We start from the raw sequence: 57,671 nt of genomic DNA, 5'->3' as shown, positions 1-57,671 counted from the left end.
GTGAATAATGGAATGTTACAGATTTCACTTATTCAGTGTATCGGTTATAGTTTTTCATTTATTTTAGTTGTTATAGGTCCTAATTTTCTACTTCGCAAAATGACCTTCGTAACAAGCTTTACAAAAACATGGTTTTCTATGTGGTCTTTAGTTATGATTGCTCCAATGTTTTTATTAGGAGCTGTTACGATATTAGATGTGATATATCCGACAAAAATGCTCACATTCACCGAAGTGCAAAGTTATATAGTGTCTGGTGGGATTTTTATCATCACAGTAACTATAAATATATATTTTGAAGGATGGTTTAAAAATTTATATTTAATCATTCCACTTTCAATTATGTTAGTGTTTAAAACATTTACAACGGAAGATCTTATGCCAATGCTATTTCAAATTATATGTTTATACGGAAGTTTATTTATTTTAATTTTTGTTGAAATTATGATGAAGACGAATAGAAGAGAAATGGTTAAATAAGGGAGGAGTTATAATGAAGATTTCTAAAGAAGGTGAAAAGTTTTTAATTGATACGAAAGTATATTTAATAACAAAAGGGATTAAAGAAGAAGATGTGGACGCTTTTCTAGAAGATGCAGAGCTTCATTTAATAGAAGGTGAAAAAAAGGGAAAGACAGTAAGTGACATATTTGGTGACTCACCAAAAGAGTATGCGGAAGAATTAGCGAAAGAGATGGAGAAGGATAAAAGCGGGAGCATAAAAAGTATTTTAGGGATGATTATTGGTATTGGTGGATATTGGTTACTGACAAATATTTTATTTGGAAGCCCCGATCAACAATTTACGTTAACAAATGTACAGTTAATTGGTTATCCTATCGTTTTAATCATTACGATTATTGGAACGATTGTTGCATTTAGAATGTCTTCTTTTAAAAGTAAATTAGTAGAATTTGGAATGATTTATGTAATAGTAATGGTTCCTATTTTATTATTGGTGTTATTGATGTTTATGAATAAATGGTATGGGACACCTGTATTGCAATTGGCGACAATGCAAACATATATATTAGCAGCAATTATCTTTTTATTACTTCTTATTGGTGAAGTATATGTTCTTGGCTGGATGGGTGTTTTTGTACTAATTGTTCCTCTTATGATTATGTTCTTATTTAAGGACTTAGAAGAAAGTAATGTATTTTGGGGAATTGCAAAGGTCTTACTTATGTATGGAAGTATATATGGATTAATGAAATGGTCTTTAAAAATTGAAGAAAGAAAAAGTATGAACTAGAAATTCAATAAAAAGCGGCTGCTCTGGATATACCAAAAATTATTTCCAAAGAAATATTATATAGGGATTTTTAGAGGGATTACATTTACATTTAGTTGTCTATTTTTATTTCTAGCAGCCGGGATTTGTTTTGTTGATTGGAATAAGTTGTTTTAAACAGTAACATGAGGGTTACTGTTTTTTTCTTTGTAATAAAGAGCTTTGTAAAGAGAGCGCTTTTTGTTCTGCTGTTAATAAGGAATGAATATGAACGTTTTCTGGACGAGGGACTATCGGATACATAAGATTTGTTGGAGAAGGGTGGTGCTCCGAGCCGGTTGGAGAATGAGGATCTGCATGAGTAAGTTTTCCGTGAACACGTCTTGTAAATAAAATATGACCGATTTCGTGAGCGAGCGTATATATATTTTTCATAGGAGCAGCCGAATTTGTTAAAACGATATAGCCAGTAAGTTGCTGTTGTTTTGCTAAAGAATAAGCGCAGGCAATTACTGCTGTTTCTTTGAAATAATCACTGCCAATATAACAAATATAAAGGTCGCATTCAGGAGCTTCATTTACACATGTTTGGAAAAAGGATGCCAGCTTTTCTTGACTTTGAATGGAATTTTTATAACTGATTTCACGGTCAAAAAAACGGAAAAGTTCATTTAATACAATTACTTCTTGAATTTGAAATGTAATGGGGTGCCAAATTGATTCTGCAACAGCTAAATCTTTTGCGATGCGGTCATCAGAAATATCGGCGCCGGGAGTAATACAAATACATATATTGACGTATGGATCCATAAGGAACACCTCAAATGAAAAAAAGTTCTTCCTATAATATATGTGGGAAAAAGATGTCATGTATGGATAAACGCCTTCTTTATTGAATATATAGATGACAAGTCGAAAAAATTTCATAGTTCTATAACATGGTGTGATCATCTTTTTGATATAGTAAAGAAAAGGGGGAGAATATATGTATACATTAAAAATCGTTTCAGACAGAGAAGCTCTTTATCAATTTGCAAGTTATGTAAGAGTTGTGCAAGGGGTTGAAGATGTATATGTAGAGGTGGGAGAACCTTTATATGAACATCCGTTGATGAAGTTTTATGTACATATTAAGCTGGAAGAAACATATGAGCAGCATAAAGCGTTACAAGAAATAGCAAGATTAGTAGAATTAGGGCGATTTACATACGTCCATTATCGTAATGATGAAATTGAAGAAGCTTTTGAAGCTGTAAAATATGAAAGTTTTAAGAAATAGAAATGGGAAAAAAGGAAGCGGAAACTTCCTTTTTTTTCTTGGAAATTACATCAACAAAAGGAGAAAAATTTTGTTATGATAAGGGAGGGTGAGGAAAGGAGAGTTTACATATTGGGGTATATTGAAGAGTTACGCAAAGTCGTTGGGACAAGGCCACTTATTCTCGTTGGGTCAGCAATCATTATATTAAATGATAATCAAGAAGTATTGCTTCAATATCGTTCAGATACATATGATTGGGGTGTACCTGGCGGCGCGATGGAATTAGGAGAAACGACAGAAGAAACTGCTCGCCGAGAATTATTCGAAGAGACGGGGTTACAAGCAAAAATTATGCAATTTCTTGGTGTCCTTTCAGGAAAGGAAGTATATTTCCGTTATCCTAATGGAGATGAAATTTTTAATGTCATTCATCTGTATCAAGGGCATCATGTGGGCGGAGAATTAAGGCTTGATCATGAAGGATTGAAGCTTCAATATTTTCCGGTAGATAAGTTACCCAAATTGAATGAAACGACAGAGAAAATTTTACAAAAATTTTTATATGCATTGACAGAATAGAAGGTTAATTCCTTCTATTTTTATTATATTAAATATTTTGATTTTTTAGTATGTTTATAGTATGATAGTTATAGATATACATCTTATGGAATTTCACCTAAAAACTGACTAGGGTACATAAGAGAGGGGCAAGTGCAAAATGCATAATGTTGTTATTACAGCTGCAGTTCGTTCGCCAATTGGAACTTTTGGGGGAGCGCTAAAAAATGTAACGCCAGTAGAATTAGCTGTTCCTGTACTTCAGGAAGCTGTAAAACGAGGCGGGGTAGAACCACACGAAGTTGATGAAGTGATTTTAGGTCATTGTATTCAAAGAACTGATGAAGCAAATACGGCAAGAACAGCTGCATTAGCGGCAGGATTTCCTGACACAGTTACAGGGTATACAATCCAACGCCAATGTTCTTCAGGTATGCAAGCAATTATGTCAGCTGCAATGCAAATTCAATTAGGTGTAAGTGATGTTGTTATTGCAGGTGGAGTAGAAGCAATGAGTTCAAGCCCTTATGCATTGAAACAACACCGCTGGGGACAACGTCTACAGCACGGAGAAATTCGTGATACGGTGTGGGAAGTGTTAGAAGATCCGATTCATCATATTATGATGGGGGAAACAGCGGAAAATTTAGTTGAACAATATGAAATTACAAGAGAGGAACAAGATGAAGTTGCTCTTCGAAGTCATACATTGGCACTGAAGGCAATCGAGTCTGGATACTTTGACGATCAAATTGTTCCTATTAAAATAAAAGAACGTAGAAAAGAAGTAGTATTTTCAAAGGATGAACATCCACGTGCTGATATTACAGCAGAAAAATTAGCTGGATTAAAACCAGCTTTCCGTAAAGATGGTTCAGTAACTGCAGGTAATGCATCTGGCCTGAATGACGGAAGCGCGGTTCTAGTATTAATGAGCGAAGAAAAAGCGAAAGAAAAAGGCTTACAACCGTTAGCTAGAATTGTTGGATATTCAGTAGCTGGAGTAGATCCAAAAGTTATGGGTATTGGACCAGCACCAGCAATTCGTAAAGGTTTAGAAAAAGTAGATTGGTCATTGGAAGATGCAGATTTACTTGAAATTAATGAAGCTTTCGCGGCTCAATATTTGGCTGTAGAGAAAGAGTTAGGCTTAGACCGTGAAAAAGTGAACGTAAACGGTAGTGGCGTAGGACTTGGGCATCCAATTGGTTGTACAGGGGCTCGTATTACAGTAAGTTTAATTCACGAATTAAAAAGACGTGGGTTAGAAAAAGGAATTGCCTCTTTATGCGTCGGTGGCGGTATCGGGGTTGCCTTATTTATAGAAGCACTATAAAAAAGAAGCAGCTATTGCTGCTTCTTTTTTTACGACTCAAATAGATGATGAAATAATCGATCACGATTTTCAAAGAAAAGTTTCGTCGTTTGGTAATGCTCAGTTTCTTCTAATGTGGATTCGTGAATCCCTTCTTGTGTTAAAGAATATATAGTGGATTCAGGGTAGGCCATTAAAATAGGAGAATGCGTCGCAATAACAAATTGTGAACCTTGTTCCGCTAGTTCATGCATTCGAATGAGCATGGAAAGTTGTCTCATTGGTGATAAAGCTGCCTCAGGCTCATCTAAAATGTATAAACCTTGTCCTGAAAAACGGTTCATAAATAAGGAAAAGAATGATTCGCCGTGAGATTGTTCGTGTAGTGAAACGCCGCCGTAAGATTTTATAGCATCTATTTCATCAATATAAGAAGCAACGTTATAAAATGATTCAGCGCGAAGAAAGAAACCGTCGTTTGGTGTATTGAAACTTTTGGAAATTCGAAGGTATTCATGTAAAGATGAATGTGAATCGTTAGTGCTAAAGCGGAAATTCTTCGTTCCACCTTCTGCATTAAAGCCTAACGCAATTGCAATTCCTTCAAGTAATGTTGATTTACCTGTTCCGTTTTCTCCAATAATGAATGTTACATTTGGATGGAAAGCTAGTGATTGTAATGTTCGAATAGCGGGTAAGCAGTAAGGATATGCGGAAAAACTAGGGATATTTTCTTTTTTTAATGTGACATTTTGTAAAAAAGGTACGTCAATCAATATATAAACCTCAATTCATAAAGGATTTTGATTCTAAAAAGGCGGCAAATACAAGTGTTAATGACACCTGAATCCCTTCCTTATTTTCTGAATATTTTATGTGGATTATATCATTTAAACTATCATATTCCAATGTGAAAATAAATATTGCATGAAGATCCATTCTCTCGTTATGATATATGGTATTCTATTGAAAATGTGAGAAGGAGTTAAAGTATGCCGTTTACATTTGCACATCCAGCAGCAGTTCTTCCTTTTGCGAAAAAACATTCTAAACATATTTCAGTAACGGCTCTTATATTAGGTAGTATGGCGCCTGACTTTGAATATTTTTTACACTTTAGACCGTATGGTGTAATTGGGCATACGTGGCTTGGATTCTTATATTTGAATTTACCACTTGTCTTCTTGTTAGCATACATATATCATTACATTTTAAAAAAGCCTTTTATAACGCATTTACCTAAACCGTTTGCTGGGTATTATACATATGTAGTAGACAAGCGGTGGGGGCTTCATACATGGAAGAATCTTTTTGTATTTTGTTATTTAGCATTATTCGGTATGTTAACGCATGTTGTTTGGGATGCATTCACTCATAAGACAGGCTATTTTGTTATGAAAATACCATTATTACAAAGAGAATGGTACGGTATCTCTGTTTATAAATATATGCAACATGGAAGTACATGTATTGGTGTTCTATTATTAGTATACGTTTTATGGAAGTATAGAAATGAAATGGGTAAAGATCGTATTTTAGCTTCGGAAAAAAGAAAGTATTGGGTTTCAGTAATTGTTGTAGCAACTATTATATTTATCGTGCACGCGTTCCTAGATCCCTATTTTCATATTTTCCAAATTGGAGGTATAATAGTATCTGGACTGACAAGTTCATTTTGTGGACTTGTCATTGTTTCTATAGTTTACAAAGCCAGGGACTAATTTTATATTCATGAATGATAGCGTTAGGAGAAATGAAATGATGAAAGCATGGAAAAGTATTTTTGTTTTATGTAGTTTTCTTCTTATGTTAAGTGGTTGCTTCCATCAAGAAGAAAAGAAAGCTGAACCAAAGAAGAAAGAATCTATTCCTGAAACAAAAGAATATGGTGGGCGTGAGCTGAAAAAAGTAGGACAAAAAGTGAAAGAAACAGGATGGGGTACTTTCAAGTTAGAGCAGATGCATTCTGTGAATCAAACATTTGAAGTAGCGCCAATGAAAATTCACGTACAAGATGTGAAAGTAATTTCTTTATCACAGATGAGTGAAAAGGCAAAAAAAACATTGAAAGTATACACGGCACTAACTCCTGAAGAAGTAAAACGGAGATTAGGGGATAAAGTAAGCCAAGAAGATGCAGAATTGTATGCATCGCTAAGTGGAACAGAGATTAGTAATACAATTCGTTACGTTGAGATTACATATAAAGTGGAGAATAGCGGAAATAAAAATATGCAATTTTTCTCTATGAATGATGTTATGATTAATGGTAAGCAACATTTTAAAGTAGCCACTCAAAACTTTTTATATGACGAAGATACGTTAGTTGGTACAAAAAATGTATCAAGAGAAGACTATAAGCCTGGTGAAACAAGAGATGGTATTATTGGTTTAATACTTGACGATGGAAAAGACAAGGTAAAGGATATTCAGTTTACAACTGATGATTTACTTGCAGGGGATTCAGAAACACAAGATGTTGTAAAAGAGCCACAAACGTTTAACATCTCACTAAAATAATGTAAGACAAAACAGTCAGCATTCAAATATTATGCTGACTGTTTTTTTATTTCTTTTATGTATGAATCTACATTTTGAAAAGGCACCTTAATTTTAAACGCATCTTTTTGTTCATTAAATTGCTTTTCATTGTAGGGACCGAAACGTTTATTGTGCTTTACGTCAATAATCCAATAATGTTCACTTTTTTTATTTGCAATTGCTGCGTCAGGGTTATTCGGATCTGATTTTTCCTCGGTTTGTTTTGCAATAATGTATTTATCATCCCAAGCAATGTCTGTAATTTTTGCAGGGATGTATTGTGTGGCATATACAGCATCTTGCGAGGGGAAAAGTTCAAATGCATTTCCAGAAGTACGTATGAGTTCGTATTCATCGTTAACCGTATAAGTTAAGTGACCTGTGTTTCCTGCACAACCAGTTAATAGGAAGGCGACGAATAGGATTATCCATTTTTTCAATATGGGAACCTCCTTTATAATGCTATTGTAACAAATTGTACAAGAAAAGTAAGAGAAACGCTAGTTTACAATGTTTTTTAGAAGTGGTACGATGAGACGGGTAAAGAAGGATATGAAGGAGTCGACATAAAATGAAGTTAAAGATGCATCGTCCAGCGCTTGTAATGAATCGCATAGGTGCTTCCCTAATTGACATGTTTTTAATCTCGGTTATGTATGGTGCAGTAGTAGCTGTTATGACCGGAAACTATAGTGCTATGTTTAAGCGCTTTAATATAAGCTTAGGTGATTTTAGATATGATTTCGCAGTAGTTTTTATATTAATGGCGATATATTTTATTGTGTTACCCTTTATTTGGAACGGTGTTACACTTGGAAAAAAGGTAACGAGAATAAAATTAATTTCATTGAAGAGTGAAAAGCTAACGTTGCAAACATTAATTATAAGATTTTTTGTAGTGTTATTACCGAACGTATTGCTATTAGGAATTCCATTAATATGTAATATATATATGATGTTGTTCCGCAAAGATAATTGTGGTTTTCAGGATTTAATTACAAAAACGAAAGTAATAAGTCTTGTATAATGAAAAAAAGACCTTTTTATACATAAAATAAGAAGGTCTTTTTTTTGTTATACAAATACCATTTATGTAATAATATCATTTTTATTTTTAATAGATTGAAAATTTAGAAAATGTTATAATGATTAAAATAATATCTTTATATAATAAGGGGGAGATTAAAATGACTGGAGGTAGTGTAATCTTTTGGGGGATTTTAATTTTCATCGGTTTAGTTTTCGATCAGCGTAATAGTAAGAAAAAAGAAGGATAAAAAGTAAACGTTTACAAATGAAATAGCAATTTTTCTTGCTTGCAGATTAATCTTATAAAGGAGTATACTGAATGACGGTAAGACTTATAGAAGGGGTAATGAAAATGAAGCTTGCAGGAAAAGTTGCTATCGTAACTGGCGGTGGCATCGGTATTGGACGTAATACAGCTCTTTTGTTGGCTAAACAAGGCGCAAAAGTTATTGTGACGGACATTGATCAAGAGAGTGGACAAGCAACAGTGGAGGAAATTATGAATCTAGGCGGAGAGGCACTTTTTGTATCCTATGATATGGGAAAGCAAGGAGATTGGCAACGCGTTATTAGCATTACTTTGAATGCATTCAGTCGCATTGATATGCTTTTTCAAAATGCAGGTTTATATAAAATAGATTCTATTTTTTCTCGCCAACAAGAGAACGATTCCAATGTACTTTGTATTAATGACGTTTGGATAGAGATAAAACAATTAACGTCATCTTTTATGAAACAGCAAGAAGAAGTGGTGCTTAGTGATTTACCGATTTTCGGTATTATTAGCACGAAAGGACAATCATTTCATACAGTAGAAGCCCTAGTATAATAATGAAAACCGCCCTCAATATATGTGGACGGTTTTTTGTATGTGTATAGTAAAGATAAATTTTTTAGCGAATACGTTGTTCAGTTTGGTTATCAAAGAAATGCGCTTTATTCATATCAAATGCTAATTTAATTTGGTCACCAGGTGAAAACGTATGTCTTGCATCTACACGTGCCGCAAAATCTTGATTCCCAAGTTTCATATATAAAATGGATTCAGCACCTAATAACTCAGCGACTTCAATTTTTGTTGTGAAGGCAGTAGATTGTGAAGCTTCTAAAAATAGTAGTTCATCATGAATGTCCTCTGGACGAATACCTAAAACAATTTCCTTATTTACATAGCCTTGTTCACGTAGCATCTTCATTTTTCCTTCAGATACTTTAATTTTTATAGTATTGTCTATAACGAAATCGGTTTCAGTCAATTTACCACGGAAGAAGTTCATAGCTGGTGAGCCGATAAATCCACCCACGAAAATGTTTTCTGGTGTTTCATATACTTCTTTTGGAGTTCCAATTTGTTGGATTTTTCCATCCTTCATAACGACAAGACGCGAAGCCATAGTCATTGCTTCTGTTTGATCATGTGTTACATAAATTGTTGTTGTTCCAAGACGATGATGTAGCTTAGAAATTTCTGAGCGCATTGCAACACGGAGTTTAGCATCTAAGTTTGATAATGGTTCATCCATTAAGAAAACTTTTGCATCTCGAACGATTGCTCTACCTAAAGCAACACGTTGGCGCTGTCCACCTGATAATGCTTTCGGTTTTCTATCTAAATATTGTTCAAGTCCTAAAATTTTTGCTGCATCTTTCACACGACGATCGATTTCATCTTTTGGTATTTTTCGAAGTTTTAATCCAAATGCCATATTATCATATACACTCATATGTGGATAAAGAGCGTAGTTTTGGAATACCATAGCGATATCTCGATCTTTTGGAGGAACATCATTCATTAGTTTACCATCAATTGAAAACTCGCCTTTTGAAATATCTTCAAGTCCAGCTACCATTCGTAATGTTGTAGATTTTCCGCATCCAGAAGGACCGACAAATACAATAAATTCTTTATCTTGAATGTGTAAATTAAAATCAGTTACAGCTGTTACGTTATTATCATATATTTTATAAATGTTTTCTAATTTAAGTTCTGCCATGGTATTTCCCCCTAGAAATAATTATGCAAACGTTTTCTTTGAGTTCATTATAAACGAATAGATTCAAAAAATAAATAAAAAAATAAAACGTTTTCATTTATTGGAGATTTATTAGTGGTTTTCATATGTTTTCTTAGAAAAAGAACAATAAAAATTGTAAGCGCTATTTTAAATTGAGATAGAATCTGTTATCATTCATTAATGAAAACGTTTGCGCCTTAAAAAAGAGAAAAATGAATGATGAATGAAATGGGGTAGCATAATGGAAAAACAATGGTGGAAAGAAAGTGTAGTATATCAAATTTATCCTCGTAGCTTTATGGATAGTAATGGTGATGGTATAGGAGATCTTCAAGGGATTATTTCAAAGCTAGATTACTTAAAAGAGTTAGGGATTGATGTGATTTGGTTATCACCAGTCTATGAATCTCCAAATGATGATAATGGTTATGATATAAGCGATTATTGTAAAATTATGAACGAGTTCGGAACAATGGAAGATTGGGATGAGCTATTACATGAAATGCATGAACGTAATATGAAACTTATGATGGACTTAGTTGTTAATCATACTTCGGATGAACATAATTGGTTTATTGAATCACGTAAATCAAAAGATAATAAATATAGAGATTACTATATATGGCGCCCTGGAAAAGAAGGAAAAGAGCCGAATAACTGGGGAGCAGCGTTTAGTGGATCAGCATGGCAGTATGATGAAATGACAGATGAATATTATTTACATCTGTTTTCTAAAAAACAGCCAGATTTAAATTGGGATAATGAAAAGGTAAGACAAGATGTTTATGAAATGATGAAGTTTTGGTTAGAAAAAGGAATTGATGGCTTCCGTATGGATGTTATTAATTTTATTTCTAAAGAAGAGGGATTACCAGCTGTTGAAACAGAAGAAGAGGGGTATGTTTCAGGTCATAAGCATTTTATGAACGGTCCAAACATTCATAAATATTTACATGAAATGAATGAGGAAGTATTATCGCATTATGATATTATGACGGTTGGTGAAATGCCTGGTGTAACGACAGAAGAAGCGAAATTGTATACTGGAGAAGAACGAAAAGAGTTGCAAATGGTATTCCAATTTGAACATATGGATTTAGATTCAGGAGAAGGTGGAAAGTGGGATGTAAAACCATGCTCACTTCTTACTTTAAAAGAGAATTTAACAAAGTGGCAAAAAGCATTAGAGCATACCGGATGGAATAGCCTTTATTGGAATAATCATGATCAGCCTCGCGTTGTATCTCGTTTTGGTAATGATGGAATGTATCGCATTGAATCAGCAAAAATGTTAGCGACAGTTCTTCATATGATGAAAGGAACGCCATATATTTATCAAGGAGAGGAAATTGGAATGACGAACGTTCGATTCCAATCAATTGATGAATATCGAGATATTGAAACGTTAAATATGTATAAAGAAAAAGTGATAGACCATGGTGAAGATATAGAAAAAGTAATGGAATCTATTTATATAAAGGGTCGTGATAATGCTAGAACTCCGATGCAGTGGAATGATCAGAATCACGCTGGATTTACAAAAGGTGAACCTTGGATTACTGTAAATCCTAACTATAAAGAGATTAATGTGAAACAAGCAATCCAAGATGAAGGTTCAATTTTTTATTACTATAAGAAATTAATTGAACTACGCAAAAATAATGAAATAGTTGTGTATGGATCATATGATTTAATATTAGATAATGACCCTTCTATTTTTGCTTATGTAAGAACATATGGAGATGAAAAACTACTTGTCATTGCAAACTTTACTGCGGATGAAAGTGTATTTGAAATGCCTAAGGATATTAGTTATAGTGAATCAGAGTTATTTATACACAATTACGATGTAGAAATCGGATCAATAGATAACATTCCATTACGTCCGTATGAAGCGATAGTGTTCAAATTGAAATAAGAAAAAGCCTTATGCCATTTCAAACTTGGCATAAGGCTTTTTTGGATTACCATTTTAATATGGAGAATCCATATGGAGGAAGTGTAACTTGTAATACACTTGCTTCCGCTGAAAATTCTTCGTTTGTATAAATGTTAATTATTTTCTTACCAGTAACATGAAGAGGGAGTGAAACTGTAACTTCACTATTAGTAGGGTTTAAAACGAAAAAGATAGTTTCATCCTCATATGTTTTCGTATAAGAAATATAATTATGTTCATCATTTGCTTCGATGAATTGAAAAGTACCATGTCCTCCAAATGCTTTATGTTGTTTACGTAATAAAATCAATGTTTGTATATGGGTAAATAATGCATGATCTTGTTCCTTAGTATCCCAAATCATACATTTACGGCAATCAGGGTCCATGCCGCCATCCATACCAATTTCATCCCCGTAATAAATACAAGGAGAGCCGATGAAAGAAAGATGGAATACATAGAGCAATTTCAACTTATTTTTATCTCCGTTGCATGTTGTTAAAATTCTTGGAGTATCATGGCTGTCTAATAAATGAAATGCTGCTTCATTTACATTCATAGAGTAGGAATGTAGAGATTCTGTAATTTGCTTCATGAATTCACTTGCTTTAATGGAATCGTTAGCAAAGTAAGAAAGTAGAGCATTTGTAACAGGATAGCTCATGACAGCATCAAATTGATCGCCTTGTAGCCACGGAAGGGCATCGTGCCAAATTTCTCCCAAAATATATACTTCAGGATTTAGTGTCTTTATTTCAGTTCGGAATTCTCTCCAAAAGTTGTGATCGACTTCATTGGCGACATCAAGGCGCCAGCCATCTATATTGAATTCTCGTACCCAATAACGTCCTACTTCAAGTAAGTATTCTTTTACATCTGGATGAGCTGTATTTAATTTAGGCATATACGGTGTAAAGGCGAAAGTATCATAATTTGGAAGTGGTTCGGTTATAATCGGAAATTCATGAATGTGGAACCACTCTTTATATGCGGACTTCTCACCATTCTCTAGTACGTCTTGAAATTTCTCGAAAAAGTATCCACTATGATTAAACACAGCATCGAGCATTACTTTTATACCGTGCTTATGACATTCTTCAACGAGCTCTTTAAAAGTTTCTTTCGTCCCAAATTGTGGGTCAATTTCCATATAGTCAATTGTGTCATATTTATGGTTTGAATGAGCTTTGAAAATAGGTGTGAAATATATTCCGGAAATGCCAAGCTTAACAAGGTAATCAAGGTTTTGAATAACACCAGAAAAATCTCCGCCGAAAAAATTAGTTGGAGTTGGATTCGCACTTCCCCAAGGAAGGGTGTTTTCTGGATTCAGCGTACTATCGCCATTAGCGAATCGCTCAGGGAAAATCTGATACCAAATGGTGTCTTTAATCCAAGGTGGTGCTTTGAATACATCATCTGCATGAATAAATGGAAAACAGAAAAAGTTACCAACATCATCATTTGGAATGCTAGAAAAGAATCCTCGCTCTGCATAAATAAGAGTGTCTGTTTCAGATTTTAATTCAAACCCATAACGTAAGCGCTTAAATTTTGGTTCGATTGCAATGGACCAATAATCAAATAATGCAGTAGAACCCGTTTTTTTCATGGGTGTACTTGCTGATATCCATTTCCCGTCTTTCCATTCGTAAGGATCACCGTAAATAAGATCGGTGCTTTGAATATCATCTCTCTTAGTACGTACTCGGATGTGAATTGTTTGTTCATCATAAGCGTATGCATAATTATCTTTCGGCCTATGATAAATGGCTTCTTTAAACATATAGAAAATCCCCCTTCAATATCTCTATACATAGTATTCCCTTAAGTGTAATAATAAAGCCTGTATTGCAAACGATTGCCTTTCTTGTAGCTTTAATATTGCTTATAAGAGTAGTATTCATTTTATATAAAGTCAATGTATAAAGAGTATAATGACATAATTTTTAAATTAATATTTGCAAAATGAATAAAAGAATGTATAATGATAGACAAATAGCGCAAACGTTTTCATTGATTGAGATATTGTTTGCGCTTCAATTAAACTATTAAATGCAAACGTTTTCAGTTACTGAGGTACATAGACAATTTAGGGAGGTTTTTGGGATGAAGAAAGCATTATCATTATTAACGGTTTCAGCATTATCTATTGGTATGTTATCTGCATGTGGACCGAAAGATTCAGGGAAAAAAGAGGAAAGTAAAGCGAAAAAAGACTATGATCTTCTTGTTTGGGAAGATGATAAAAAAGGTGTTGGGTTAGAACCAGCAGTGAAAAGCTTTGAGGAAAAATATAAAGTAAAAGTAAAAGTTGTTGAAATGCAAATGACAGATCAAGTGAAGAAGTTACGCCTTGATGGGCCAGCGGGGACTGGACCAGATGTTGTAACATTGCCACACGATCAAATCGGAAATGCAGTAACAGAAGGTTTACTTTCTGAAGTGAAAGCAGATGATGCTGTAAAGAGTAAATTTACTAATTCATCAATAGAAGCACAGACATATAACGGAAAATTATATGGTTTACCAAAAGCAATTGAGACACCAGTCTTTATTTACAATAAAAAACTAATGCCAAAAGCGCCAGAAACGATGGACGAGCTGTTTAACTTCTCAAAAGAATTTACGAAAGATGGCAAGTACGGATTTTTAGCATTAGGAGATAACTTCTACTTTGCTAATGCATTCATGGCAGGTATGGGCGGTTATGTATTTGGTGAAAAAGATGGAAAGCCAAATGCAAGTGATGTTGGATTAAATAATAGCGGAGCAGTACAAGGTGCTGAATATCTTCAAAAATGGTACAAGGAAAAATTATTCCCAAAAGGTATTATCGGTGAATCAGGTGGGCCTGCTGCTGATGGACTATTCAATGAAGGAAAAGCAGCTTCTATCATGAATGGCCCATGGGCGTTCCAAGCAATGGAAAAGAACGGGATTGATTATGGCGTTGCTCCAATGCCGAAATTACCAAATGGTCAACCAATGAAAACGTTTGTTGGGGTTAAAGGATGGCATGTAACAAGTTTCTCTAAACAAAATGATTTAGCTACAAAATTCACTGAGTGGGTAACAAATGAAGAAAACGCAAAAATTCGATTTGAGAAAACAAAAGAAATTCCTCCAGTAAAATCAGTAATGGAAGATCCAATTATTAAAGATAACGAAGCTGCAAAAGCAGTTGCAACGCAATCTGAAAATGGAATTCCAATGCCAAACATTCCAGAAATGCAAGAAGTTTGGAAACCAGCTGGAGATGCGCTTCAATTAGTTGTTACAGATAAAGAGGCACCAAAAGCGGCGCTTGATAGTGCAGTGAAACAAATTAAAGGTAATATTGAGGCAAATCATAACAAGAAAAAATAAGGTGAAATTCGTGCCTCTAATATGAGAGGCACGAATTCTCTCCCTTCCATGTAGGAAGAAAAGAGGGGGAAGGAACATGCAAACATCTATGGAACCAGCAAATGGGTTAAACCATTCAAAGCATAGGAAAATGGCAACCATGTTATCAATCATTCCAGGCGTGGGCCAAATGTATAATAAACAATTTGTAAAAGGTCTTATTTTTCTAGTATTAACAGGTTCATTTATTGTAGCCTTTGCTGATTTATTAAATATGGGATTATGGGGTATTGTAACGCTTGGTACAGAAGTTCCACGTGACCATTCTGTCTTTCTATTAGTAGAAGGAATCTTGGCTCTTATCGTTATCGCTTTTGGGCTCGGCATATATGCATTTAACTTATATGATGCATACCAAAATGGAAAGAAACGTGATATTGGAACACCGTTAAATTCTGTAAAAGAGCAATACCGTAATTTGTTAGATCAAGGTTTTCCTTATTTAATGGTTTCACCAGGTTTTCTACTACTTATCTTTGTGGTCGTATTTCCAATCATCTTCGTAATTTTAATTGGATTTACAAACTATGATTTATATCATTCTCCTCCAGCTAAATTAGTAGATTGGGTGGGCTTTAAAAACTTTATTGATATTTTCACTTTACCGATGTGGAGAGAGACATTTGTAAGTGTATTCTCTTGGACTGTTATTTGGACATTCGTTGCAACAACATTACAAGTTGCACTTGGTATTTTCTTAGCGATTATCGTAAATCAGCCCGGTATTAAAGGAAAGGCGATTATTCGAACAATCTTCATTTTACCGTGGGCGGTTCCAGCATTCGTATCTATTCTTGTTTTCTCTGGTATGTTTAATGAAACATTCGGAGCGATTAACAATCAAGTATTAGCTTTATTCGGAATTGAAAAGATTGCTTGGATGACAGATCCATTTTGGGCGAAGATTGCTTTAATTATGATTCAAACGTGGCTTGGGTTCCCGTTTATCTTTGCGATGACAACAGGTATACTGCAATCGATTCCGGGAGAATTATATGAAGCGGCTACAGTAGATGGAGCGACAGCTTGGCAACAGTTTCGTAAAATTACATTGCCACTAGTGTTATACGCAACAGCGCCAATATTAATTACGCAATATACGTTTAACTTTAATAACTTTAGTATCATCTATCTATTCAACGGTGGAGGTCCTGCTGTAGCTGGACAAGACGCAGGTGGAACGGATATTTTAATTTCATGGATTTATAAGTTAACGATGACTTCAGCGCAGTACGGAAAAGCAGCAGCTCTTACAATGATATTATCGTTAATCGTTATTACAGTTGCGTTATGGCAATTTAAGAGAACAAAATCATTCCAAGAAGAGGATATGATGTAAATGAATATTAAAAGACAGAAGATGTTACGTCTCTCATTAAGTTATTTAGTTATTTTCGTAATGTGTGCCATCATTTTCTATCCGTTATTATGGATTATTGGCTCATCGTTTAATCCGGGTGATAGTTTATCTGGATCAAGTATTATTCCACAAAATGCAACGTTAGATCATTATCGTAAGTTATTAGATCTAGAGAATAGTAATTACTTACTATGGTATAAAAACACATTAAAAGTAAGTGTTTTAACGATGATTTTCTCAGTGTTAGCAATTAGTTTTACCGCTTATGCATTTTCGAGATATCGTTTTGTTGGAAGAAAAAATGGTTTATTAACATTTTTAATTCTGCAAATGATTCCAAACTTTGCAGCGTTAATTGCTCTATACGTATTAGCTCAATTAACAGGATTAATTGATACACACCTTGCATTAATTTTAATTTATGTAGGCGGGGCCATTCCGATGAATACATGGCTTATGAAAGGGTATTTTGATACGATTCCGAAAGAACTGGATGAATCAGCTCGTATGGATGGAGCAGGACATTTTCGTATTTTTTGGCAAATCATTATGCCACTTGCAAAGCCAATCGTAGCGGTTGTAGCGCTATTTACTTTCATTGGTCCATTTACAGATTTCATTTTAGCGAGTATTATTTTGCGAACACCAGAAAATTATACTTTAGCAGTTGGATTATATGAAATGGTTGCGAAGAAATTCGGTAATGAATTTACAACGTTTGCAGCGGGTTCTGTGCTAATTGCGATCCCAATTTCAATTTTATTCCTATCACTACAAAAATACTTTATTTCTGGTTTAACAGCTGGAGGTACAAAAGGATGAAAAATGGGACATTACGTCCCATTTTTCTTTTCATCTCCCTATAAATAAGTTTATAGGGAGATGAAAAGAGATTTGACATCACATGTGAAAAGAAGTGAAATAAATAGTATATTATAGTATAGGAAAAAATAGCTATATCCCTTACAATACATGAAGAGGGAGAATAGGATTAGTTTTGCAAGATATAAGAAATGAAAGTTTATGACTTGCAATGAGTGCGAGATAAAATATATGAAAAATGGCAGAGAAATGAGAGGAGGGGGATTTTTATGACAGTTACAATTAAAGATGTGGCGAAGCAAGCGAATGTTGCACCATCAACAGTTTCTCGTGTAATTGCTGATAATCCAAGTATAAGTGAAAAGACAAAGCGCCGTGTTAGGAAAGTGATGAGTGAATTAGGGTATCATCCCAATTTAAATGCGAGAAATCTTGCGAACCAAACGACGAAAACACTTGGTCTTGTTATGCCAAGTTCTGCAAGTAAAGCTTTTCAAAATCCATTTTTCCCAGAAGTTATAAGAGGGATTAGTTCATTTGCACACGTAGAAGGTTATGCGCTTTACATGTCGACAGGTGAAACGGAAGAAGAAATTTTTAATGGTGTCGTAAAGATGGTACAGGGACGCCAAATTGGTGGCATTATTCTTTTATATTCAAGGGAGAATGATCGGATTATTCAATATTTACATGAACAAAATTTCCCGTTTGTTTTAATAGGAAAACCATATGATCGAAAAGATGAAATTACATATGTAGATAATGACAATTATACAGCTGCAAGAGAAGTGGCAGAATATTTAATTTCATTAGGGCATAAGCAAATCGCGTTCATTGGTGGTGGATCAGATTTACTTGTAACGAGAGATCGTTTAGCTGGTATGAGTGATGCCTTGAAATTAGCAGACATTGTATTACCAAAAGAATATATTTTACATTTTGATTTTTCGAGGGAAAGTGGTCAACAAGCTGTTGAGGAATTAATGGGACTGCAGCAACCGCCGACGGCAATTATGGCAACGGATGACTTAATTGGACTTGGTGTGTTAAGTGCTCTTTCTAAAAAAGGATTCATTGTACCGAAAGATGTTTCTATTGTAAGCTTTAATAATGCTTTATTATCAGAAATTGCGAGCCCGCCACTTTCGACAGTTGATGTGAATATTTATCAGCTAGGATATGAGGCAGCAAAAGCTTTAGTTGATAAAGTAGAGAATGCAGAATCCACTGCAAAGTGTATCATTATTCCTCATAAATTACTAAAACGTCAAACTTGTGATCATTATGCATAAAAAAAGCTAAGAGTTTAACTCTTAGCTTTTTTTATTAGAAAGGCTTCTAATCGGTCGCAGCCTTCTTTTAAAGTTTCAATACTATATGCATAGGACAAGCGGAGGTAGCCTTCACCGTATTCAGAGAATGCTGTTCCAGGAACTACAGCTAGTCCAGCTTCTTTGACAAGATCAAGTGCAAAATCAAATGATGAAGATGTCAAATGACCAACATATGGGAATAAGTAAAATGCACCTGTTGGCTTTTCAACTGTTAATCCCATTTGAGTGAGTCTATTATATACGTAATCACGGCGTTTTTTATATTGGTGGCGCATCATTTTGGGTGCGTCTTTAGCCGCTGTTAATGCTTCAATTGCAGCGTATTGAGCGATTGAAGTAGCACACGTTACATTGTATTGATGAACTTTTAATATGTGTCCTGCTAAATAGCTTGGTGCAAATAAAAGTCCAACACGCCAGCCAGTCATAGAATGTGATTTAGATAAACCGTTAATGACAATTGTCTTTTCACGCATTTCTGGGAAATGAGCGATAGATGTATGCTTTTGTTCATACACAAGCTCGCTATAAATTTCATCTGAAAGGACGAAAATATTTTTATCTTTTAAAACATCTACAATATCTTTTAATTCTTCTGTGGATAAAGTTACACCAGTTGGGTTAGAAGGATATGGTAGTACGATACATCTTGTTTTTTCTGTAATAGCATTTTTTAGCGCGTCAGCTGTTAAACGGAATCCAGTTTCACGAACATCTACAAAAATGGGCGTTGCACCGCATAATCGAATAATAGGTTCGTAACCTGGATAAATAGGAGCAGGTAAAATTACTTCTGTTCCTGGCTCTAAAATCGTTCGGAATGCAACATCAATTGCTTCGCTAGCACCAATTGTAACGATGGTTTCGTTTTCAGGTGAGTAATGTAAATCGTAGTTATCTTTTACGAAGTTACAAGCTGCCTTACGTAATTCTAGTAAACCAGCGTTATGTGTATAGCTTGTATAGTTTTCTGTAATAGCCCGTTTTGCCGCTTCTTTTACGAGAGAAGGTGTAGGGAAATCGGGTTGTCCGATTGTTAAAGAAATCAAATTATCATAGTTTTGAATCATGTTAGAGAATTGACGGATTCCAGAAATTTGGATATCCTTCACTCTAGGGTTAATGAATTGTTCCATTGTATCTCCCTTTCTTCCGTTTGAAAATTAAGTTCATTTTATCATATTTTCTATGATTGCGCTTTGTATATGTAATTTAGAAAGAGAGAGAAAAGAGAAAAAAAGTCGCTATAAGCGACTTTTTAATATCCGTATTCCCAATCTATTTCATCTTCATTCCAGAGTACAGAGGATACCTTGCCAAGGTGAACAACTGATTCGTTCACAGCACATGTACAATCTTCATCTCCTGCTTTATGCTGTAACTCTTCATATACTGATTTTTCAACATTTTCTAGAACAACCAAATTTTCTTCTTTTAAAACAAGCGTAGTACCCGCCATATTTATCTTCCTCCTACTAAAGTAATGATCACTTATTTGTAAACATAGATAGTATGGATTATATGCTGTATTTTGCTATAGTTGTCCGTCTAAAAAAGTATTTTTATATTTTCTTTGTAATCCGTATTCATTGTATACTGCACGAGGGAAATTTGGTACAGGGTTTACAATCATTTCGAAAATCTGTAACAATTATTATGAGTTGTTAACAAAGAATTAACAAATATGTTAAGAAAAATCAAAATTTTAAAACAAATACACCTATAAAATGATATAATCATATCAAAATACATATAGGGGATGAGAGGTTATGGAGCTTATCCGTGATTTGTTGATTCAAATTGCCATCATAATTTTGCCACTATTTTTATATGAAGCGATTCGTTTAAATCGCTATCAAGAAATGCCTCCGAAGCCAAATCGTTACTTTATTATGTTTTTATCTAGCGTTACGCTCGTTCTCTCCATGACATATTCTATTTGTTTTGGCAATGTGTGCGGGTATAACTTTCACCCAATTCCAATAGTCAGTGGGTTTTTATATGGTGGGAGTGTTGGTTTAATCCCAGCGGTTATTTTTGTTGCATATGAATGGTTACTAAAGGGAATGAGCTTTCTTCCGGTTGTAGAAGTAATATTTCTATTAATAGTTCCGCTATTTTTATCAAAGAAATGGTCTCTTTTTTCAAGGGATAAGAAATTAATTTTAGCATTTATGATTTCATCATTTTATGTGCTTGTTTCTTTAGTATTAGGCATGATTAATGTTCTTTTGGAAACAGGATTTACACCGTATATTTCGCAAATATATAGCGGATTTATATTTGCCTCGCTTATCATGGTCATGACAATGGTATTTCAGGTGTATTTAACTGAATATTTAAATGAAAATGCATTGCTACGTACAGAGATGCAAAAATCAGAAAAGCTTAATATTGTAAGTGAGTTAGCAGCAAGTGTGGCACATGAAGTTCGAAATCCACTAACTGTTGTTCGTGGGTTTATCCAATTACTAGAAAGTACGGAAGATGTGAAGAATAAGGATTATATGAGTCTCGTATTAGCTGAATTGGATCGGGCGGAACAAATTATTTCAGATTACTTAAATTTAGCAAGGCCGCAAATTGAGAAAAAAGAACACATTTGTTTATCAGCCCAATTAATAGAAATGACCACTCTCATGTCGTCATTTGCAGCGATGCAAGGTGTGTATTTACAAGTTGAAATTTCAGAAAGTCTTTATACGATTGGTGATAAGACAAAATTGAAGCAAGCTATTATGAATGTTGTTAAAAATGGTATTGAAGCAATTCAAGGAAATAAAGGATATTTAAAAGTAACAGCTATTCAAAAAGACGAAACAATCATAATAAGAGTTAAAGATAGTGGTGTTGGTATGACGAAAGAACAGTTAGCAAGGCTTGGGCAACCATATTATTCTTTAAAAGAAAAAGGGACAGGATTAGGGCTTATGGTAACATTTAGTATTTTACAAGCGCATAATGGTACATTGGAATATAAGAGTGAAAGTGGAAAAGGCACTGAAGCAATTATTATATTACCAGCTGTACAAAATAAGGAATAAAAGTTACCGATGGAAGGTAACTTTTTATTTTATATTGTTTATTCATTTGTTTTTTCTTGTTTTGCTCGGCTAAATAAACTTTTAAATGATTGAAAGAAGCTTTGCTCTTTTGAGGCAGCAACCATTCTTTTTGTTTCTTGAATTTCTCGAATAACTTGCATAAGCTGTGCATCACGGTTACTGTCCTTGTTATAAATTTGACTAACAAGTTTATTCATTTTTTCTTCCTGTTTGGATTCTCGTTTATACATATGATTCATTAATAAGTCCATCTTTTCTTTTTGCAGTGCATCTGTTTGAGCGGCGTGATCGACTAACTCTTGAAGCATTTTTTCTTGAGAGCCTTCTTTTACATAAACTTGTTGCATCAATTCGTCTAGTTTCTCATCCTTTAAACGATTTTGTGTAATTAGAGTAGAATTTTGATGAATAATTGCTTCATTTAATTGAGCTAGCATTTCAAGTTTTAACATGAACTCCTCAAAGTTACGCCCATCTTCTTTTTCTTTCGTTTGTATCTCTTGCTTATCTTGTATAACTGGTACAGGCGGGGCCTCTTTTTCTTTTAAAATAATCGGTATCGTTTCTGAAATATCTTCTTGTAATGTAGCAGCTCTTTCGTGTATAGATTTCAATAGTTTTAAATCATCAAGTTTATAAATACGAGCATCAGCTGTTTTGGAAATCATATAACCATGTTCCTCTAACAGCTGACTATATTTGCGAACTATATGTTTTGGGATGCCTGTTTTATTCGTGACATCTTTCGTTTTATAGGTAGCTTCCATCATATTTCCTCCCCAAAAAGTATCGTATATATCATTTCAATCTTTTATGAGGACTTCCTTTGAAAAAGAATGTCGGAAGGCTATTAGTTTTCTACAGCATTAGTGAAAAAATGAAAATTTTTGGCGGAATGGCAAGGAATAACTAAAATAATGTCTGAAAACATATACAGGAGAAGTTTGTTATAATAACGGAGGAAAAGAAACTGGTAGAAACATGGAGGTATACATGAAGCAATTAAAAGGTATTATCATTTCAATTATCGCAATTCTGTCTATTTTAGTGGCAGTTTATGAAGTACTTGTGCCAGAGGAAACAAGTGTAAAGAAAACAAATACGTATGATCAAGTGTTAGAATTTCCGAAAGAACGTTATCCAGAGACCGGAAAACATATTACGGATGCTATAAAAGAAGGGCATTCAGAAGTTTGTACAATCGATCGTGGTGGTGCTGCAGATAGAAGGAAATTGTCGTTAGCACCATATCCATCAAAAAAAGGGTATGATCGTGATGAATGGCCAATGGCGATGTGCAAGGAAGGCGGAAAAGGAGCACATATTGAATATATAAGTCCGGCGGATAACCGCGGAGCAGGCTCTTGGGTAGGGAATAAGTTAGATAAATATCCAGATGGTACGCGAGTAAAATTTGAAGTGAAGTAGTAGTTGTACATTTCATAATGAAGGAGAAGGGGAACTATGGAGTTAACGATTTCTTATTCGCAATTAATGTTGATGAACTATGACGGTGAGCAGCCTTATGTAGACTGGACTGATGAAGATTTTGAAAGAGGTTATGCTAAGGCAGATGGAACTGTTATTTTTGAAGCACTTTCAGATTATACTTGTGAAGTGAAAGTGACCCCAGGGAAACATATTGAAAAAGAAGAAGTAGTTAGAACGATTACGGTTCCTTTTACAGTTGAAAATGAAAGTATCGTTATAACGAGTATTCTTTCTAATAAATTTCAAATACCTATTCCAAATGGTGAGTATACAGTTGTATTACAAGCAATTCCTCTTGAAGAGCCAACGGATGATGAATTATATAAAATACAATACGAATTCTTTTTTGAAAGTAAAGAATAAAAAATGGGTTATCCTGAGAAAAGGATAACCCATTTTTGTTATGCGTTTGTTTTTAAAAGGGAACGAGCATCTTTCGCTGCTTGCACCATATGTTCTAAAGCTGGAATAACTTCTTCTGTTCTTCTCGTTTTTAAACCACAATCAGGATTAATCCAGAAATATTTAGGATCACATACTTCTAAAGATTGTTCTACGATTTTATACATTTCATCTTTACTCGGTACACGTGGGCTATGAATATCATATACACCTAGGCCGATGCCTTTTTCATATGTTGTATGTTTTAAAGTATCAATAAATTCTCCGTGACTTCTTGATGTTTCGATAGAAATTACATCTGCATCTAATGCGCGAATCGCGTCAACAATATCTTCGAAGTTACTGTAACACATATGAGTATGAATTTGTGTTTCATTTGCTACAGAAGAAGTTGCTAAAAGGAAGGATTGTACTGCCCATGTAATATAAGCATCCCAATCTTTTTCTTTTAGTGGCATTCCTTCACGAAGTGCGGGCTCATCGACTTGGATTACTCTAATTCCGGAAGATTCAAGTAGTTCAATTTCGTGACGAAGAGCTAGTGCAATTTGATACGAAACTTCTTTTCTTGGAATATCATTTCGAACGAAGGACCAATTTAAAATTGTAACAGGTCCGGTTAACATTCCTTTTACAACTTTCTCTGTTAAGCTTTGTGCATAAACTGTTTCCTTAATAGTCATGCCGTTAATAAAGGCTACATCACCATAAATAACAGGTGGTTTTACGCAGCGGGAACCGTAAGATTGTACCCAACCGTTTTTAGTGAATGAGAAACCAGCAAGGCGCTCACCAAAATATTCGACCATGTCAGTTCTTTCAAATTCACCATGTACAAGTACATCAAGCCCAATTTCTTCTTGGTAACGAATCCACTTTTCTGTCTCTTTTTCAATAAATTGTTCGTATTGTTCATTTGAGATAACACCGTTACGCCATTCTTTTCGCGTTTGACGAACTTCAGTTGTTTGCGGGAAGCTACCAATGGTCGTTGTTGGTAATAGCGGTAACTCCAGGGCAACTTGTTGTAATTCGTATCGTTTTTCAAATGGAAGAGGGCGTGAAAAATCTTCTTCTTTTAGTGCTGTTCGTGCTGCTTTGACATCTTCTCGGTTACGAGCAGCAGATGACCGAATTGTATGATGTACGTTTCGATATGTTTCCAGCTCATTATTAATGCTTTCTGTACCTTGAGTGAGAGCGGAATGAATAAGAACTAGCTCTTCTAATTTTTGATTTGCAAATGCTAACGCATCAAACAGCTCAGTCGATAAGTGAGTTTCTTCTGTTTTATCGATTGGTGTATGCAATAAGCTACAAGAAGGTTGAACGATGATATCTTTCGTTTGGACTTGTTTTTGTAACGTTGTAAATAACGCAAGTACTTCATCAAGGTCAGCTCTCCAAATGTTACGGCCGTCTATACAACCGACAGCTAAAGTTTTATCAGCTGGGAATCCATATTTTGAAATAGCATTTAAATTACCTTCTTTACCATGAATGAAATCTAATCCAATACCGGATACCGGGAATGTAATAATTTCTTCATAGTTTTCTTCTACGCTATCAAAATATGTTTGTAAAAGAAGAGTCGCATTTGGAACTTCTTTACGAATAGCTTCATAAATTTCTTTTGCTTGTTGAACTTCTTCTTTCGTTAAAGAAGCGAAAATCGGTTCATCAACTTGAATGGCTTGTGCCCCAGCTGCATGTAGTTCTGAAAGCAGTTGTACGTAAGGTGCAACTAACTGTTTTAAAATGGTGGGAAATTGTTGTTGTGTATAGCCTTTAGCTAATTTTAAGAAAGTATATGGTCCTAAAATAACAGGCTTTCCATCTACTCCTAATTCTTGTTTTGCCTCTTCGTATAAGCGAAGTGGACGATTATCTTTTAAAGAGATTTGTAATCCCTCTTCATATTCAGGAACGATATAGTGATAGTTTGTGTTAAACCATTTTGTCATTTCGGAAGCTACGTGATCTTTAGAGCCACGCGCCATTGCGAAATATACATCAAGGTAAGATGTAAACTCAGAAAAGCGTGATGGAATAAATCCTAGCATATAGGCAGTATCCAAAACGTGATCATAATATGTAAAGTCGCCAATTGGAATGAGTTCAATCCCTTTTTCTTGCTGTACTTTTACGTGTTGAAGGCGAATTTCTTTCATTGTTGTTAAAAATTGTTCTTCATCGATTTTATTGGACCAAAATGCTTCCAATGTTTTTTTCCACTCTCGTTGTAGTCCGATACGTGGATAACCTAAGTTACTTGTTTGAATTGCCATTTTAAATTCCTCCCTAATTGAAAGTAAGCATTTCCGTTTACTAGGAAATACCTATAACAAAAAGTACAAAGACATAGAAAATAAGCCTTCCTTTTTGTTTTAACACCTCATCATCATCCGTGAATCTATCAGTGTTGTTAAAACAGGCAGGTCTCCTGACTTATGCTTCATATAATTTCTTTCACCTTCCCGTTTTCACAGTGGTACTAAAAAGAAATCTCAGCATTTACAGTGGCGGGACCGTGTTGGAGTTTCACCAAGCTTCCCTTTTAAACACGAAACGAAACTTTCGTGTACCTATTTTCCTTTTGAAAGGAATTTAACAAGCGATATGATATTGAAACAAATTCTAACACAATTTTTGGAATTTTGTCTACTGTTTTGAAATAAGAAAATTCTAAAGTTTTTTATTTCTTATTATTCCGAATTTTTATTCTGAAGTAATTAATAATAGTACAGTATAAAAAGAGAAATTGAGCTATGAAAGAAGTAGGGATGTCTTCTTTCATAGCTCAATTTTCATCTATAGCAACTTCTGAAAGTCGGCCTGCTATAGCATCTTTAAGGAGAGTGTTTAGCCATTGTAATTCAACTGTAATATGCTCAATTACACTTTGCAAAATATATAGTTGTGCACGTGGAACCTTTCCTTTATTACAATCATATATCGTTTGCATAGTATGTAAATATTGAAGAGTATCGTTTTTCTTTTTTTCTAAAATAGGAACTAATTCGTGATCATTGCTAAAGTGAGCGAAAGATAAGGCTGAATAAATAGGTTTATATATTTGGTTTTTGGCTTCGAATTGTTTTAATAGTAAAGTGTGGAATAGTTTTTTGCCTTCTTCTGTTATATGAAAAATCGTTTTGTCAGGTCGATTTGTGTCTCTAATTACATTTGTAATATGAATTGCGCCTTGCTTTTCTAATTGCTCGAAGGCGTAATAAAGTGATCCTTTAGCATATTTAATGTAACAATCCATTTGTCGTTCTTTCATAATATGCTGCACTTCATATGGATGTTTATCTCCTTCGAGTAGCAAGCCGAGAATGACTAATTTCATGCTCATGCTGTCTCAACTCCTGTATATAAAAACTTTATCCAGTAAGATCCCCACCCAAAAATTCAGCGGAAGCAAAGAAGTTAGGTGGGGATTAACTGCCCGTAAAAGCCCGATTGGTGAGGGCTAATAATCAGTGGGGGATGAACACCCCCCACTGATTAAAGTTTCACTTTATACATATTATAAACGGCATATCCTTTTTCATAAAGGAATATGCCGCTTCTTTTTTATATTAACTAACTTGCTTTTGTTTTTCTTTCTTTTTAGGGCCTGTAAAGAGGCGTTCATTTCCCATAAGTAAAATACAAATAATACTTAGTACAGCCGGGATGAGTGCCCAGAAGAATGTATTCGCAATAGATGTAGCGAGAGCTTCTTTAATACCCGCTAATACTTCAGCAGGAATTTTTGCGGTAGCGCCTGGTGATAATAAGAAACTTGTGTCTCCGCCTTTTGGAGCTAACTTTGCTAGTTCAGGTGGGAATACAGAGTTTAGTTTATCTGTAAAAATATGATTTTGAATTGTACCGAAAATCGTTACACCAAGAGTCATACCGAGTGATCGGAAGAATGAGTTTGTTGATGTCGCCGAACCACGGTCCCGCATTTCCAACTTGTGAATAGAAGACATACTTAATACTGAGAATGAGAAGCCAACACCAAGCCCAGCGAGAATCATAAATAGTGTTACGAGTAAACGAGGTGTGTCCATTGTTAAAGTACTTAATAAATAAATACCAAGAACGAAGAAGACACCAGATACCATCATAATGTTACGATAGCTTGTTCGAGAAGCTAATTGTCCTCCTGTTTGACTTCCAATTACAGAACCAACCATCATTGGTGTTAAAATTAATCCAGCATTAGAGGCGGAACCTCCAAGAACGCCTTGAATGAAGATTGGAATATAAACTGTACAGATAATAAAAGCGGCACCATAGAAAAAGGCAACTCCTTGGCTAGCTGCGAATAAAGGTTTTTTAAATAGATGGAACGAAATAATAGGCTCGGTTGCTTTTCGTTCTACAAAGAAGAAAATAATAAGTGTAATAAATACTGTTGTAAATAAGCCAATAATTACAGTGGAATTCCAGGCATATTCTTTACCACCAAGTTCTAATGCGAACATTAAGCAAACGATACTTATGACAAGTGTAATAGCACCAGCCCAATCAATTTTTTGTTTTCTAAATTCTAGAGACTCACTGTAGTATTTAGTAATGAAGAAAAAGGAGATAAGTCCTAATGGAATATTAATATAGAAGACCCAATGCCAACTTATGTAGTCAGTAATATAAGCACCTAATAAAGGACCGAATACACTAGATGTCCCGAAAACAGCACCAAATAGCCCTGTCATCTTCCCGCGTTTTTCTGGTGGGAAGATATCATACATAATTGTGAAGGCGATAGGCATAAGGGCACCACCACCGATACCTTGAATAGCTCTATAAATACTTAATTGCTCAATACTTGAAGCTGTTCCGCAAAGAGCAGAACCGAATAAGAAAAGAATGAGGCCCCCAATATAAAAACGTTTCCGCCCGTACATATCAGAAAGTTTCCCGAAGATAGGCATCCCTGCCATTGTTGCTACCATATAAGCTGATGTGACCCAAACAAACTTATCAAATCCTCCTAGGTCTCCAACGATTGTTGCCATTGCGGTTGCAACGATTGTATTATCCATTGCGGCCATTAATATACCAAGCAGTAAACCAGCAACAACAAATTTTGTCTTGTTGGCGTCTTTTTTTAATGGTTGAGTTTCCAAATATAACCCTCCTTTAGAAATAAGTAAACTATATTAAGTTTTGAGTGCAGTGGATAAAAAATTTTAATGTATAGTTGATTTTAATTTCTTTTCCATAAGTGCACTGATATGCCATAAAGAATATTATAGTCAAATTTGACTATAAGGCAAACTTTTTCTTCCGTCAAAATATTCTTTCGTATGAGTAGAGAACGAGTGAGCCATACTGAATATTGCTATAAAGGAAATGAAGTAAATTGTAAAAAAATTTCATAAAGAACACTTTCTGTTAATAGATGAAAAATGGTTTTTTCTTCATATTGTCGAATAGGATAAAAGGAAGAGAAATATTAAAGATTGCTTGTAGCAAGCTTTAGTAATTTGGGGAATTCATTGTGTGTATGTTACATCTGAAATGAGGTGAATATATATTATGAAAATATGGGGACGAATTTCGGATACAGGAAAGTATTCAATACCGCTACAACCAGTATTGTGGATTGACGGATCGAAAAAGGAAAACGAATTTCCTCAAGTAGCCGTTACATTACAAATTGGTAGTATGTATACAGAACAATTTTCGTATGAATTGACCTACGATGTAAACGACATACTTATTATGCGAATTGAAGTGGAAAATAAAGGGGTAGAAATGATTTCGAGAGTCGTTGTAAGTCATATGATTCGAGATTACTTTGCTTATATTCCTAATTCTTTAAAAGTTGATAGGGGGATAAGTGAGTTTTTATTCCAGCTTGTTAGATGGCGAATTGATGAATTGTTACCGAATGAGAAGGTGGAACTACGTTGTAAAATAAAAGCTAATAAAGATAAAGCTCTTAAACAAACATTCTTTCAGGCTACATATACATTTCAAGATAAAGAGATATCATATGGCCCACTGCAAACAAATGAAGTTGTTGTGCGTCAATGATAAAAAGGAACCTGTACAAAAGGTTCCTTTTTTAGTGAAGGTTGTGTTTTTTGAGTATTTTTTTTTGCTCCATTCCTTTTTTTCCTACATAGTTATTTTTGTAGCCAAAGTATAGAATAAATAAAAATGAAACAACATTAACAATAGCGTCGATTTGATCGTTTGTAATAAAGTGTATGCCGAAAGAGGTAAATAATAATTTTAATGATAATAGAAAACCAGCTAGTAAACGCATAGCATCTGATAGATTCTCTTTTTGTAGCATATAGATTACTCCTTTCTATAAAAGTTATATATTATATATATGAAATAGAGTAGAAAAGGTATACAAGCTTAAGCAGAAATGTACATTGCATATGTACATTTTTTATTTTGTAGAAAAACATTATTGATATAGAAACATATATTGGTATAAAAGGGGGAAAAGTATGAAACATAAAGGGAAAATTAGTGGATTATTGCTTGGCAATACTGTGGCAGTTACAGAATGGATTGCACTTCAGGATGTAATTGCAAAACTGGATTCACGATCATTTTATACCGTCTTTATTATTTATATATTGCAAATGATACTAAGTTATTATTTTGGACATTGGTACGATAAAAGAGCGAATGAGCGTATGGGTATGGAAGTAGGAGGAATGGCAAGCAATGATTTTGTTGTTGATTTTTTTGGGAAAGTAGCTGCTTTATCTGAAAGAGATTCTCGTAATATTACAGTGTACATTCTTTCTGTAAAAGAATGGGGAGGATTAAAAGACACGTTGCAAGAAAAAAAGTTGGGAGTGTTAGTACAAAAATTAGAGAGTACAATTGTAAAGACAATTCGGAAGGGCGATGTTGTTACAAAGTGGGATGAAAATAAGTACGTTATTGTAGCAATTGATAATGGTCATGAAACATCAACAATAACAAAACGATTAATGAAAAATATTGAAAGTGAAATAGAAGGTGATTTACTCAGTGTCACTCTTTTATTTGGAGCAGCTAGCTATCCAGTAGAAGGAAAAACGTTTGAAGAACTGTTGAGAAAGTCGCAAAATCAATTGTACCAGTATAGAAATTTGCAAGAAAATGAGTGAAGCTTTGATTTGAAGATATATGATAGGAAGATGTTTTATTTGTAACATTTTTTTGACTTTTATTACAAAAAAACGCCACGTTTGTAATAAAAGTCTTTAAAAATATATGAAATAAGCATATAATTATGATGGTAGTGTCAATGCAATTTGCACAGTGTGTTTTATTTTAAAAGTGTAGAGGAAAGCAAGCTCTACACTTTTCCTTTTTAGGAAATGAAAAGAATATTTGTAAGTTGTTGCGAGATATCGATTGTACTGTGTAAAATGAACAAAGAGATTAATTGATAGAAAGCTGGAAAGGGAATGATAGACGTGAGAGCGGAGCGATCACCTTTTATCAGGTGAACTATTATAGTCTTATTAAGACTGAGGTGAAATTCCGTGGACATTAAAGTAATACATAGTGTGAACAGGCCTTAAAAAACACGAAGTAGTATACTTAAAGATGGATATGGAATTGCTAAATAATTCAAAAAGAATAATGTAATATCAAGTAATAATTTGTACAAACAATATTAATGATCTTCGTAAAAAAGATGCGAGTGTATAGAACAATTACATATTTTATAACTTTTTTATATTACACGATGGTCGTTTATAAGTAGGAGGAAGAGATGTTGAAATATAGTAAATTAGCAATTGTAACTGCATTATCAATGATTTTATTAGCCGGTTGTTTCGGTCCGAAACCAGAAGAAGAATTATATGTAGCGTTTGAAAACGCTGCTAAACAAGAAAAAACAATGTTTGAAGATGCAAAAAAACTTGAGACTTTAGAGAAAGAAGGACAAGAATTATATAACCAGATTGTTCAAGAAGGAAAAGATAATAATCAAACTGTTAAAGAAAAACTGAATCAAGCAGTAAAAAATACAACTGAACGAGAAAAAGTGCTTGCAAAAGAAAAAGAAGTTTTAAATAAAGCGCAAGAAGAAGTGAAGTCAGCTGATAAGTATGTGAAGAAAATTGAAGATAAGAAATTGAAAGATCAAGCTGATAAAGTGAAAAGCACGTATGAGAAACGACACGATTCATTTAATAAAATGTATGACAGCTATGACAAATCTTTAAAACAAGAAAAAGAGTTATATACAATGTTACAAGATAAAGGTACTAAATTAAAAGATATTAGTGAAAAAGTAAAAGTAGTAAATCAATCTTATAAGGATATTGAGTCAGAAAAAGATAAATTTAATGAATTCACAAAGTCTTATAATACAGAAAAAGTAGCTTTTTATAAACAAGCAAATATTAAAATTAAAGAAGAGAAAAAATAAAACAGTTTGGCCTACACTTGGCCAAACTGTTTTATTTTTTTGTATAAGTACGACTATACCATGGAACAGGTTCACTTAATTTTTTTTCTTGTTTTAATGCTTCAGGACCAATATAATCTTGAATTGTTTTTTTTGCCACTGTTAAAGATAAGGTTGTTTTCGGATTTCGATAGGAGGATTCAAGATGACCAAGATGCGGTAGAATTCGAAAATCTTCTTTCGTAGGAGGGATGTGGAAAAAATAATCGCCTAAACGTATAAGGACATCAGATTGTTGTTGGCTAAAACGTGGGTTTCTAGAAAAATGTAATCCTTCTTTAATTGCTTTTTTTTCAGCAATCAAACGTTCTAAAGCTGTCTTTTTTAACCAGTATAAATATTTAGGATTAGTAGCTGCTTTAGCATGACGATTCACAACGAAAATAGATTGAGCTAGTCGATTAATAGAATGTTGGTTTTGTAATTGAGATTGTGGTTGTGAAGGTTTCATATTGAATCTCCTTTCAATTTTTCATTATTATACCATAAATAAAATAGGTATTTATTATACGCAAAAAGTGATTGTATATATTTTCAATATTAAAGCAATATTGTTACAAAAAACAACTATTTTGTATAATAGTAATAGAATATGTTTTTGAAATTTGATAATGAAAGAGTGAGAAGTTTGAAAGAAATATTAAAACAACAGTATGCCATTATAGATATTGGATCTAATACAATGCGTTTAGTTATTTATGAAAAGCAAAATGGAGGTTTTTATAAAGAGATTGAAAATACGAAAGTTGTTGCTAGGTTAAGGAATTACTTAATTGATGGTGTGTTGAATGAAGAGGGAATAGAAGTATTATTACAGACATTATTTCAATTTCAAGAAAGTACAAGATTCCATCAGTTGCATCATGTACTTTGTGTTGCAACAGCAACAATTAGACAGTCGGAGAATCAAGAGGAAATTAAAAAGCTTGTTGAAGGACAAACGGACTTTACGCTTAGAGTATTATCAGAGTATGAGGAAGCGCGTTACGGATACTTGGCGGTTATGAATTCTACATCGTTTTCAGAAGGAATAACGGTAGATATTGGTGGGGGAAGTACGGAAGTTACATACTTTAGAAATAGAGAGATTTTAGAGTACCATAGTTTTCCTTTTGGGGCACTTTCTTTAAAGCAACAATTTATTAAAGGTGATATTCCTACTAAAGATGAGTTAGAGGGAATGCAACAGTATTTAGAGTTTCAACTTCGAACGTTACCATGGTTAATCAATAAGAAATTGCCTCTTATTGCAATTGGTGGTAGTGCTAGGAACTTAGTAAAAATCCATCAAAATTTAATATGTTATCCTATAGCAGGATTACATTTATACAAGATGAAAGAAGAAGATATTGAAAGTGTAAAAGATGAATTGGAAAGATTGTCGTTCATAGAACTTCAGAAATTGGAAGGATTGGCAAAAGATCGAGCAGATACGATTATTCCAGCGGTTGAAGTATTTCATACACTTGTTAATGTTATAGAGGCACCGGCATTTGTATTAAGTAGAAAAGGGTTAAGAGAAGGTGTTTTCTATGAAGAGTTGACAAAAGATTTGGGGATTTCATATTATCCGAACGTAGTTGAAGAAAGTCTGCATTTACTATCACATGAATACGAAATGGACATGGAATTTGTTATTCAACTTATTAAACATGGAAGACTAATTTGCAAACAACTTGAGGAAATAGGGCTTATTTCTATGTCAGTAAAAGACTGGGAAGTGTTCCATCAAGCAGCGAAAGTGTTTAATATAGGCAAATATATAGACGAAGAAGCGAGCCGTTTACATACGTTTTATTTATTAGCGAATAAGACAATTGATGGCATGATGCATAAAGATCGAGTAAGGCTAGCGCTTATTGCATCGTATAAATCAAAAATGTTATTTAAACAACATTTATCTCCATTTGAAGGTTGGTTTGATAAAAGCGAACAAAAAAAAATCCGCCTGTTAGGAGCTGTTTTACAATTTTCAGCTACTTTAAATGCAAGGCAACGATCGCTTATTGATACCATATCTATAACAGAAAGCGAAGAAGGATTAACGTTTAAAGCTTTATGTGAACAATCGGCATTAGCGGAAAAAGTGCAAGCTGAAAAACAAAAAAAACAGTTAGAAAGAGTATTAAAAACGAATATTAACTTGTCATTTGAACTAAAATATTAGGTTGTACGGATGTCTTTACAAAAAAATTACACTTTATAATATTGTAATTTGCTAAAATAAAAGTAAGTAAATTATAGTAAAAAAGTTTCAAGGGGAAGTGTGAAGAGAATGGAATTATTGAAGGGGAATGCAGTAAATTTAAATGATACAGCTTATTACAATAATCGAGAGTTAAGTTGGTTAGCATTTAATGAACGTGTCTTACAAGAAGCGCAAGATGCAAATAATCCACTTTTGGAAAGATTGAAATTTATTAGTATTTTTAGTTCGAATTTAGATGAATTTTTTATGGTACGTGTAGCGGGATTAAAGGATCAAGTGAGTGCTGGATTTAATCAGCCAGAAAATAAAGCTGGCTTAACACCAAAAAAGCAATTAAATAAAATTGCGATAAAAGCCCATGCACTAATGACAGTACAATATGATACATTTAAAAATTATGTATTACCAGCACTTGAGTTAGAGGGAATTGAACGTTTAACATTCAATGATTTGACGAAAGAGCAGCGAGAATTTATAGAAGAGTATTTTGATGAGCAAATTTTTCCGGTGTTAACTCCTGTAGCTATTGATGCATATCGCCCATTTCCAATGTTATTAAACAAAAGTTTGAATTTGGCTACTCTTTTATATGATGAGAAGCAAGCGGAAGAAGAAAACAGGACGAAGTTAGGAATTGTGCAAGTTCCTTCATTACTTGAGCGCTTCATAATTTTACCGAGCGAAGGGCAAAAGCATAAATTTATTTTATTAGAAGACGTAATTAGTAGCTTTACTCATAAATTATTTACGGGATATACAGTATCATCTGTTACTCGTTTCCGTATTACACGCAATGCAGATTTAACGATTCATGAAGAAGGTGCGAGAGATTTATTAAAGGTAATTGAAAAAGAATTAAAAAAGCGTAAGTGGGGGGCTGCTGTTCGTTTAGAAGTTGGGAAAGAACACATTGATGAAAGAGTATTAGCGTTATTATATGAGGTTCTGGAAGTAAAAGATGAAGATGTATATATAATGGATGGTCCATTAGATTTAACATGTTTGTTTTCTTTATATAAAAAACTAGCTCCTTTATATGAACATCTTGTATATCCGGCTCTTATTCCGCAACCACCTCAAGATTTAGGTGATGAAGAAGATGTATTTGAAAAAGCAATTGAGCATGATATTTTATTACATCATCCTTTTGAATCATTTCAGCCGGTAGTTGATTTTGTCCGTGATGCGGCGGACGATCCGAATGTACTTGCGATTAAACAAACGTTATATCGTGTAAGTGGTGATTCACCGATTATTCAGGCGTTAAAGATAGCGGCTGAAAAGGGAAAACAAGTGACAGTATTAGTTGAATTAAAGGCAAGATTTGATGAAGAAAACAATGTTCATTGGGCTAAAGAATTGGAACAGGCAGGCTGTCATGTTATTTACGGTGTAAGTCACTTGAAAACACATAGTAAAATTACGTTAGTTGTAAGAAGAAAAAACGGAAAAATCGAAAGGTTCGTACATCTCGGAACTGGAAACTATAATGATGCAACAGCGAAGTTATATACTGATTTTGGATATATTACATCAAGAAAAGACTTTGGGGTTGATGCAACCAATTTCTTTAATTATTTAAGTGGTTATACAACAAAGCCACATTTTCATCATTTATCGGTTGCTCCATTTGATATAAGAGAGCAATTTATAGATTTAATAGATGAAGAAATCCGTTATCATAGGCAATATGGAAATGGATATATTATCGCTAAGATGAATTCATTAACAGATAAACCATTAATAAAAAAAATGTACGAAGCATCACAAGCTGGAGTAAAGGTAGAGCTCATTGTTCGAGGGACATGTTGCCTACGACCTGGCATTCCAAATGTAAGTGAAAATATTCGTGTAGTTAGTGTTGTTGGAAGATATTTAGAACATAGCCGTATTTATTATTTCCATCATAATGGGGAGGAGAAAATATATTTATCTTCAGCTGATTTGATGACGCGAAATATGGAGAAGCGAGTGGAAATATCTTTCCCGATATTAGATATTGAAATGAAGGCACGAATTAAGGCGATTTTACAGCTTACATTAGCTGATAATGTGAAAACACGTGAACAAAATAAAGATGGTGATTACTATTATGTTATTAATAGTAGTACAGAAGAAATTGATAGCCAAGTGAAGTTGTTTAAGATGGCATATCAAAATACAGACGCTGAATAATGAAAAAAGTAAAAACCTCTTATGTCAATAAGAGGTTTTTACTTTTTTCTACTCATATGCTCCAAAAATGGAAGGATGAGTAGAAACAATAGTTTTATTATAAGCGTGTAATGAGATGGCTCGTTGAGAGAATAATATTTGAAAGAATCGTTATTTTAACTTAGTAATAGTATGGTTGCTGACATGGTCCACCGTAACAAGGATAAGGTGCTGGCGGCGGGAAAGGTGTTGGATAAGGTGGATAAAATGGTCGAGGGCCGAAAGCTAATGCTCCGCCGAGCAATCCACCAGCAATTCCAGCTAGAAAGGGAACGCCAAAAAACGGGAAGAAGCGTGAGTCGCCTACTGGACCAATAGGTGCTGAACGGACTGGAATTGGTTGATAATATGGATACATGAACATACCTCCTTTATTGGACTCACTTTTATCATATGGTAAACAAAACGTGGATGAGCGCGTACAAGAAAGGATATGTAAGAAAATAGGCGAATTATTACGAATGTTTGAGTGTGAAAATTGTGATTTCAGGTTTTGACATAAAACGAAATGGGACACGTGTTCTTCCCAGGCCTCGATTGACATAGAGAGTTAAATCCTGAATTGTATAGAAGCCTTCAATATAGTCTTTGGCGAGTGAAGGTGTAATAATAGCTCCTAAAAAAGGAATTTGTACTTGTCCGCCGTGACTATGACCAGAAAGTTGCAAGTTGATTGGATATCTAGAAACTTTGGGCGCGATATCTGGTTCGTGAACAAGAACAATGTTATAAGTACTTTGCCGTGCATGCTCTAATGTTTTCTCTATTTTTGGTTTGCCTAGTAGTATATCATCGAGACCGAAAATAGAAATTTCGCTATTATCCATTAGACGAATTCTTTTTTCACTATTGAGCAATAGCTCAAATCCTGATTCACGCATGATGTGCTCATAGTATTCAGTTCCATATCCACCGTGATCATGGTTACCATAAATAGCGAATTTACCAAAGGGGGCTTGTATATTTTTTAAAATGGATGCAACGAAAGGAGTGTCAGTATACGTTTGATAATTATCAATGAGATCTCCGGTAAAAAGGACAATATCTGGATTTACAGCATTAATTTTAGAAACAACTTTAGATAAATGTTGAAGCGAGAAATAGTATCCGAGATGTAAATCGCTGAATTGAAGAATTTTCATACCATGAAAATTTTTTGGGATGAGTTGTGATTTTAATGTGTGCTGTGTAAAAGAAATGAAATGGGGCTCTATATATTTAGCATAGTAGTATCCGATGCTACTGGTTATAAATGAATAGAGACAAGTACGCATACCAATTTTTAAAAAATTTCTTCTTGTAATGTGCTTCATAAAAATATGAGTATACCTCAATGTTTTCATTCCATTTATAGGCTACTCAAATCTCCTTTCAGTTTATTTAAAATATACTTTACATAATAAAAAGTAGTATAGATTACGAAAAAAAATGAATAAAAAGAAAGTTCTTTACGCTAAAATATCAGAAAAGTTTAAAAATATAAAGATTTCTATTAAATAAAGTGATAAAATGAATGTGTATTCATTTTTTGGAGGGGATGTATGTGAAAGAAAAGGTAGTTATTATAACAGGTGGATCGAGTGGAATGGGAAAAGGAATGGCGACTCGTTTTGCAAAAGAAGGGGCACGAGTTGTTATTACAGGACGTACAAAGGAAAAACTAGAGGAAACAAAGTTGGAAATTGAACAATTTCCAGGGCAAGTATTACCTGTACAAATGGATGTAAGAAATACGGATGACATTCAGAAAATGATTGAACAGATTGATGAGAAGTTTGGTAGAATTGATGTTTTAATAAATAATGCAGCTGGAAACTTTATTTGTCCAGCAGAAGATTTATCTGTGAATGGCTGGAATTCAGTCATTAATATTGTATTAAACGGTACGTTTTACTGTAGTCATGCTGTCGGAAAATATTGGATTGAAAAAGGTATAAAAGGGAATATCATTAACATGGTAGCAACATATGCATGGGATGCAGGTCCAGGAGTGATTCATTCGGCTGCAGCGAAGGCAGGAGTATTAGCAATGACGAAGACGCTCGCTGTTGAGTGGGGACGTAAATATGGAATACGAGTTAACGCTATCGCGCCAGGACCAATTGAACGTACGGGCGGTGCTGATAAATTATGGATTTCAGAAGAAATGGCTAAACGTACGATACAAAGTGTTCCGCTTGGAAGGTTGGGTACGCCAGAAGAAATCGCTGGCCTAGCTTATTATTTATGTTCAGATGAAGCTGCGTACATAAATGGAACTTGCATGACAATGGATGGAGGACAACATTTACATCAATATCCATTTTAAAAGGGATAAAAAAATGAATGTTTGATTCATTTTTCTACGGTTAAATGTGACGGAATTGTGACATATGAAAGAAAAGTGTTTACAAGAGGTCATATATACGTTATATTTAAGACCTCTTTTTTCTTCATAGTAGAATTGCTAATTCCCCTTAGCATTTTACCCCTCTAATCCCTTCAGGAAAACTGAAGGGATTTTTTATTATTTTTCCGTAAATATCATGTTATAATTTTTGAAAAGTAAAGGGAGGGAAGCACGTTGATAGATGCATTAGATGTAATGAGTAACTTGGATAAAGTCCTTCCTTATTATCAAGCTATTTTTAGTGCTGATGAGCATACTGTAATTGGATACGAAGTAGTAGGACGTATTCAAACAGAAGAGGGCATACAAAGTTTAGCTTCTTTCTTTCACGATGATTCGATTCCAAGTGAATTTCAACTGGAAGCGGATAATATTATAGTAGAAAAAGCTTTAAATCGTTATTTAGAAAGCGATCAAAAATTATTATTATTTATACATCGGAATGCTAATGTATTAATGAATGATAATGATGAAAGCTTGCTTCAACTTTTATTGAGGTATGAAGAACAAGGTTTAAATTTAAAACAAATTGTTTTAGAGATTACAGAGCATGAATGTAAAGAAGATATAGAGCAATTTAATCATTTGCTTATGTATTATCGTACATATGGTATTCAAATTTCGATTAATAAAGTCGGAACGGGCACAAGTAATTTAGAGCGTATTAGCGTGTTAGCACCTGATATTTTAAAAGTAGATTTAACGAACTTAAGGCAAACAGCACTTTTACAATCTTATCAAGATATTTTATATTCTTTATCATTACTTGCTAGAAGAATTGGTGCAACTTTGTTATATGAAGAAATAGATGCTTTTTATCAACTGCAATATGCTTGGAAGAACGGTGGAAGATATTATCAAGGTAATTATTTGAAAGAATGTTTACCTGATTTTATTGAAACGAATGTTTTGAAAGAGCGACTGGGTAATGAATGTCATCAGTTTATTCAGCATGAAAAGAAGAAGTTACAAAAAATTTATAATTTAACAGAGATGTTACGCGATCGCATTGGCGATGTTTTATCAAAACAAAAAAAGAATGAAGATATAAATGATTGGTTATTACAATTTAGTCAAAGTGTATCACAGTGTAGTTTTCGTATATTTATTTGTAATGAAGATGGTTTCCAACAATCAGGAAATGTTATGAAAAAAGATGGAGAATGGATTGTGATGCCGGATTATTATATGAAGAACTGGAGTTGGCGCCCGTATTTTCTCGAGAATATCATGAAAATGCGTTTCGAGAATAAGGCGAGGCTTTCAGATTTATATGCAGATATTGAAACGGGAGAAATGGTACGAACATTTTCTTTCCCGATTGATGATGACAACTTTTTATTTATAGATTTATCTTATGAATATTTATATGAAGAAGATGTTTTATTTTAATGCACGAAGGAATTCGTGCATTTTTTGTTTGTTTTTATCATAAATTGGTAATAGTGAAAATGGTGATGAAAATGCTGTCTATCGTTGTAAAGATTTTACGAACGAAATCTGTCCTTTCTTTGCATAATCATTGTTACAATGAATACTACAAAGACAAGTTCTTTTAAAAGGAAGGTGAAAAAATGAGGAAATATGGAATATGGCTTGTTCTATTTGTATGTGTTGCCTTTCTAGTTGGTTATAGTGTTACGACTGTTTTAGGAAAAGAGGAAGTGGAAGTCGATCGGAAAGAAGTATTTACAACGATACAAAAAGGCTATGAAACACAGTTTTCAATTCGTGGGAAGCATTTGCCGATGAATAAGATGATAGAGACGTTATCACCGTATTTTACAGATAATTTCCTTCAAGTATTTACAGATGAAAATAGCAGAAGTGATAAACAAAGTGGTGAATATTTACTTCCGGCAAAAGAAGCACCGTTTTCTTTTAATTCAGAAACGAAAATGTCGTATGATGAAGAACATAAAAATTTATATGTATATGAGCGGACAAAAAGTGGACAGTATCAAATTGTAACATTGAAAAGGGATCAAGATAAATGGAAATTAGCAGGATATCATGAAAGTCAGGAACTTTTAACTGAAATAAAAAGGTTGCAACAATTATAAAGTGAAATTTTTAATCAGTGAGAGGGATTACTCTTCCATCTAACTTCTTTGCTGTAGCTAAATTTTGGGTGGGAGTTTTACTACCTACAAATAGCGGGATAAGAATAGGAATAGGTATTTACCTATTCCTATTCTATATTGAGTAGTTGTTGTAACTTTTCAATTTGAAACCCTGCAACTACTTCGCCATCAATTACGACTGTTGGAGTTGAATAAGAATCATAGTCGTATAAAAGACGATTGCGAGCAGCAGCGTCTTTTTTTACGTCAAATTCTTCATATGCAACGTTATTATGCTTCAAAAATTCTTTCACAATAACACATGGCGGACAATCGGGTTGTGTATAAACCTCAATTTTTTTCATTGTTATTCCTCCTTTTTTCTGTTTTTTATTATATTCTTCCAGTATAAAAACCGCAATAAAGAAGGGGAAATATGTTCTTTCTGTTTTTTCCTTCGCATTTCGACAAATTTTTAGTTGAGTTTCTGGCCAATAACCTTTATCCTAGAGTGTGGAACATTTTTTCTGTTATGACGGATAGAATGAGTATAGCTGTAAAACCTATTGGTAGGAAGATTAGAGAAAGGAGAGATTTCATGTCTCTACTCCAAGGAATTTTAACTCGACTTGTTAGTCTACAAGAACAAGCTGAAAGCGGTGAAGTAGCACAACGCTATTTTGAAGTGAACGGTGAGCGCAAATGTAGCGTGAAATTTTTCGATAAAAGTGAAATGTATGAGTTAGAAGTGTATCAACAAGGTGAAAAACCTCAAGTGTATCAATTCGATAATATCGACATGGTTGCAATTGAGATTTACGATATCATTTCTTGATACATATAAAAAAGGTACTGCCATGTGGCAGTACCTTTTTTAGTTCTATTACTTTCTAGCGGAATGTATAGAAGTTTTTTATTTTTCCTACAATGGTATTAAAATGAAATTTTAATCCGTGCAAGTTTGCTTATCCATGTGGAAAATGAGTCCCGTCAACCGGGTGAATATGTGAAGCTAAACTTCTCACAATCGCTGGGTTCTGCAAATAGCGGGAGAAATATAACTAGGAGGTTATCGTATGGAACGTTTACCAGTTGTGATTTGTCCTAATTGTCAAAGTTCTGCTGAGATTATTCATGTATTAACGGCTCAATCTAATCAAAATGTAATTTATACGTGCCAAGTTTGTCACTTTGTAATTCGAAATATTGAAACGAATAAAGGATAGGAAGTTATAATTTTAGTTTTTGTCCCATACAATGAGAATACGAAAAGTCTGTCTAATTGAAAGGACGTGACTCTGTGGACGGTGCACATAAATTTTACAATGTTTCAGAGAGACATTTAAATTTTGATATGGTCTTTAACCGTATTTGTAGTTTCATTGAAAAGGATCCGCGAAATTTATATCGATTATCCATTGGGACAGACTCACAAGCGCATCAAAAGGATACGAGGTTTATTACAGCAATCCATATTCATCGTGTTGGAAAAGGTGCCTGGGGCTGTTTACACCATAGATCAGTAAAAGATAAGCCGGCAACCTTACGTGAGAAAATATATTTAGAAACGCAGTTTAGTCAAGAAATCGCATGTCTATTTACGCCTACTCATATACAAACAATATGGGAGTTATTGCATCCTTATGCTCAAGATGGGGCTGGATTCATAATGGAAATTCATTTAGACATTGGGAATGATGGTTTAACAAAAGAATTTATTTTAGATATGACAGAAAAAATTCGAGCAATGGGATTAACTGCAAAAATTAAGCCGGATGCTTATGCGGCGTTTAGCTATGCAAATCGATATACGAAATGATTTTTTTGTATGTGTACGATTGCTACATATCTTTTAATAAAAACTGAATATTACATCTATTAAATAGGTTGAATTTTTTATATAATAAGAGTAACGATGCGAGTGTAAGGAGAGGGGTATATGCAAAGGGAAGTTGTTTTAACAAAGGAAGAAGAAAGTTTATTACTAGATATTTTATTTCAGCAAAATTATGCAAGTGAAATTTTAGCTGTGGAACTTACAGATATTGAGAATGGTTTGAAACAGACAGATGTGATGCAATATAAAAAAATCACAAGGTTATTTTACAGATTAAAAAATAAAGGGTATTAAGCGCTACCGGAATGGTAGTCTTTTTTTTGTGCTGTATGCTAAAATAGCTGTGTGATTGTATTTTTATTGAAATAAATTTAGGACAAAATAATAATATGAAAACGCTGTCATAAAATGTGAATAGAGTTGTGAACATAAGCAGGAAAAAAGGAAAATGGGGGATGTAATATGATTAGTATTCCGAAAGACGAATTTCAACAAATTCTTGTGAAGGATTTAATGATTTCATCGGAAAAAGTAGCTCATGTCCAAATTGGAAATAGTTTAGAACATGCTTTACTCGTTCTTGTGAAATCTGGATATTCGGCGATACCTGTTTTAGATCCAATGTATAAACTACATGGTTTGATTAGTACTGCCATGATATTAGATGGTATGTTAGGATTAGAGCGTATTGAGTTTGAAAGACTCGATGATATGAAAGTAGAGCAGGTGATGAAGGAAGATATACCTGTTCTTAAATTAGACGATTCATTTGCAAAAGCTTTAGAAATGACAATTGATCATCCTTTTATTTGCGCTGTTAATGAAGAAGGCTATTTTGAGGGGATTTTAACACGTCGGGCTATTTTAAAATTGTTGAATAAGAAAGTAAGGCAATATAATCGATAACGTGAGAAAAGTGACTTCATAGAAACGAAGAAGTCACTTTTTTTCGTGCATATCACTTGTGTATGTATTATATTTAAAAAGACATAAAACATAAGGAAAGTTTGCGCTGGACAATTGTATTTTCTGAATGAAAGTATTCGGCTAAATTAAGAATGAAAAGCTTATTAAAATAAGGTGTATGGAAGCTAAGGAAAGAGGGAGAAAGTTGCAAATTGATGATTTTCAAATGATGGTTGTGTTAGCTCAGGAATCAAATATGAGAAAAGCGGCGGAACGTTTATTTGTTTCCCAACCTGCGCTGAGTCAACGATTACAATCTATGGAGAAACAATGGGGAATGAAGTTTTTTATTCGCTCACAAAAAGGATTGACAATTACACCTGAAGGGGAAAAAGTAGCAAATTATGCTAAAGAAATGTTGCAAAGGGAAGAAGATATAAAAAGTGAGCTAGCTGTTTTTAGAACGGAAACTCATGGAACGTTAAAAATAGCTGTTGCGTCAGTTATTGGTCAATATTGGCTCCCTCCTGTTTTGAAAAAGTTTGTGCATAAATATCCTTCTGTAAAGATATCGCTGTTTACTGGATGGAGTAGTGAAGTGCAAAAGCAGTTTTATGAAGGAGACGTTCATGTTGCTATACTGAGGGGCACACAAGAATATAAAGGTCAGAAACAACAATTATTTGAAGATGAACTGTATTTAGTTGATAAAGAAATAAAAGATATTTCGATGTTAAAAGAAACAAATAGGCCGTTCATTCAATTTAAAAGTGACTCTACTTATTATGGACAAATACAAAATTGGTGGTATGGTTTATTTTCTAATCCGCCTAAGCGAACAATTGTAGTTGACCAAATTGAAACATGTAAACAACTTGTTTTAAATGGTATAGGTTATGCCCTTTTACCTTCTACTGTTTTAAAGGAAGTACAGGAAAATATGTATAAAACACCTGTTCAACTGACGAGAGAAACATGGTTGTTAACAAGTGACTCGGCAAGGCAGTTGAAGCAAGTGCAAGCATTTTTAGAAATTATAGAAGAAATTCAAAGGGAAAAATAAGATTATTATCTTGCTACTCGCTCTTTCGTTTGGTAGAGTAACATTATAAATGGATTTAGGAGGCAACAAGAATGAAAATGATGGATGCTAACGAAATTATTTCGTTTATTCAAAAAAGTGAAAAGAAAACTCCTGTAAAGGTATACATAAAAGGGGATTTAAAAGAAGTAACATTCCCTGAAACAGTACAAGCATTTGTGAATAAAAAATCAGGTGTATTATTCGGAGAATGGTCTGAAATTAAGACAATTCTTGATGAGAATAATAAGCACATCGTTGACTACGTTGTAGAAAACGATCGTCGTAATTCTGCAATCCCAATGCTTGATTTAAAAGGTATTAAAGCTCGCATCGAGCCAGGTGCTATTATTCGTGACCATGTTGAAATTGGTGACAACGCTGTAATTATGATGAATGCAACAATTAACATTGGTGCTGTAATTGGTGAAGGTTCTATGATCGACATGAATGCAGTACTTGGTGGACGTGCAACAGTCGGTAAAAACTGTCACGTAGGTGCAGGTGCTGTACTTGCAGGTGTTATTGAGCCACCTTCTGCAAAACCAGTTATCGTTGAAGATGATGTAGTAATCGGTGCAAACGTAGTTGTTTTAGAGGGTGTTACAGTAGGTAAAGGTGCAGTTGTAGCAGCGGGAGCTGTTGTAACAGAAGATGTGCCTCCATACACAGTTGTTGCAGGTACTCCAGCACGTGTAATTAAAGAAATTGATGAGAAGACAAAAGCAAAAACAGAAATTAAACAAGAGCTTCGTCAATTAAACCCAGAGAAATAAAAAGTAAAAAAAGCGTAAGAGCGTAAAAGGGCTCTTACGCTTTTTATAGATAGAGGTGCAAAAATGACAGTAAGCAAATTTGTCCAAATTCGTAGAGATCTACATAGAATTCCAGAAATCGGATTTAAGGAATGGAAAACACAACAGTATATTTTAGATTATATAGGAACACTTTCTCATGAATTTGTGGAAGTGAAGACATGGAAAACGGGTGTAATCGTTAAAGTAAATGGAAAAAATCCCGAAAAAATAATAGGTTATCGTGCAGATATAGACGGTTTACCAATTACAGAGGAAACTGGATACGAGTTTGCTTCTATTCATGAGGGGATGATGCATGCATGTGGCCATGATGTACATACAACAATCGGTTTAGGCCTTCTAACGAAAGTTGTGAGCGAAAGAATAGATGATGACCTTGTATTTCTATTCCAGCCAGCAGAAGAAGGACCAGGCGGTGCTCTTCCTATGTTAGAAAGTGAAGAGTTAAAAGAATGGAAACCAAATATAATTCTTGGTCTTCATATTGCACCAGAATACGCTGTAGGTACAATTGCAACGAAAGAAGGACTGTTATTTGCCAATACTTCAGAATTATATATTGATTTAAAAGGGAAAGGTGGCCATGCTGCCTATCCGCATACTGCAAATGACATGATTGTTGCAGCGAGTCACCTTGTTACACAGCTTCAATCCGTTATTAGTCGCAATGTAAATCCTCTTGATAGTGCAGTAATTACAATCGGGAAAATTACAGGTGGTACGGTTCAAAATATTATTGCAGAAAAATCTCGTTTAGAAGGAACGATTCGAACATTATCAGTGGAATCAATGAAGCGTGTGAAAAGCAGAATTGAGGCAATTGTTGCAGGTATCGAAGCTTCTTTCCAGTGTGAGTCGATTATAGATTACGGAGCAATGTATCATCAAGTATATAACCATGAAGAGTTAACGAGAGAGTTTATGCAATTTGTACATAAACAAACTGATATGAATGTTATTACATGTACTGAGGCAATGACAGGTGAAGATTTTGGTTATATGCTTCGAGAAATCCCTGGATTTATGTTTTGGCTTGGAGTAAATTCAGAATATGGTTTACATCATGCAAAATTAAAACCAGACGAAGAAGTGATTGAAAAGGCAATTACATTTTTAAGCCAATATGTAAAGTGGAAAGGGAATAGAAAATAAAACTTCCGCTTTCTTGAAGGTTCCAAAAAACTTTTTGTTCTGAGGTGTAAGTAACGCTCGTATAGATTGATTTTAGACATTTACATACAAAAATGGAAGAATTAAAGTTAATTGTACTGTTTTAATAATGAGCAGGGGGTTTAGCCACTGCTCATTATTAATTATTTGACTAACTTATATATATTTACTTTTAGTATGAAAAGTGTGTAAAATCAATGTGAAACATAGAAAAAAGGGTGGGGAATTACGTGCAAATTAGCAGTGCGATTTTATGTTTCGTCTTATATGCGTATGTTATTATTGCGGCGGTTTATTTTGGGATAAGTTTTTATGCCTATCGTCTAGTAGATAATAATGAATATGACGAAACATACAAATGGGTGAAGAGATATTTATCACCTGTACTAGAAATTATGAATGGGTTTGTGCTCTTTTTATTTATTGGATTAATTGCTTTCTCAACGAGTTTAGTAGGGAATAAAACTACGTTATTTGTATTGGGTATCATTATTTTTATGTTGTTAGGAATAAGGATTGGTAATACGGTCTTTTGGAATGAAAGAAAAGTAGATGGTTGGACGGGAATGTTAATTCCGTGCATGTTAGCTGCAATCGTGACAAATATAGAGCATGAATATTATCAATTACATTTTTGGCTTATTATCGTTTTAACAATTCTTTCTGTTTTGTATATAAGCACAGTAGTACTAACATATATTGCACATGAAAAAGGAGATGTTAGAGGTACTCGTTTCTTTAGAGGACGGGCATTATTTTGGAGTGTGCCGACGATGGCAGTTATCGCGCTTATTGCGATATTAGTAAATGGATATCAATTTTCTAATTGGCAACTATTTTTAGAAAATTGGTGGATCTTTATCTTTTCGTTTATTGCTTTTTTAGGTGCAACGCATTATTTATTCCATCAACATCATTACATATGGGCGTTGTTATTTGCATTCACACAGCTTCTATTTGCCTTTTTTGGTCAAGAAACATTATTATTCGTTTTTGAAACATTTAGTTCTTTTGGAAATATATTTGTATTTGCTATGCTACTTGTTGGTATCGCTTTTTACTTGCAACAATATTTTTATATACAAAAACAAAAATAAGAGCTAATTACAGTTTTTGTGACGCATATAAAGTGTGTTACACTGAAAATAAATAGTACTTGAAGTTATTGGAGGAATTCTTGTGGGTGAGAAAGAAAAAGAATTTGCTGTCATTGGACTTGGTCGCTTTGGTGGAAGTATTTGCCGAGAACTAGCTCAATTAGGTATGGAAGTAATGGCAATCGATTCAGATGAGGATAAAATTAATGAATTTGCAAATATAGCTTCGCATGCTGTAATTGCAGATTCAACAGATGAGATGGTATTAAAAAGCCTTGGTATTCGAAATTTTGATCACGTAGTCGTTGCTATTGGAGATAATTTAAATTCAAGTATTTTAACGACTTTGATTTTGAAAGAGTTGGGTGTAAAAAATATTACTGTAAAAGCTCAAAATGATTATCATGAAAAAGTGTTAAGTAAAATAGGTGCAGATCATATTGTGCATCCAGAACGTGATATGGGAAAAAGGATTGCTAATAATATTGCATCAAGCAATGTGCTAGACTACCTTGAGCTTTCAGATGAGCATAGTATTGTAGAGATTATTGCGAATAAAAAAATTGATGGGCACTCTTTAATTGAATTAGATATTCGTGCGAAGTTTGGATTGAATATTGTAGCAATTAAACGAGGCAAAGAAGTTATCGTATCCCCTCGAGCTACGGAGAATATTCAAGCAGGAGATATATTAATTGTCATTGGTCATGACGATGAAGTGGATCGATTTAAACACTTTTTAAGATAAGAGAAAAGGACAATGCCTTCATGGCATTGTCCTTTTTCTTATATTTCCATAATGATTGGTAAAATCATTGGACGACGTTTCGTTTTTTCATATAGGAATGGGGCTAATGTGTCTGTAATTTCATTTTTAATTTCAGACCATTGTGTTGTTTTACGCTCCATTACTTTTTCTAAATGAGTTGTAATTAATGTTTGTGCATCATTGATTAAATCGCTGCTTTCACGCATGTAAACGAAACCGCGTGAGATGATATCAGGTCCTGCTGCAACTTTAAATTCTTTCATATCAATGCTTACAACTACAATTACAAGTCCTTCTTCAGAAAGGATACGACGATCGCGTAATACGATATTGCCAATATCTCCAATACCGTTTCCATCAATGTAGACCGAACCAGATGGGATTTTTCCAGCTACGCTAGCTTCATCCGAACGTAAAGCAAGAACATCGCCATTATCCATAATGAAGCAATTTTCTTCAGGGATGCCACAATCATTTGCTATGTTCATGTGCATACGCTGCATACGATATTCACCATGAATTGGCATGAAGTACTTCGGTTTAATTAGACGTAACATTAACTTTTGTTCTTCTTGTCCACCGTGTCCACTTGTATGGATATTTGAAAGTTTCCCGTGAATTACATCAGCGCCAGCGCGGTACAACATGTTAATTGTACGACTTACGCTAATTGTATTTCCTGGAATTGGTGAAGAAGAGAAAACAACTGTATCTCCAGGAATAATTTGAATTTGGCGGTGTGTACCGTTTGCAATACGTGAAAGTGCTGCCATCGGTTCACCTTGACTACCTGTACATAAAATAACAACTTTATTAGCTGGTAATCGGTTTAGTTGAGATGCATCTATGAACGTATCTTTCGGGCAACGAATATAACCAAGGTTTTGTCCGATTTCAATCGCTGCTTCCATACTTCGACCAAACACAGCTACTTTACGGTTGTTTTCAACAGCAGCTTCAACAACTTGTTGTAAGCGGTGGATATTTGATGCAAAGGTTGCGAATATAATCCGTCCTTCTACTTTACGGAAAATGTCTTGAATGCTATCACCAACGCGACGCTCAGACATAGTAAAGTTTGGAACTTCACTGTTCGTACTATCAGATAATAGACATAGTACGCCATCTTTACCGATTTCAGCCATTTTTGTTAAATCAGCTGGTTCACCAACTGGTGTGAAGTCAAATTTGAAGTCACCTGTATGAACAACTTGACCTTGAGGTGTTTTCACAACAACGCCGTACGAATCTGGAATACTGTGAGTTGTACGGAAGAAGGATACAGACGTTTTTTTGAATTTAATAACGTCATCTTCTTGAATCTCGTAAAGTTTTGCTTTACGAAGTAAGCCGTGTTCTTCTAATTTGTTTTTGATGAGTGCAATTGCTAATTTTCCGCCGTAAATCGGAATGTTCACTTGACGTAATAGGTAAGGGATTCCGCCGATATGATCTTCGTGACCATGTGTAATGAATAACCCTTTAATTTTATCTTCGTTTCGCACAAAATAAGTGTAGTCTGGTATTACATAATCGATTCCGAGAAGTTCGTCCTCTGGAAACTTAATTCCAGCATCAATTATAATAATTTCATCTTGAAATTGAACAGCGTATGTATTTTTACCGATTTCACCAAGCCCACCGAGAGCAAATACAGCAACTTGGTCGTTTTTTAGAAATTTCATATCGCTATACGATTTCCGCTAATGTTAAATCAGCGTTTTCTTTTTCATATTCAAGATGAGCGCCAGTAACAGACTGAACAAACTCGATATTATATGCGAACTTATTTAATTTTGTACGAACATCCTTTTCAGACGTAGCCTCTAAATATAAAACTTTTGTATTTTCACGTACTGGAACCTCAGTTAATTTTTCTTGATAAAATACTTTAAAAATCATTTGGAAAACCTCTCCTTGTCTATGTTTTGCATTATCTGTTACTTATTATAAAGCAAACAGTCACGATTTTCATGTTTTTTCGAATGAGAATGAAGAAAAAGCCCGAAATGGGCACAATTTAAGCGATTGTCTTTTTACGGACTAGACCGTTTAAATAACGCTTGAGCTTTTTCTTCAGCTTCTTCAGCATGATTACTCCTTCCTTTCCTTATTTTAAACATGCCTATTACTAGTGAAAACTCTATCTCTGATATAAGAGATAGGACAAAAGTGAAGGGTGAATCTTGTCCTTTCCCATACAGTGAAAGTTATTCTATAGTAACGATTAGTAGCCGTTAGTTATAGGTATAGTATGAGGAAGAATGGAAAAGAAAATTCATCCGAACAAGTATCCACATGTTTTACTAATATATATATGCAAAGTTTATAAATAAGGTCAGAAAGGGAACGCTTTCTTCACAGATGTTTAATATGTTATACTTTTTTTTAGAATTTGAAAAGTGATATTCAAAATAGGAATATAGAGTGCCAGAAAGGATTTTGACAAATGAATGATAAAATTGTCTTTTTTGATATTGATGGAACATTATTAGATCATGATAAAAAAATTCCGCAATCTACACGAGATGCAGTAAAACAGTTACAAGAAAAAGGTGTACATGTAGCAATTGCGACAGGCCGCGCGCCATTTATGTTCGAAGATATTCGTAAGGAACTTGATATACATAATTATGTTAGTTTTAATGGGCAATATGTTGTCTTTGAAGATGAGGTAATATTTAATAATCCGTTAAATCCAGATGCTTTACATAGGTTTACTCAGTTTGCAAAACAAGAAGGATATCCACTTGTATATCTTGACCATCAAGATATGAGAGCATCAGTGGAATATCATGATTATGTGAAAGAAGGCTTTGGAAGCTTAAACTTTGAGCATCCAACATATGAGCCTAATTTTTATGAGGAACGTAATATTTATCAAACACTACTTTTTTGTGAAGTAAATGAAGAGGAAAAGTTTATTAATCATTATCCAGATTTTCATTTTATTCGTTGGCATGCATATTCAATGGATATCATTCCGAATGGTGGTTCTAAGGCAAAAGGAATTGAGAAATACATTGAAAAGTTAGGGTTTAATCGTGACCAAGTGTATGCATTTGGAGATGGCTTAAATGATTTAGAAATGATCGAAGCCGTTGGCACAGGTATTGTGATGGGAAATGGCCATGAAGACTTGAAAAAACTTGCAAATCATGTGACAAAGGATGTTAATGAAGACGGTATATATCATGGACTAAAGTGGGCTGGATTGTTATAAGTGAATATGGAACCCATTTCATAATAAAGAGGCGGAAGATTAACTTCCGCCTCTTTATTATTATCGCTCTAGAGGTTTGGAATCATCAGGAGCGGCAAAAGGATTTTCTTTATTGATATGGTCATAGAACATAACGCCATTTAAATGGTCAATCTCGTGCTGGAATACGATTGCTGGTAAACCTTTTAAACGTAATTTTACTTCTTCTCCGTTAATAGAAGTTGCTTTTACTGTAATTCTTGTATAACGAGGAACATAACCAGGTACTTCGCGGTCTACAGATAGACAGCCTTCACCACCCTGTAAATATGTACGTTCAACAGAATGGCTAATGATTTTTGGATTGAATAATGCATGGCTATATAATGTACCATCCGCATCGGTTACATGAACTGCAATCATTTTTTTTGAAACACCGATTTGCGGAGCCGCTAATCCGATTCCAGGGCGTAAACTATATTTTTCAGCCATTTCAGGATCTTGGCTATTTATTACGAATTCAATCATTTCTTTTAAGGTAGTTGTATCTTCTTCGCTTGCCGGTAATGACACCTCTTCTGCAACGTTGCGCAAAATAGGATCTCCTTCGCGAATAACATCTTTCATTGTAAGCATATGTAATCTCTCCTTTCCTCTTTAGTCTACCAAAGGAGATGGAAAAAGTCATCGGCAAGAAAGGGAAGGCATTTTGGAAATCGTTCTATTATAGAGTAGGTTATGTATGTGATAAACAGAAAAAGACGGCAAAGCCGTCTTTTTCTTTCCATAGTTGTTTCGTTTTACATTAGCGAATGCAAGCAGCACCAACGATAATTAAAAGAATAAACAACACAACGATTAAGGCGAAGCCGCGTCCAGACCCGCCACAAGAACCGCCATAACCGTAGGAAGGATATGAACAAGTTGGATAGCAATATGAATATCCGTACATGAGATGACCTCCTTTATTATTTCCCGCTAATACTGCGGTTACTATAATGTATGGAAGAGAGGGTAGAAATGTATAGGTATTTACCTAAAAAAGGAAGAGTAGTTTGTATATTTTTGTTACGAAGAGAGAAAAACTAAAGAGAATTAAATCGTTTACATATTATTCTAAGAGAAAAAATAAGTGAAAAAGGGAATAATATAACAGTAGGTCAATGCTTACTAATACAGATGTAAAAAATAAAAACACGTTTGTGTAGTAGAAACCTGCATATTATTTATAAAAAAACGTATTCAAAGTAATTGACATCGTAATTAGAATAGTTGTAAACTAAAAAACGTGATCAAGATTGTATTAATATGTTTCTGAAAAAACATTAGTACAGATTGTTAGGTACACAAAATTATTCTCAACCGACATACAAACATGTTGGTTTACATCGTTGCGCTTTTTAAACTGGAAAATAGCCAGTGAAAGCGTTTCAGAATATGGTTCAAGAGAGGAAGAGGTGAACGGAATGGGTACTAAAACAAAAAAGACCCTATTTAATGTTGATGAGCAAATGAAAGCTATCGCAGCTCAATTTGAAACATTACAAATTTTAAATGAAAACGGTGAAGTTGTGAATGAAGCAGCTATGCCTGAATTATCTGATGACCAATTAAAAGAATTAATGCGTCGTATGGTGTATACTCGCGTATTAGATCAACGTTCTATTTCTTTAAACCGTCAAGGACGTTTAGGTTTCTACGCACCTACAGCTGGACAAGAAGCTTCTCAATTAGCAAGTCATTTCGCACTTGAAGCAGAAGACTTCATCTTACCAGGATACCGTGATGTACCACAATTAGTATGGCACGGATTACCATTATACCAAGCATTCTTATTCTCTCGTGGACACTTCATGGGTAACCAAATGCCTGAGAATGTAAATGCATTAGCTCCACAGATCATTATCGGTGCGCAAATCATCCAAACTGCTGGTGTTGCGTTAGGTATGAAACTACGTGGTAAAAAATCTGTTGCAATTACTTACACTGGTGACGGTGGTGCTTCACAAGGTGACTTCTACGAAGGTATGAACTTTGCAGGTGCATTCAAAGCTCCAGCAATCTTCGTTGTTCAAAACAACCGTTATGCAATCTCTACTCCAGTAGAAAAGCAATCTGCAGCTAAAACTGTAGCACAAAAAGCAGTAGCAGCAGGTATTTACGGAATTCAAGTAGACGGTATGGATCCATTAGCTGTATACGCAGCAACTGCTTTCGCTCGTGAGCGCGCAGTAAATGGCGAAGGCCCTACTTTAATCGAGACTTTAACATTCCGTTACGGTCCACATACAATGGCTGGTGATGACCCAACTCGTTACCGTACAAAAGATATCGAAAACGAATGGGAACAAAAAGACCCAATCGTACGCTTCCGTAAGTTCTTAGAAGCTAAAGGACTATGGTCTCAAGAAGTTGAAGAGACAGTAATCGAAGAAGCAAAAGAAGATATCAAACAAGCAATTGCTAAGGCTGACCAAGCTCCAAAACAAAAAGTAACTGATTTAATGGAAATCATGTACGAAAAAATGCCTTACAACTTAGCTGAACAATATGAAATCTACAAAGAAAAGGAGTCGAAGTAAGCCATGGCTCAAATGACAATGATTCAAGCAATCACTGATGCTTTACGCGTTGAAATGAAAAATGACCCTAACGTACTTGTATTTGGTGAAGACGTTGGTGTAAACGGCGGTGTATTCCGTGCTACTGAAGGTTTACAAGCTGAATTTGGTGAAGATCGTGTAATGGATACTCCACTTGCAGAGTCTGGTATTGGTGGACTTGCAGTTGGTCTTGCACTTGAAGGATTCCGTCCAGTTCCAGAAATCCAATTCTTCGGTTTCGTTTATGAAGTAATGGATTCAATTTCTGGTCAATTAGCTCGTATGCGTTACCGTTCTGGTGGACGTTGGACTGCTCCAGTAACAGTTCGTTCTCCATTCGGTGGTGGTGTTCATACTCCTGAACTACATGCTGATAGCTTAGAAGGATTAGTGGCTCAACAACCTGGTCTAAAAGTTGTTATTCCATCTACTCCATACGATGCTAAAGGTCTTTTAATCTCTGCGATTCGTGACAACGATCCAGTTATCTACTTAGAGCATATGAAATTGTACCGTTCATTCCGTCAAGAGGTACCAGAAGGTGATTACACAATTGATTTAGGTAAAGCTGATATCAAACGTGAAGGTACAGATGTATCAGTTATCGCTTACGGTGCTATGGTTCACGCTGCATTAAAAGCTGCTGAAGAACTTGAAAAAGAAGGTATCTCTTTAGAGGTTGTTGACTTACGTACAGTTCAACCATTAGATATCGAAACAATCATCGCTTCTGTTGAAAAAACAGGTCGCGTAGTTGTAGTTCAAGAAGCTCAAAAACAAGCTGGTATTGCAGCTAACGTTGTAGCGGAAATTAACGACCGTGCAATCTTAAACTTAGAAGCTCCAGTTGTACGTGTTGCAGCTGCTGATACAGTATTCCCATTCTCTCAAGCAGAGAGCGTATGGTTACCAAACCACAAAGATATTGTTGAAGCTGTAAACAAAGTAATGAACTTCTAATTTTTAGCTTTTCATGTGCAAAAGAAATCAGCACATGCTGGTTTCTTTTGTACATATTCCATAATAATGAAATGAATCAGGGGGCTGAATTCCGTGGCATTTGAATTTAAACTACCAGATATCGGTGAAGGTATCCACGAAGGTGAAATCGTAAAATGGTTTATTAAACCAGGCGATGAAGTAAACGAAGACGATGTACTTCTTGAAGTACAAAATGATAAAGCAGTAGTAGAAATCCCTTCTCCTGTTAAAGGTAAAGTACTTGAAGTACTTGTAGAAGAAGGAACAGTTGCAATCGTAGGAGATACATTAATTAAATTTGATGCTCCTGGATACGAAAACCTTAAATTTAAAGGTGACGATCATGATGAAGCTCCAAAAGCTGAAGAAGCAGCAGTAGAAGCTCCAGCAGCGGAAGCTACTCCAGCAGCAACTGCAGAAGTAGTAAATGAGCGCGTAATCGCTATGCCATCTGTTCGTAAATACGCTCGTGAAAAGGGTGTAGACATTCATAAAGTAGCTGGTACTGGTAAGAATGGCCGTATCGTAAAAGCTGACATCGATGCATTTGCAAATGGTGGACAAACTGTAGCAGCAACTGATGCTCCAGCAGCAGTAGAAGCTACTCCAGCAGCAGCGAAAGAAGAAGCACCAAAAGCACAACCAATCCCAGCTGGTGAATATCCAGAAACTCGTGAGAAAATGAGTGGTATCCGTAAAGCGATTGCGAAAGCAATGGTTAACTCTAAACACACAGCTCCTCACGTAACATTAATGGACGAAGTAGATGTAACAGAACTTGTTGCTCACCGTAAGAAGTTCAAAGCAGTAGCAGCTGACAAAGGTATTAAATTAACTTACCTTCCGTACGTTGTTAAAGCTTTAACATCTGCATTACGTGAATACCCAATGTTAAACACTTCTTTAGACGATGCATCTCAAGAAGTAGTTCATAAACATTACTTCAACATCGGTATCGCAGCTGATACAGACAAAGGTCTATTAGTACCAGTTGTTAAAGATACAGATCGTAAGTCTATCTTCACAATCTCTAACGAGATCAATGATCTTGCTGGTAAAGCACGTGAAGGTCGTCTAGCTCCAGCTGAAATGAAAGGTGCTTCTTGCACAATTACAAACATTGGTTCTGCAGGTGGACAATGGTTCACTCCAGTTATCAACCACCCAGAAGTAGCAATCCTTGGTATCGGCCGTATCGCTGAAAAACCAGTTGTGAAAAACGGTGAGATCGTTGCAGCTCCAGTATTAGCATTATCTCTAAGCTTTGACCATCGTTTAATTGACGGTGCAACTGCTCAAAAAGCGTTAAACCAAATTAAACGTCTATTGAATGACCCACAATTATTAGTAATGGAGGCGTAATAACAATGGTAGTAGGAGATTTCCCAATTGAATTAGATACAGTCGTTGTTGGTGCAGGTCCTGGTGGATACGTTGCGGCAATTCGTGCAGCACAATTAGGTCAAAAGGTAGCAATCATTGAAAAAGCTAACCTTGGTGGCGTATGCTTAAACGTTGGATGTATTCCTTCAAAAGCGTTAATCAATGCAGGTCATCGTTATGAGAATGCAATGCATTCTGATGACATGGGTATTACTGCAGAAAACGTAAAAGTTGACTTTACAAAAGTTCAAGAATGGAAAAACGGCGTAGTTAAGAAATTAACTGGCGGTGTTGAAGGCCTTCTTAAAGGTAACAAAGTTGAAATCATTCGCGGTGAAGCTTACTTCGTAGATGCTAATACATTACGCGTTATGACTGAAGATGCAGCTCAAACTTATACGTTTAAAAATGCTGTTCTTGCAACTGGTTCTACACCAATCGAAATTCCAGGATTCAAATACTCTAAACGTGTTATCAACTCTACAGGTGCTTTAAGCTTACCTGAAATTCCTAAAAAACTTGTTGTAATCGGCGGCGGTTACATCGGTATGGAATTAGGTACTGCATATGCTAACTTCGGTACAGAAGTTACTGTAGTAGAAGCTGGCGACGAAATCTTAGCTGGTTTCGAAAAAGCTATGAGCTCTGTTGTTAAACGTGCTCTACAGAAAAAAGGTAACGTAAATATCCATACAAAAGCTATGGCTAAAGGCGTTGAAGAAACAGAAACTGGCGTAA

General features: G+C 34.6%; 61 protein-coding genes, 1 pseudogene and 1 riboswitch (2 of these 63 cut by a window edge). Of the genes and pseudogenes, 42 read left to right on the top strand and 20 right to left on the bottom strand.

The features are described 5' to 3' along the window. The 3 genes and pseudogenes from EBQ15_RS00680 to EBQ15_RS31475 all read left to right on the top strand — a co-directional run. Positions 1 to 480, top strand: partial view of a DUF1129 domain-containing protein gene (locus EBQ15_RS00680; protein ID WP_000952329.1) — the 3' portion only. The gene continues 288 nt to the left of window position 1, outside the view; 480 of the gene's 768 nt are visible here — the last part of the coding sequence; its start codon lies beyond the left edge, outside the window; it ends in the stop codon at positions 478 to 480. A 13-nt stretch (positions 481 to 493) separates the two neighbouring features. Continuing rightward, the gene (locus EBQ15_RS00675; RefSeq protein ID WP_000703262.1) at positions 494 to 1,255 is read left to right on the top strand and encodes a DUF1129 domain-containing protein; all 762 of its coding nucleotides are present in this window, start codon (positions 494 to 496) and stop codon (positions 1,253 to 1,255) included. A 12-nt stretch (positions 1,256 to 1,267) separates the two neighbouring features. Then, positions 1,268 to 1,411, top strand: a pseudogene (locus EBQ15_RS31475) (DNA-binding protein); the annotation flags it as partial. Between the two features lie 15 nt (positions 1,412 to 1,426). On the opposite strand, the gene EBQ15_RS00665 reads toward EBQ15_RS31475, so the two are convergent. Next, a complete protein-coding gene (locus tag EBQ15_RS00665; protein WP_000371607.1) occupies positions 1,427 to 2,044 on the bottom strand; it encodes an ImmA/IrrE family metallo-endopeptidase in 618 nt (205 codons plus the stop codon). Between the two features lie 175 nt (positions 2,045 to 2,219). Between EBQ15_RS00665 and EBQ15_RS00660 the strand changes: the two genes are divergently transcribed. The 3 genes from EBQ15_RS00660 to EBQ15_RS00650 all read left to right on the top strand — a co-directional run bounded on the left by EBQ15_RS00660 (position 2,220) and on the right by EBQ15_RS00650 (position 4,389). Further along, entirely contained in the window at positions 2,220 to 2,513 is a 294-nt protein-coding gene (locus EBQ15_RS00660) for a DUF3928 family protein (RefSeq protein ID WP_000288327.1), read from the top strand. A gap of 111 nt (positions 2,514 to 2,624) precedes the next feature. After that, positions 2,625 to 3,074 (top strand): NUDIX hydrolase, encoded by a 450-nt coding sequence (locus EBQ15_RS00655; RefSeq protein ID WP_000540528.1) that lies wholly within the window; start codon positions 2,625 to 2,627, stop codon positions 3,072 to 3,074. 139 nt (positions 3,075 to 3,213) lie between these two features. Beyond that, positions 3,214 to 4,389 carry an acetyl-CoA C-acetyltransferase gene (locus EBQ15_RS00650; protein ID WP_000552070.1) on the top strand — a complete coding sequence of 392 codons (1,176 nt, stop codon included), beginning with the start codon at positions 3,214 to 3,216 and terminating at the stop codon, positions 4,387 to 4,389. Between the two features lie 29 nt (positions 4,390 to 4,418). On the opposite strand, the gene EBQ15_RS00645 is transcribed toward EBQ15_RS00650, so the two are convergent. Next, positions 4,419 to 5,144: an AAA family ATPase gene (locus tag EBQ15_RS00645; protein ID WP_000568001.1), complete on the bottom strand. Its 726-nt coding sequence runs from the start codon at positions 5,142 to 5,144 to the stop codon at positions 4,419 to 4,421. A 216-nt stretch (positions 5,145 to 5,360) separates the two neighbouring features. Here EBQ15_RS00645 and EBQ15_RS00640 point away from each other — a divergent pair, with 216 nt between their 5' ends. Next, complete coding sequence (locus EBQ15_RS00640) at positions 5,361 to 6,089, top strand: DUF4184 family protein (protein WP_001116863.1); 729 nt, start codon at positions 5,361 to 5,363, stop codon at positions 6,087 to 6,089. Positions 6,090 to 6,126: 37 nt separating this feature from the next. Next, positions 6,127 to 6,888, top strand: a complete 762-nt coding sequence (locus EBQ15_RS00635) for a hypothetical protein (RefSeq protein ID WP_000973894.1) — start codon at positions 6,127 to 6,129, stop codon at positions 6,886 to 6,888. 29 nt (positions 6,889 to 6,917) lie between these two features. Here EBQ15_RS00635 and EBQ15_RS00630 read toward each other — a convergent pair whose 3' ends face one another. After that, on the bottom strand, positions 6,918 to 7,349 hold the full coding sequence (locus EBQ15_RS00630) for a DUF3997 domain-containing protein (protein WP_000758785.1): 432 nt from the start codon (positions 7,347 to 7,349) through the stop codon (positions 6,918 to 6,920). Between the two features lie 131 nt (positions 7,350 to 7,480). Here EBQ15_RS00630 and EBQ15_RS00625 point away from each other — a divergent pair, with 131 nt between their 5' ends. From EBQ15_RS00625 to EBQ15_RS00615, 3 genes are all read left to right on the top strand, one after another. Further along, positions 7,481 to 7,936 carry an RDD family protein gene (locus EBQ15_RS00625; protein WP_000769095.1) on the top strand — a complete coding sequence of 152 codons (456 nt, stop codon included), beginning with the start codon at positions 7,481 to 7,483 and terminating at the stop codon, positions 7,934 to 7,936. A 160-nt stretch (positions 7,937 to 8,096) separates the two neighbouring features. After that, positions 8,097 to 8,186: a hypothetical protein gene (locus EBQ15_RS00620; protein ID WP_000145653.1), complete on the top strand. Its 90-nt coding sequence runs from the start codon at positions 8,097 to 8,099 to the stop codon at positions 8,184 to 8,186. A 71-nt stretch (positions 8,187 to 8,257) separates the two neighbouring features. Continuing rightward, on the top strand, positions 8,258 to 8,767 hold the full coding sequence (locus EBQ15_RS00615) for an SDR family NAD(P)-dependent oxidoreductase (RefSeq protein WP_000218410.1): 510 nt from the start codon (positions 8,258 to 8,260) through the stop codon (positions 8,765 to 8,767). 64 nt (positions 8,768 to 8,831) lie between these two features. Here the strand turns inward: EBQ15_RS00615 and EBQ15_RS00610 are convergent, their stop codons facing one another. Then, positions 8,832 to 9,932, bottom strand: coding sequence for an ABC transporter ATP-binding protein (locus tag EBQ15_RS00610; protein ID WP_000818931.1), 1,101 nt, complete (start codon positions 9,930 to 9,932; stop codon positions 8,832 to 8,834). 262 nt (positions 9,933 to 10,194) lie between these two features. Here EBQ15_RS00610 and malL point away from each other — a divergent pair, with 262 nt between their 5' ends. Next, on the top strand, positions 10,195 to 11,871 hold the full coding sequence (malL, locus tag EBQ15_RS00605; protein WP_000415178.1) for an oligo-1,6-glucosidase: 1,677 nt from the start codon (positions 10,195 to 10,197) through the stop codon (positions 11,869 to 11,871). Between the two features lie 46 nt (positions 11,872 to 11,917). Here malL and EBQ15_RS00600 read toward each other — a convergent pair whose 3' ends face one another. Further along, a complete protein-coding gene (locus EBQ15_RS00600; RefSeq protein ID WP_000471788.1) occupies positions 11,918 to 13,678 on the bottom strand; it encodes an alpha-glycosidase in 1,761 nt (586 codons plus the stop codon). A 323-nt stretch (positions 13,679 to 14,001) separates the two neighbouring features. Between EBQ15_RS00600 and EBQ15_RS00595 the strand changes: the two genes are divergently transcribed. The 4 genes from EBQ15_RS00595 to malR all read left to right on the top strand — a co-directional run bounded on the left by EBQ15_RS00595 (position 14,002) and on the right by malR (position 18,774). Next, positions 14,002 to 15,261: an extracellular solute-binding protein gene (locus EBQ15_RS00595; protein ID WP_000709923.1), complete on the top strand. Its 1,260-nt coding sequence runs from the start codon at positions 14,002 to 14,004 to the stop codon at positions 15,259 to 15,261. A gap of 76 nt (positions 15,262 to 15,337) precedes the next feature. Beyond that, on the top strand, positions 15,338 to 16,639 hold the full coding sequence (gene malC / locus EBQ15_RS00590; RefSeq protein ID WP_001194993.1) for a maltosaccharide ABC transporter permease MalC: 1,302 nt from the start codon (positions 15,338 to 15,340) through the stop codon (positions 16,637 to 16,639). Next, entirely contained in the window at positions 16,640 to 17,482 is an 843-nt protein-coding gene (malD, locus tag EBQ15_RS00585) for a maltosaccharide ABC transporter permease MalD (protein ID WP_001022608.1), read from the top strand. Between the two features lie 269 nt (positions 17,483 to 17,751). After that, positions 17,752 to 18,774, top strand: coding sequence for a maltose operon transcriptional repressor MalR (gene malR, locus EBQ15_RS00580; protein ID WP_000219051.1), 1,023 nt, complete (start codon positions 17,752 to 17,754; stop codon positions 18,772 to 18,774). A 14-nt stretch (positions 18,775 to 18,788) separates the two neighbouring features. On the opposite strand, the gene EBQ15_RS00575 is transcribed toward malR, so the two are convergent. Beyond that, a complete protein-coding gene (locus tag EBQ15_RS00575; protein WP_000434574.1) occupies positions 18,789 to 19,952 on the bottom strand; it encodes an aminotransferase A in 1,164 nt (387 codons plus the stop codon). A gap of 122 nt (positions 19,953 to 20,074) precedes the next feature. Next, positions 20,075 to 20,275, bottom strand: a complete 201-nt coding sequence (locus tag EBQ15_RS00570; protein ID WP_000929276.1) for a hypothetical protein — start codon at positions 20,273 to 20,275, stop codon at positions 20,075 to 20,077. Positions 20,276 to 20,585: 310 nt separating this feature from the next. On the opposite strand from EBQ15_RS00570, the gene kinB reads away from it, so the two are divergent. Beyond that, positions 20,586 to 21,860 carry a sporulation sensor histidine kinase KinB gene (kinB, locus tag EBQ15_RS00565; protein WP_000420373.1) on the top strand — a complete coding sequence of 425 codons (1,275 nt, stop codon included), beginning with the start codon at positions 20,586 to 20,588 and terminating at the stop codon, positions 21,858 to 21,860. 38 nt (positions 21,861 to 21,898) lie between these two features. Here the strand turns inward: kinB and EBQ15_RS00560 are convergent, their stop codons facing one another. After that, the gene (locus tag EBQ15_RS00560; protein WP_000388471.1) at positions 21,899 to 22,648 is read right to left on the bottom strand and encodes a DUF3967 domain-containing protein; all 750 of its coding nucleotides are present in this window, start codon (positions 22,646 to 22,648) and stop codon (positions 21,899 to 21,901) included. Positions 22,649 to 22,874: 226 nt separating this feature from the next. On the opposite strand from EBQ15_RS00560, the gene nucA reads away from it, so the two are divergent. Together nucA and comJ are read left to right on the top strand one after the other, a co-directional pair. Next, positions 22,875 to 23,309 (top strand): DNA-entry nuclease, encoded by a 435-nt coding sequence (nucA, locus tag EBQ15_RS00555; protein ID WP_000811494.1) that lies wholly within the window; start codon positions 22,875 to 22,877, stop codon positions 23,307 to 23,309. 36 nt (positions 23,310 to 23,345) lie between these two features. After that, positions 23,346 to 23,735: a competence protein ComJ gene (gene comJ / locus EBQ15_RS00550; protein ID WP_000424030.1), complete on the top strand. Its 390-nt coding sequence runs from the start codon at positions 23,346 to 23,348 to the stop codon at positions 23,733 to 23,735. A gap of 38 nt (positions 23,736 to 23,773) precedes the next feature. Here the strand turns inward: comJ and metE are convergent, their stop codons facing one another. The 3 genes from metE to EBQ15_RS00535 all read right to left on the bottom strand — a co-directional run bounded on the left by metE (position 23,774) and on the right by EBQ15_RS00535 (position 28,900). Then, positions 23,774 to 26,062: a 5-methyltetrahydropteroyltriglutamate--homocysteine S-methyltransferase gene (gene metE / locus EBQ15_RS00545; RefSeq protein ID WP_001007614.1), complete on the bottom strand. Its 2,289-nt coding sequence runs from the start codon at positions 26,060 to 26,062 to the stop codon at positions 23,774 to 23,776. Positions 26,063 to 26,190: 128 nt separating this feature from the next. After that, positions 26,191 to 26,378, bottom strand: a riboswitch (cobalamin riboswitch). 196 nt (positions 26,379 to 26,574) lie between these two features. Continuing rightward, the gene (locus EBQ15_RS00540; RefSeq protein ID WP_000062063.1) at positions 26,575 to 27,132 is read right to left on the bottom strand and encodes a PadR family transcriptional regulator; all 558 of its coding nucleotides are present in this window, start codon (positions 27,130 to 27,132) and stop codon (positions 26,575 to 26,577) included. Between the two features lie 226 nt (positions 27,133 to 27,358). Beyond that, the gene (locus tag EBQ15_RS00535; RefSeq protein WP_000449899.1) at positions 27,359 to 28,900 is read right to left on the bottom strand and encodes an MDR family MFS transporter; all 1,542 of its coding nucleotides are present in this window, start codon (positions 28,898 to 28,900) and stop codon (positions 27,359 to 27,361) included. A 412-nt stretch (positions 28,901 to 29,312) separates the two neighbouring features. Here EBQ15_RS00535 and EBQ15_RS00530 point away from each other — a divergent pair, with 412 nt between their 5' ends. After that, on the top strand, positions 29,313 to 29,813 hold the full coding sequence (locus EBQ15_RS00530; protein ID WP_000708122.1) for a hypothetical protein: 501 nt from the start codon (positions 29,313 to 29,315) through the stop codon (positions 29,811 to 29,813). A gap of 31 nt (positions 29,814 to 29,844) precedes the next feature. Here the strand turns inward: EBQ15_RS00530 and EBQ15_RS00525 are convergent, their stop codons facing one another. Further along, a complete protein-coding gene (locus EBQ15_RS00525; RefSeq protein ID WP_000939448.1) occupies positions 29,845 to 30,078 on the bottom strand; it encodes an SPP1 phage holin family protein in 234 nt (77 codons plus the stop codon). Between the two features lie 163 nt (positions 30,079 to 30,241). On the opposite strand from EBQ15_RS00525, the gene EBQ15_RS00520 reads away from it, so the two are divergent. Together EBQ15_RS00520 and EBQ15_RS00515 are read left to right on the top strand one after the other, a co-directional pair. After that, complete coding sequence (locus tag EBQ15_RS00520) at positions 30,242 to 30,895, top strand: diguanylate cyclase domain-containing protein (RefSeq protein ID WP_000680813.1); 654 nt, start codon at positions 30,242 to 30,244, stop codon at positions 30,893 to 30,895. A 614-nt stretch (positions 30,896 to 31,509) separates the two neighbouring features. Then, complete coding sequence (locus EBQ15_RS00515; protein ID WP_000922482.1) at positions 31,510 to 32,172, top strand: YkyA family protein; 663 nt, start codon at positions 31,510 to 31,512, stop codon at positions 32,170 to 32,172. Between the two features lie 31 nt (positions 32,173 to 32,203). On the opposite strand, the gene EBQ15_RS00510 is transcribed toward EBQ15_RS00515, so the two are convergent. Then, positions 32,204 to 32,662 (bottom strand): YkyB family protein, encoded by a 459-nt coding sequence (locus tag EBQ15_RS00510; RefSeq protein WP_000804862.1) that lies wholly within the window; start codon positions 32,660 to 32,662, stop codon positions 32,204 to 32,206. Positions 32,663 to 32,803: 141 nt separating this feature from the next. Here EBQ15_RS00510 and EBQ15_RS00505 point away from each other — a divergent pair, with 141 nt between their 5' ends. Continuing rightward, positions 32,804 to 34,378, top strand: a complete 1,575-nt coding sequence (locus EBQ15_RS00505; RefSeq protein ID WP_002000750.1) for a Ppx/GppA family phosphatase — start codon at positions 32,804 to 32,806, stop codon at positions 34,376 to 34,378. Between the two features lie 108 nt (positions 34,379 to 34,486). Further along, positions 34,487 to 36,595 (top strand): polyphosphate kinase, encoded by a 2,109-nt coding sequence (locus EBQ15_RS00500; RefSeq protein WP_000421677.1) that lies wholly within the window; start codon positions 34,487 to 34,489, stop codon positions 36,593 to 36,595. Between the two features lie 160 nt (positions 36,596 to 36,755). Here the strand turns inward: EBQ15_RS00500 and EBQ15_RS00495 are convergent, their stop codons facing one another. Then, positions 36,756 to 36,992 (bottom strand): hypothetical protein, encoded by a 237-nt coding sequence (locus EBQ15_RS00495; RefSeq protein ID WP_000283741.1) that lies wholly within the window; start codon positions 36,990 to 36,992, stop codon positions 36,756 to 36,758. Positions 36,993 to 37,089: 97 nt separating this feature from the next. Next, positions 37,090 to 37,947: a metallophosphoesterase gene (locus EBQ15_RS00490; protein ID WP_033683947.1), complete on the bottom strand. Its 858-nt coding sequence runs from the start codon at positions 37,945 to 37,947 to the stop codon at positions 37,090 to 37,092. 230 nt (positions 37,948 to 38,177) lie between these two features. On the opposite strand from EBQ15_RS00490, the gene fadH reads away from it, so the two are divergent. The 3 genes from fadH (at position 38,178) to EBQ15_RS00475 (ending at position 41,086) form a co-directional block, all read left to right on the top strand. Further along, on the top strand, positions 38,178 to 38,942 hold the full coding sequence (gene fadH / locus EBQ15_RS00485) for a 2,4-dienoyl-CoA reductase (protein WP_000660913.1): 765 nt from the start codon (positions 38,178 to 38,180) through the stop codon (positions 38,940 to 38,942). A 255-nt stretch (positions 38,943 to 39,197) separates the two neighbouring features. Continuing rightward, positions 39,198 to 40,415 carry an EAL domain-containing protein gene (locus tag EBQ15_RS00480; RefSeq protein WP_000564310.1) on the top strand — a complete coding sequence of 406 codons (1,218 nt, stop codon included), beginning with the start codon at positions 39,198 to 39,200 and terminating at the stop codon, positions 40,413 to 40,415. Between the two features lie 182 nt (positions 40,416 to 40,597). After that, positions 40,598 to 41,086 (top strand): DUF3993 domain-containing protein, encoded by a 489-nt coding sequence (locus tag EBQ15_RS00475; protein WP_001233804.1) that lies wholly within the window; start codon positions 40,598 to 40,600, stop codon positions 41,084 to 41,086. A gap of 128 nt (positions 41,087 to 41,214) precedes the next feature. On the opposite strand, the gene EBQ15_RS00470 is transcribed toward EBQ15_RS00475, so the two are convergent. Further along, a complete protein-coding gene (locus tag EBQ15_RS00470) occupies positions 41,215 to 41,451 on the bottom strand; it encodes a glutaredoxin family protein (protein WP_000717875.1) in 237 nt (78 codons plus the stop codon). A gap of 233 nt (positions 41,452 to 41,684) precedes the next feature. On the opposite strand from EBQ15_RS00470, the gene EBQ15_RS00465 reads away from it, so the two are divergent. From EBQ15_RS00465 to EBQ15_RS00425, 10 genes are all read left to right on the top strand, one after another. Next, entirely contained in the window at positions 41,685 to 41,921 is a 237-nt protein-coding gene (locus EBQ15_RS00465) for a YkuJ family protein (RefSeq protein ID WP_000055151.1), read from the top strand. Positions 41,922 to 42,162: 241 nt separating this feature from the next. Continuing rightward, positions 42,163 to 42,312 (top strand): hypothetical protein, encoded by a 150-nt coding sequence (locus EBQ15_RS30990; RefSeq protein WP_000440540.1) that lies wholly within the window; start codon positions 42,163 to 42,165, stop codon positions 42,310 to 42,312. Positions 42,313 to 42,386: 74 nt separating this feature from the next. Further along, positions 42,387 to 42,905, top strand: a complete 519-nt coding sequence (locus tag EBQ15_RS00460) for a ribonuclease H-like YkuK family protein (RefSeq protein ID WP_000348489.1) — start codon at positions 42,387 to 42,389, stop codon at positions 42,903 to 42,905. A 120-nt stretch (positions 42,906 to 43,025) separates the two neighbouring features. Continuing rightward, positions 43,026 to 43,217, top strand: a complete 192-nt coding sequence (gene abbA / locus EBQ15_RS00455; protein ID WP_001188692.1) for an antirepressor AbbA — start codon at positions 43,026 to 43,028, stop codon at positions 43,215 to 43,217. A gap of 168 nt (positions 43,218 to 43,385) precedes the next feature. Continuing rightward, positions 43,386 to 43,829, top strand: coding sequence for a cyclic-di-AMP-binding protein CbpB (gene cbpB, locus EBQ15_RS00450; protein WP_000623580.1), 444 nt, complete (start codon positions 43,386 to 43,388; stop codon positions 43,827 to 43,829). A gap of 178 nt (positions 43,830 to 44,007) precedes the next feature. Beyond that, positions 44,008 to 44,892, top strand: a complete 885-nt coding sequence (locus EBQ15_RS00445) for a LysR family transcriptional regulator (protein ID WP_001987174.1) — start codon at positions 44,008 to 44,010, stop codon at positions 44,890 to 44,892. Positions 44,893 to 44,963: 71 nt separating this feature from the next. After that, a complete protein-coding gene (dapD, locus tag EBQ15_RS00440; protein WP_000783241.1) occupies positions 44,964 to 45,686 on the top strand; it encodes a 2,3,4,5-tetrahydropyridine-2,6-dicarboxylate N-acetyltransferase in 723 nt (240 codons plus the stop codon). 63 nt (positions 45,687 to 45,749) lie between these two features. Then, positions 45,750 to 46,880 carry an N-acetyldiaminopimelate deacetylase gene (locus EBQ15_RS00435; RefSeq protein WP_000218675.1) on the top strand — a complete coding sequence of 377 codons (1,131 nt, stop codon included), beginning with the start codon at positions 45,750 to 45,752 and terminating at the stop codon, positions 46,878 to 46,880. A gap of 248 nt (positions 46,881 to 47,128) precedes the next feature. Further along, a complete protein-coding gene (locus tag EBQ15_RS00430) occupies positions 47,129 to 47,995 on the top strand; it encodes a cytochrome c oxidase assembly protein (protein WP_001167325.1) in 867 nt (288 codons plus the stop codon). Between the two features lie 82 nt (positions 47,996 to 48,077). After that, on the top strand, positions 48,078 to 48,743 hold the full coding sequence (locus EBQ15_RS00425) for a potassium channel family protein (protein ID WP_000504032.1): 666 nt from the start codon (positions 48,078 to 48,080) through the stop codon (positions 48,741 to 48,743). Between the two features lie 38 nt (positions 48,744 to 48,781). Here the strand turns inward: EBQ15_RS00425 and rnjA are convergent, their stop codons facing one another. Continuing rightward, the gene (rnjA, locus tag EBQ15_RS00420) at positions 48,782 to 50,449 is read right to left on the bottom strand and encodes a ribonuclease J1 (RefSeq protein ID WP_000670377.1); all 1,668 of its coding nucleotides are present in this window, start codon (positions 50,447 to 50,449) and stop codon (positions 48,782 to 48,784) included. 4 nt (positions 50,450 to 50,453) lie between these two features. Continuing rightward, positions 50,454 to 50,666 (bottom strand): DNA-dependent RNA polymerase subunit epsilon, encoded by a 213-nt coding sequence (locus EBQ15_RS00415; RefSeq protein ID WP_000576435.1) that lies wholly within the window; start codon positions 50,664 to 50,666, stop codon positions 50,454 to 50,456. A 547-nt stretch (positions 50,667 to 51,213) separates the two neighbouring features. On the opposite strand from EBQ15_RS00415, the gene EBQ15_RS00405 reads away from it, so the two are divergent. Further along, the gene (locus tag EBQ15_RS00405; protein ID WP_000998272.1) at positions 51,214 to 51,987 is read left to right on the top strand and encodes a Cof-type HAD-IIB family hydrolase; all 774 of its coding nucleotides are present in this window, start codon (positions 51,214 to 51,216) and stop codon (positions 51,985 to 51,987) included. A 60-nt stretch (positions 51,988 to 52,047) separates the two neighbouring features. Here EBQ15_RS00405 and def read toward each other — a convergent pair whose 3' ends face one another. Both def and EBQ15_RS00395 read right to left on the bottom strand, forming a co-directional pair. Then, positions 52,048 to 52,602: a peptide deformylase gene (gene def, locus EBQ15_RS00400; RefSeq protein WP_000957048.1), complete on the bottom strand. Its 555-nt coding sequence runs from the start codon at positions 52,600 to 52,602 to the stop codon at positions 52,048 to 52,050. A gap of 169 nt (positions 52,603 to 52,771) precedes the next feature. Continuing rightward, positions 52,772 to 52,918 (bottom strand): YjcZ family sporulation protein, encoded by a 147-nt coding sequence (locus EBQ15_RS00395; RefSeq protein WP_000274562.1) that lies wholly within the window; start codon positions 52,916 to 52,918, stop codon positions 52,772 to 52,774. A 514-nt stretch (positions 52,919 to 53,432) separates the two neighbouring features. On the opposite strand from EBQ15_RS00395, the gene pdhA reads away from it, so the two are divergent. The 4 genes from pdhA to lpdA form a co-directional block, all read left to right on the top strand. Next, entirely contained in the window at positions 53,433 to 54,548 is a 1,116-nt protein-coding gene (gene pdhA / locus EBQ15_RS00390; RefSeq protein ID WP_000536895.1) for a pyruvate dehydrogenase E1 component subunit alpha, read from the top strand. A 3-nt stretch (positions 54,549 to 54,551) separates the two neighbouring features. Further along, entirely contained in the window at positions 54,552 to 55,529 is a 978-nt protein-coding gene (gene pdhB, locus EBQ15_RS00385; RefSeq protein WP_000068168.1) for a pyruvate dehydrogenase complex E1 component subunit beta, read from the top strand. A 93-nt stretch (positions 55,530 to 55,622) separates the two neighbouring features. Continuing rightward, a complete protein-coding gene (gene pdhC / locus EBQ15_RS00380; protein ID WP_000863417.1) occupies positions 55,623 to 56,912 on the top strand; it encodes a pyruvate dehydrogenase complex dihydrolipoyllysine-residue acetyltransferase in 1,290 nt (429 codons plus the stop codon). 5 nt (positions 56,913 to 56,917) lie between these two features. Further along, on the top strand, positions 56,918 to 57,671 hold the 5' portion of the coding sequence (gene lpdA, locus EBQ15_RS00375; protein ID WP_000260104.1) for a dihydrolipoyl dehydrogenase. It continues 659 nt past the right edge of the window; only the first 754 of its 1,413 coding nucleotides appear in the window; the start codon lies at positions 56,918 to 56,920; the stop codon falls past the right edge of the window.

The sequence above is a fragment of the Bacillus sp. 2D03 genome (assembly GCF_003946765.1).
Lineage (GTDB): Bacteria > Bacillota > Bacilli > Bacillales > Bacillaceae_G > Bacillus_A > Bacillus_A cereus.
The sequence above is the reverse complement of the archived record's forward strand: the minus strand, read 5'-3'. Positions and strand labels throughout refer to the sequence as shown.

Bases quoted from the DNA above. Each gene is read 5' to 3' on its own strand.
- metE (WP_001007614.1), bottom strand. From the start codon at position 26,062: ATGGCAATTCAAACAAGTAACTTAGGTTATCCACGTATCGGACTACAA.
- pdhB (WP_000068168.1), top strand. From the start codon at position 54,552: ATGGCTCAAATGACAATGATTCAAGCAATCACTGATGCTTTACGCGTT.
- EBQ15_RS00660 (WP_000288327.1), top strand. From the start codon at position 2,220: ATGTATACATTAAAAATCGTTTCAGACAGAGAAGCTCTTTATCAATTT.
- EBQ15_RS00435 (WP_000218675.1), top strand. From the start codon at position 45,750: ATGACAGTAAGCAAATTTGTCCAAATTCGTAGAGATCTACATAGAATT.
- EBQ15_RS00470 (WP_000717875.1), bottom strand. From the start codon at position 41,451: ATGAAAAAAATTGAGGTTTATACACAACCCGATTGTCCGCCATGTGTT.
- malC (WP_001194993.1), top strand. From the start codon at position 15,338: ATGCAAACATCTATGGAACCAGCAAATGGGTTAAACCATTCAAAGCAT.
- cbpB (WP_000623580.1), top strand. From the start codon at position 43,386: ATGATTAGTATTCCGAAAGACGAATTTCAACAAATTCTTGTGAAGGAT.
- comJ (WP_000424030.1), top strand. From the start codon at position 23,346: ATGGAGTTAACGATTTCTTATTCGCAATTAATGTTGATGAACTATGAC.
- EBQ15_RS00475 (WP_001233804.1), top strand. From the start codon at position 40,598: ATGAGGAAATATGGAATATGGCTTGTTCTATTTGTATGTGTTGCCTTT.
- EBQ15_RS00540 (WP_000062063.1), bottom strand. From the start codon at position 27,132: ATGAGCATGAAATTAGTCATTCTCGGCTTGCTACTCGAAGGAGATAAA.
- rnjA (WP_000670377.1), bottom strand. From the start codon at position 50,449: ATGAAATTTCTAAAAAACGACCAAGTTGCTGTATTTGCTCTCGGTGGG.
- EBQ15_RS00625 (WP_000769095.1), top strand. From the start codon at position 7,481: ATGAAGTTAAAGATGCATCGTCCAGCGCTTGTAATGAATCGCATAGGT.
- EBQ15_RS00560 (WP_000388471.1), bottom strand. From the start codon at position 22,648: ATGGAAGCTACCTATAAAACGAAAGATGTCACGAATAAAACAGGCATC.
- EBQ15_RS00415 (WP_000576435.1), bottom strand. From the start codon at position 50,666: ATGATTTTTAAAGTATTTTATCAAGAAAAATTAACTGAGGTTCCAGTA.
- EBQ15_RS00515 (WP_000922482.1), top strand. From the start codon at position 31,510: ATGTTGAAATATAGTAAATTAGCAATTGTAACTGCATTATCAATGATT.
- EBQ15_RS00595 (WP_000709923.1), top strand. From the start codon at position 14,002: ATGAAGAAAGCATTATCATTATTAACGGTTTCAGCATTATCTATTGGT.
- EBQ15_RS00530 (WP_000708122.1), top strand. From the start codon at position 29,313: ATGAAAATATGGGGACGAATTTCGGATACAGGAAAGTATTCAATACCG.
- EBQ15_RS00610 (WP_000818931.1), bottom strand. From the start codon at position 9,932: ATGGCAGAACTTAAATTAGAAAACATTTATAAAATATATGATAATAAC.
- EBQ15_RS00465 (WP_000055151.1), top strand. From the start codon at position 41,685: ATGTCTCTACTCCAAGGAATTTTAACTCGACTTGTTAGTCTACAAGAA.
- EBQ15_RS00620 (WP_000145653.1), top strand. From the start codon at position 8,097: ATGACTGGAGGTAGTGTAATCTTTTGGGGGATTTTAATTTTCATCGGT.
- malR (WP_000219051.1), top strand. From the start codon at position 17,752: ATGACAGTTACAATTAAAGATGTGGCGAAGCAAGCGAATGTTGCACCA.
- nucA (WP_000811494.1), top strand. From the start codon at position 22,875: ATGAAGCAATTAAAAGGTATTATCATTTCAATTATCGCAATTCTGTCT.
- EBQ15_RS00500 (WP_000421677.1), top strand. From the start codon at position 34,487: ATGGAATTATTGAAGGGGAATGCAGTAAATTTAAATGATACAGCTTAT.
- EBQ15_RS00490 (WP_033683947.1), bottom strand. From the start codon at position 37,947: ATGAAGCACATTACAAGAAGAAATTTTTTAAAAATTGGTATGCGTACT.
- EBQ15_RS00445 (WP_001987174.1), top strand. From the start codon at position 44,008: ATGGAAGCTAAGGAAAGAGGGAGAAAGTTGCAAATTGATGATTTTCAA.
- EBQ15_RS30990 (WP_000440540.1), top strand. From the start codon at position 42,163: ATGGAACGTTTACCAGTTGTGATTTGTCCTAATTGTCAAAGTTCTGCT.
- EBQ15_RS00675 (WP_000703262.1), top strand. From the start codon at position 494: ATGAAGATTTCTAAAGAAGGTGAAAAGTTTTTAATTGATACGAAAGTA.
- EBQ15_RS00575 (WP_000434574.1), bottom strand. From the start codon at position 19,952: ATGGAACAATTCATTAACCCTAGAGTGAAGGATATCCAAATTTCTGGA.
- EBQ15_RS00600 (WP_000471788.1), bottom strand. From the start codon at position 13,678: ATGTTTAAAGAAGCCATTTATCATAGGCCGAAAGATAATTATGCATAC.
- EBQ15_RS00615 (WP_000218410.1), top strand. From the start codon at position 8,258: ATGACGGTAAGACTTATAGAAGGGGTAATGAAAATGAAGCTTGCAGGA.
- EBQ15_RS00395 (WP_000274562.1), bottom strand. From the start codon at position 52,918: ATGTACGGATATTCATATTGCTATCCAACTTGTTCATATCCTTCCTAC.
- dapD (WP_000783241.1), top strand. From the start codon at position 44,964: ATGAAAATGATGGATGCTAACGAAATTATTTCGTTTATTCAAAAAAGT.
- abbA (WP_001188692.1), top strand. From the start codon at position 43,026: ATGCAAAGGGAAGTTGTTTTAACAAAGGAAGAAGAAAGTTTATTACTA.
- EBQ15_RS00650 (WP_000552070.1), top strand. From the start codon at position 3,214: ATGCATAATGTTGTTATTACAGCTGCAGTTCGTTCGCCAATTGGAACT.
- EBQ15_RS00665 (WP_000371607.1), bottom strand. From the start codon at position 2,044: ATGGATCCATACGTCAATATATGTATTTGTATTACTCCCGGCGCCGAT.
- EBQ15_RS00520 (WP_000680813.1), top strand. From the start codon at position 30,242: ATGAAACATAAAGGGAAAATTAGTGGATTATTGCTTGGCAATACTGTG.
- malD (WP_001022608.1), top strand. From the start codon at position 16,640: ATGAATATTAAAAGACAGAAGATGTTACGTCTCTCATTAAGTTATTTA.
- EBQ15_RS00525 (WP_000939448.1), bottom strand. From the start codon at position 30,078: ATGCTACAAAAAGAGAATCTATCAGATGCTATGCGTTTACTAGCTGGT.
- EBQ15_RS00570 (WP_000929276.1), bottom strand. From the start codon at position 20,275: ATGGCGGGTACTACGCTTGTTTTAAAAGAAGAAAATTTGGTTGTTCTA.
- malL (WP_000415178.1), top strand. From the start codon at position 10,195: ATGGAAAAACAATGGTGGAAAGAAAGTGTAGTATATCAAATTTATCCT.
- EBQ15_RS00405 (WP_000998272.1), top strand. From the start codon at position 51,214: ATGAATGATAAAATTGTCTTTTTTGATATTGATGGAACATTATTAGAT.
- EBQ15_RS00640 (WP_001116863.1), top strand. From the start codon at position 5,361: ATGCCGTTTACATTTGCACATCCAGCAGCAGTTCTTCCTTTTGCGAAA.
- EBQ15_RS00505 (WP_002000750.1), top strand. From the start codon at position 32,804: ATGTTTTTGAAATTTGATAATGAAAGAGTGAGAAGTTTGAAAGAAATA.
- kinB (WP_000420373.1), top strand. From the start codon at position 20,586: ATGGAGCTTATCCGTGATTTGTTGATTCAAATTGCCATCATAATTTTG.
- EBQ15_RS00635 (WP_000973894.1), top strand. From the start codon at position 6,127: ATGATGAAAGCATGGAAAAGTATTTTTGTTTTATGTAGTTTTCTTCTT.
- pdhA (WP_000536895.1), top strand. From the start codon at position 53,433: ATGGGTACTAAAACAAAAAAGACCCTATTTAATGTTGATGAGCAAATG.
- EBQ15_RS00510 (WP_000804862.1), bottom strand. From the start codon at position 32,662: ATGAAACCTTCACAACCACAATCTCAATTACAAAACCAACATTCTATT.
- EBQ15_RS00495 (WP_000283741.1), bottom strand. From the start codon at position 36,992: ATGTATCCATATTATCAACCAATTCCAGTCCGTTCAGCACCTATTGGT.
- def (WP_000957048.1), bottom strand. From the start codon at position 52,602: ATGCTTACAATGAAAGATGTTATTCGCGAAGGAGATCCTATTTTGCGC.